Source organism: Sphaerotilus hippei (assembly GCF_003201595.1).
Classification (GTDB): domain Bacteria; phylum Pseudomonadota; class Gammaproteobacteria; order Burkholderiales; family Burkholderiaceae_C; genus Sphaerotilus; species Sphaerotilus hippei.
Window position 1 is genome coordinate 109,914 of record NZ_QJJS01000006.1, and the last position, 56,315, is coordinate 166,228.

Here is a 56,315-nt window from a genome sequence, read left to right on the forward strand (position 1 = left end):
GGCCTGATGACCCCGGTGCACGCCGTCGAAGTTGCCGATCGTCAGCGCGCAGGCCCGGGCCAGGCCGGGGTGGTGATGTCCACGAAACACTTGCATGGCGGGATTATCGACCGCCGGGGCGATGCCTTCAGTCCCAGCTCAGGATCCAGTGCGCACGCGCCCGTCCGGCCGCGATCAGCCGGGCGTTGGGGTCGTCGGTCTGCGCCATCCAGTCGAGCGCCTGCTGCTCGCTGCGGCCGTAGCGCATGTGGCGGGCCTTCAGGCGTTCGCGGCGGGCGGTCTCGTCCACGTCGACGTACCAGACCTCGTCGAGCAGCCCGGCCACCTGCTGCCACGGGCCCTGCTCGAGCAGCAGGTAGTTGCCTTCGGTGACGATCAGCGGCGTGTCGCCGTGCACGCCGATCGCGCCGGCCACCGGCTCCTCGATCTCGCGACGGAATTCGGGGGCGTAGACCCGCTCGTCCCCGGTCTGCGTGCGCAGCCGGCGCAGCAGCGCGACGTAGCCGTCGCTGTCGAAGGTGTCCGGCGCGCCCTTGCGTCCGGCCCGGCCCAGGCGCTCGAGCTCGGCCTGCGCCAGGTGGTAGCCGTCCATCGGTACGACCCGGGCCTGCTCGCCCAGCGCGGCGGCGATGGCCTCGGCGACGGTCGACTTGCCGGCCCCGGGGGCCCCGACCAGGCCGAGCAGGCGGCGTGGCGAGCGGCCGGGCGACGGTGCCATCAGCTGCTGCAGGCGGGCCTGCGCGTCGGCAGGCAGGCGCGGAGGGGCGCCGCTCACGGCTGCACCTCGGCCTCGGCGGCCGTGGCGGCGGGCGGCGCGGTGTCGAAGAGGGCGGGGTCGACCCAGCGCCACTGGCCCGGCGCGCAGTCCTCGGGCACCGTCACCGGGCCGAAGGCGCTGCGGTGCAGCTGCTCCACATGGTTGCCCACCGCGGCGAGCATGCGCTTGACCTGGTGGTACTTGCCTTCGGTCAGCGTGAGCTGCAGGCTGAATTCATCGACCTGCGTGCAGGCCGCCGGCACCACGACGCTCGGATCGTCGACCAGCACCACCCCGGCGAGCAGCTTGCGGATCTGCTCCTCGGTCACCGGCCGGGCGCAGCGCACGTCGTAGACCTTGTTCACGTGCTTGCGCGGATGGGTCAGGCGGTGGATTAGCGCACCGTCGTCGGTCAGCAGCAGCACGCCGGTGGTGTCCTGGTCGAGCCGGCCCACCGGCTGCACCCCGCGGCGGCGCAGCGGCGCGGGCAGCAGGCTCAGCACGCTGGGCCAGACCTTGGGCTTCTGCGAGCACTCGAAGCCCGCGGGCTTGTGCAGCATCAGCAGCGCATGCTCGCGCACCGGCCAGTCGACCCCCTCGATGTTGAGCACCAGCCCCTCCAGCGGAATCTGGTCGAACGGGTCGTCGAGCAGCTGGCCGTCGCGGCGCACCGCACCCGACAGAGACAGGCCGCGGCATTCGTGGCGGGTGCCGAAACCGAGGTTGAAGAGGATGTCCTCGACGCAGAGTTCGGAGATCGTCTGCGCGCGGCGCGCCTGGGCCTTGTTTTTCTTGGACATGGGGATGAACGGGGACGTGTTTCAGGGTTCAGCGGGGGCACTAGTGTGGAGCATGTCGCAGCCCTGGGGGGCTTCGCGACGGGGTTTGTTCTGCATCAAGCACCGGGGCGGGTATCGGCATCGATCGACGAGCCTGAACTGATAGAAACGCACGAACGAACGATCGGTACCAACCGACACCACCTCTCCCGTCCTTCCCTTCCGAGATGCCATGGCCCCTTCCGCCGCTCCGCCCCGCCCCGTCACCGACCGTGAGCATGTCTACGATGCCCGCTGGATGCTGGTGTCCACGACCGATCTGCAGGGTCGCATCACCCATTGCAACCGGGAGTTCGTGACGGTCAGCGGGTACGCCTACGATGAGCTGATCGGCCAGCCCCACCACCTGATCCGCCATCCGGACATGTCGCCCGAGGCCTTCCGCGACCTGTGGTCGACGATCGGACGGGGCCGGCCCTGGACCGGCGTGGTCAAGAACCGCTGCCGCAACGGTGACCACTACTGGGTGCTGGCCCATGTGACCCCGGTGCTGGAAGGGGGACGGCCCGTGGGCTACATGTCGGTGCGCCTGGCGCCCGACCGGGCGCAGATCGCCGCGGCCGAGACCCTGCACGCCCGCCTGGCCGAGGAGCGCCATCGCCCGTCGCCGCGCTGGCGCCTGCATGCCGGGCGGCTGCGCCGCACCGGCTGGCGCGACTGGCCCCACCGCATCTGGCGCCTCTCGCTCGTCCAGCGCATGAGCGCGGCGATGGTGCTGCTCGCGCTGGCCACCGTGCTGCCGGGGCTGTACTGGGCCTGGGCCGGCATCCAGCCCGCGCCCTGGATGAGCGCGACCGCCGGCCTGTGGCTGGGCCTGCCGGTGATCGTCGCGCTGATGACCTGGTTCGAGGTCCAGGTGGCCCGGCCGCTGCGCCTGGCCGACACGATGGCCGCCCAGGTGGCCAGCTGCCGGCTCTCGATGCGGCTGGACTACGACCCGACCAGCCCGCTGGGCTCGCTGCTGCGCCGGCTCGACCTGATCAACCTGAACATGCGCGCGATCGTCTCGGAGGTGCGCGCGGAGGTCGGCATGATGCGCGGGGCGACCGAGTCGCTGGCGCGTGGCAGCCGGCAGATGGCCGCCCACGCCGACGCCCAGGCCGCCAGCCTGGAGCAGACCGCCGCGGCCCTGCAGCAGATCGCCGGCACGGTCGAGGACGCCGCGCACAGCACCCACGAGCTGAGCGAGCAGAGCCGCCACGCCAGCCAGCGGGCGGCCGAAGGCGGCGCGACGATGGAGGAGGTGACGGCGATGATGCACACCATCCGCAAGTCGTCGCTGCGCATGAACGAGATCGTCGAGACGATCGAGCAGATCGCCAGCCAGACCCACCTGCTGGCGCTCAACGCGGCGGTCGAGGCGGCCCGCGCCGGTGATCAGGGACGAGGCTTCGGGGTCGTGGCGGGGGACGTGCGCACGCTGGCCCAGCGCAGCCGCGATGCGGTGCGCGAGATCGGCCAGCTGATCGGCATGTCCACCGGCGAGGTGCGCCAGGGGGCCGATCGGGTCGACGGCGTGGCTCGGCGCATCGCCGAGGTGGTGCAGGAGGCCCGTGGCGTGGCCGAGCGCCTGGAGGCCGTCAGCCGGGCCGCCCGCCAGCAGAACGAGGGCATCGGCCAGGTCAACCTGGCCGTGCGCCAGCTCGACGAGGCCACCCAGCACAACGCGACGCTGGCCGAGCAGGCGGCACAGTCGTGCCGGGCGCTGGAAGGCCAGGCGCTGGTGCTGGTGCGTTCGGTGCAGATCTTCCGGGCGGACTGAGCGGCCCGCCCGGGCCGGGGGGCCCGCTCAGTCGCGGAAGTTCTTCTGCGTCAGCGGCTGCTCGGGGAATTCCTTGCGCAGCATCGCGATGGCCAGCTGCAGGTCGTCGCGGTTCTTGCCGGTCACGCGCACCTCGTTGCCCTGGATGCTGGCCTGCACCTTGAGCTTGCTGTTCTTCACCGCGCCGGTGATCTTCTTGGCCAGCTCGGCCTCGATGCCGTCCTTGATCTTGTCGACGCGGCGCAGCTTGTCGCCGCCCATCTTCTCGAGCTTCTCGCCCTTGGTGAAGAAGTTGATGGTCACGCCCTGCTTGGTCAGCTTGCTGACCAGCACCTCGTAGATCTGGTCGATCTGGAAGTCGCTGTCGCCGACCAGGTGGATCTCCTTCTCCTTTTCCTTCAGCTCCAGGCTCGCGCTGGTGCCCTTGAAGTCGAAGCGCGTGCCGATTTCCTTGATGGCGGTGCTGACACCGTTGTTGATCTTGACCATGTCGGGTTCGAGGGCGACGTCAAAGCTGGGCATGTTTTTCTCTCAGGGAAAAGGGGGCGGAATGGCGGAAAATTCTGCCATGCAAATCGAGACCGGCGTCAGCCTCAAATCTTTCAACACCTTCGCGCTGCCTGCGGTGGCGCACACGCTGATCCGCATCGAGGCGCCGGCCGACGTGCGCCGCGTCGTCGATCACCCCGAGTTCGGCCGGGCGCCCAAGTTCATCCTGGGCGGGGGCAGCAACATCGTGCTGGTGCGCGACGTGACCGCCTGCGTGCTGAAGATCGAGATCATGGGCCGCCGCGTGCTCGAGCAGCGCGAAGACGCGATCATCGTCGAAGCCGGGGCTGGCGAGTCCTGGCATGGTCTGGTGGCCTGGACCATCGAGCAGGGCCTGCCCGGGCTGGAGAACCTGGCGCTGATCCCCGGCACGGTCGGGGCCGCGCCGGTGCAGAACATCGGCGCCTACGGGCTGGAGCTGAAGGACCGCTTCGAGTCGCTCGACGCGGTCGACCTCGTCACCGGGCGCACCGTCACGCTGGACGCCCAGGCCTGCCGCTTCGGCTACCGCGACAGCGTCTTCAAGCAGGCCCTGGCGGGCAAGAGCGTCATCACCCGCGTGCGCCTGCGCCTGCCGCGGCCCTGGCAGCCGATGCTGGGCTACGTCGACCTGCAGCGCAAGATGGACGAGACCGGCATCGCCGAGCCCGACGCCCGGCAGATCTTCGACTGGGTCTGCGCGGTGCGGCGCGCCAAGCTGCCCGATCCGGCCGTGATCGGCAACGCCGGCAGCTTCTTCAAGAATCCGGTGGTCACGCCCGAGCAGTGCCGCGACATCATCGCCCGCGATCCCCACCTGGTGCACTACCCGATGGACGACGGCAACTTCAAGCTCGCCGCCGGCTGGCTGATCGACGCCTGCGGCTGGAAGGGCAAGACGGTCGGCGGGGCCGGCGTCTACGACCGGCAGGCGCTGGTGCTGGTCAACCGCGGCGAGGCCCGGGGGGCCGAGGTGGTGACGCTGGCCCGGGCGATCCAGGAGAGTGTCTACGGCCGCTTCGGCATCCGGCTCGAACCCGAGCCGGTGGTGGTGGGCTGACGGCCCCGGGGCGGGCCTCAGCGCCGCTCCACCAGCACCGGCGAGAGCTGGATCGCCTCGCGCAGGCGGGCGGAAAAACGCTGTGCCTCGTCCCGGCTGCCGAAGGGGCCGGCCTGCAGCTTGTGCAGCGACTGGTCCTTGAACAGCGTCATCAGCGGGTCGAGCCAGTGCACCACGTCGGCGACCTGGCGGTGGAACTTCGCAGCCCCCTCGTGGTTGTTGAAGGCCCCCAGCTGCAGCCACCAGCCGCGCGCGGCCGTCGTGCCGGCCCGCTCGGCCGGCAGGGCGCGGGCCGTCGGCGCAGGCAGCAGTTCGGCCAGGGCTGCGACCGGCAGCGCGACCGGTGCGGCGACCGCCTTCGGGGGCGGCGGTGGCGTGGCGGCGCTCACCGTGGCCGCGCCGGTCGTGGCCGCCGCCGCGTGGGTCCGTGCGTTCACGCTGCGCTCGGGCCGTGGCGCCGTCGGGCGCCGGACGGCCTCGGCCGCGGGGGCCGGACTGGGCGCGACCGCGCTGACACGCTCCTCGCCCGCGGCCGGGCGCAGGTCGGTCTCGATCGGCGGGCGCCCCTGGTCGCGGCCGGGCTGGGCGGGCGCCGTGATCACCGGCTCGATCGACTCGGCCTCGTCCGGAGACTGCGCCATGCGCTGGCCGCCGCCTTGCCCTTGCCACTGGGCGTTGCGGATGGCCTCGTGCGTGATGCGCTCGAGCTCGACCGTCTTCACGCCCTTCAGCAGGTCGAGCTTGAGGGCGGCGGTGTAGGACAGGTCGATGATGCGATTGCTGTGGAACGGCCCCCGGTCGTTGATGCGCACGATCACCTCGCGGCCGTTGGACAGGTTGCGCACGCGGGCGTAGCTGGGGATGGGCAGCGTCGGGTGCGCGGCCGTCATCGCGTACATGTTGTAGACCTCGCCGCTGGCCGTGCGCTTGCCGTGGAACTTGGTGCCGTACCAGGAGGCCAGGCCACGCTGGATCACCGGCAGGTCCACGCGGGTGGGCACATAGGTCTGCCCGGCGATCTCGTAGGGCTTGTTCGGCCCGCCGACGCGCACCGGCTCGATGACCGGTTGCGGATCGGGCGTGTCGGCCAAGCCGGCCGGCGGGTTGACCGGCGGGCCGTCCCGGTCGGTGTAGCGCGGCGTGACCGGCGGCACCGAGGCGGACGGGCGGCTGGCGCCCGAAGCGCCACGCGGGGGCGCCGAGCCGCAGGCGGTGAGCAGCGCGGCGGTGGCCACGGCCAGGGTCGCCAGCGTGGCGGGGGAGTGACGGAGCAAGGAGGCTTGCATGCGGTCTCGGTGGTGGTGTGTCCCGACAGCGGTCCGGGGGGACCGTCGCAGGCACAGAGGCCACGGGGGCCGGACAGGTGGGGCATCCGGCTCAGACCTGCACGCCGGCTGCCTACCTCGCAGGTGCCGCGACCGGGTAATCGGTGTAACCGGTCGCGCCACCGCCGTAGAGTGTGGCACGGTCGAGTTCGTTGAGCGCCTTTTCATGCTTCAGGCGCCAGCCGAGGTCCGGATTGGCGATGAAAGGGCGGCCAAATGCCACAAGATCGGCCTGTCCGTCGGCCACCGTGCGCACGGCCAGGTCGAGGTCGTAGCCGTTGTTGAGCATCCACGGCGTGCCGGACGGGAGCCGGGCGCGCATCGCGGCGTAGTCGAACGGGGCGTTGTCGCGCGGGCCGCCCGTCTGGCCTTCGATCACGTGCACGTAGAGCAGGCCGGCGGGCAGGGCGGCGGCCACCGCCTCGAACAGCGCCTGCGGGTCGCTGTCCAGGCCGGCCGCGTTGCCCTGCATCACCGGGCTCAGGCGGATGGCGGTGCGGGCGACACCGATCTCGCCGCAGACCGCGTCCATCACCTCGCGCAGCAGGCGCAGGCGGTGCTCGATCGGGCCGCCGTAGGCGTCGGTGCGGTCGTTGATGCTGTCGCGCAGGAACTGCTCGATCAGGTAGCCGTTGGCCGCGTGCACCTCCACGCCGTCGAAGCCGGCATCGATCGCATGGCGGGCCGCCTGGCGATAGCTGTCCACCAGTGCCGGGATCTCCTCGGTGTCCAGCGCCCGCGGCGCCGAGGTGGGCACGAAACCCTCGGCGGTGAAGGTCATCGCGCCTTCGGCCACCCGCGCGGTGGAGGACACCGGGGCGGCGCCCCCGGGCAGCAGCGAGCGGTGCGAGATGCGGCCCACGTGCCACAGCTGGATCACGATGCGTCCGCCCTCGGCGTGCACCGCGTCGGTGATCTTCCTCCAGCCGGCGACCTGCTCGGCGCTGTGGATGCCGGGCGTGTCGAGGTAACCCTGGCCCGTCGGGCTGATCTGGCTGGCCTCGGTGATGATCAGCCCCGCGCCGGTGGCCGGGTTGGCGCGCTGGCGGTAGTACTCGACCATCAGGTCGCCGGGTTGGCCCTGGGGCGCGCGGTTGCGCGTCAGCGGGGCCATGACGATGCGGTTGGCCAGCGTCAGCGGGCCGAGGGTGAGGGGTGAAAACAGGGAGTTCATGTCGGCATGATCCCCCAGTTGCGCTTGTCCATGCCCCCCACGCGCACATGCCTGCCGTGGTATGCGGGCGCGGGTCGGGCGTGCGGCCTCAGCCCAGCTCGACCAGCACGGGCGCGTGGTCGCTCGGCCGCTCGTTGCGGCGCGGGGCCTTGTCGATGCCGCAGGCGGTGACGCCGGCCCGCAGCGCCTCGCTGACCAGGATGTGGTCGATGCGCAGGCCCTGGTTCTTGCGGAAGGCCAGGTTGCGGTAGTCCCACCAGCTCCAGCTGCGCGGGGGCTGCTCGAACAGGCGGAAGGCGTCGTGCAGCCCCAGTGCGGCCAGGGCCTGGAAATGGGCCCGTTCCTCGGGGGTGCAGTGGATCTGGCCGGCCCAGGCCACCGGGTCGTGCACGTCGCGGTCCTCCGGGGCGATGTTGAAGTCGCCCATCAGCACCAGCCGCGGGTGCTGCGCCAGTTCGGTGCGCAGCCAGGACTGCAACGCCTCCAGCCAGCGCATCTTGTAAGCGAATTTTTCGGATTCGGGGGCCTGACCGTTGGGAAAGTAGGCGCCGACCACCCGGATCCCGCCGACCGTGCCGGTGATGACCCGGGCCTGGGGATCCTCCAGACCGGGAATGTTGCACACGATCTGCGTCGGCGTTTCGCGGGCCAGCAGTGCGACGCCGTTGTAGGTCTTCTGGCCGAACCAGGCACAGCGATAGCCGGCTTCTTCCAGTGCGGCCACGGGAAACTTGTCGTCGGTGAGCTTGGTTTCCTGCAGCACGAGCGCGTCGGGCTGCTGCTGGGCGAGCCAGTCGAGCAGCTGGGGCAGGCGCACGGACAGCGAATTGACGTTCCAGGTGGCAAGTTTCATGCAGTGAGGCGGCGAGGCGGATCGGGACGTGATCATGCCGCAGAACCCCCGGGAGGCCACCCAGCGCACAGGCCCCCGGTGTGGCCGGAAGTGGTGCAGAGTGCAAGGTGGATCCTGGATGTTGACCCTGTTGGCCCGACTGGTGGGCCGCCTGGGCGTCGGTCGCAAGCTGATGCTGATCTACCTGCTCGATCTGTGCTCGGTCTTCTACGTGGCCGGCATGCTGATCGACGAGAAGTTCATCGCGATCGACTTCGCCCGCGACGAGCTCGCGGGCAGCGCCTATGTCTCGACCGTGGCGCGCAGCCTGCTGGACGTCTCGCGGGCGCCGCTGGAGGCGATGCGCTCGATGCCCTCCGTGGCGGCTGACCGCACCGCCATGGCCGTGCAGGCGCTCGAGCTGGCCGAGCAGGAACATGGCCAGGGCATGCAGAGCGCCGAGCTGTCGCGCGCCTACATCGCCGCGCTGCAGCGGCTGGGGCGCGACGGCGGCGAGGTGCTGGCGCCGGCATCGCTGTCCGAGGTCCGGCAGCACGGCCAGGCGCTGCTGACGCGGGTGGTCAACCAGTCCAAGCTCATCCTCGACCCCGATCTGGACAGCTACTACACGATGTCGGTGGCCGTGCTGCGCCTGCCCGAGCTGCTGGAGGTGGTCAACGGCCTGGGCCTGGGCCTGAGCCTGGCCGAGTCCCGTCCGGCAGCGGGCCAGGCCCGCTACCTGATGCTCGACGGCCGCCTGGGGGCGGTGCTGACCGCGTTGCGCTCCGATTTCCAGGAGGCTTATGCCGCTGGGGGCCCGACGCTGCGGGCCGCCTTGATGCCCAGCGAGAAGGCGCTGCTCGATGCCGTCGAGGGCTTCCGGCGTGCGGCGGCCGACACCGCGGCCGCGCCGGGCCCCGACCGGGCCGTGCACCAGGAGCGCCTGCGGCAGCACCAGGTGTTCGTCTTCGACGCCCTGCAGCTGGCCTGGGAGCGCAGCAGCATCGAGCTCGACACGCTGCTGCGCCAGCGCATCGACGCCCACTACCGGCGCATGGCGCTGCACCTGGGCACGGCGCTGGCGCTGATGCTCGGCATCCTGGCCGTGGTGTCCTTCGTGGCCCAGCAGATCGCCCGGCCGCTGCGCCGGCTGGCAGCCGTGGCCGACGAGGTGCGCCACAGCGGCGACCTGACCCGCCGGGTCGACTGGCGCAGCAGCGACGAGATCGGCCGGCTGATCGACGCCTTCCACGACATGCTGGGCCAGCTCGACCTCGAGCGTGAGCAGCTGCAGGAGCTGGCCGCCAGCCAGCGCGCGGTCGAGGCCCAGCGGCGTCTGCTCGAGGCCCTGCCGATGCCGCTGTTCGTCACCGCCATCCCGGGCCACGAGGTGCTGCACGCGAGCGTGCCGGCCCAGCAGTGGCTGGCCGGCTGCGAGGTCGATCCCTGGGCCAGCCACCTGTCGGTGGCGGCCCGCACCCGCTTTTTCCAGCAGCTCGCCGACCAGGGCCAGGTCGACGAGTTCGAGGTGCACTGGCAGGCGCTGCGGACCGGCACGCCCGCCTGGGCGGTGCTGTCGGCGCGGCGCATCCGCTTCGAAGGGCGCGATGCGGTGCTCACCGCGCTGGCTCCGGTCAACCACCTCAAGCAGATGGAGCAGCGCCTGGCGCTGTGGGCCAAGGTGTTCGAGACCTCGTCCGAAGGCATCTGCATCCTCGACGACCGCCAGCGCATCGTCACCGCCAACCGGGCGCTGATGCGCCAGACCGGCCACGAGCTCAGCGACCTCAACGGCCAGATGCCGGTGATCCTGCTCGGCGACGAGGAAGTCGCCCGCTGGCCGGCGATCGACCAGGCCGTGCGCCGGCGCGGCACCTGGCGCGGCGAGCTGCTGCTGCGCCGCCGCGACGGCAGCGCCTACCCGGCCTGGATGCTGATCAGCGCGGTGCGTGACGACCCGGGCCAGCTGACCCACATGGTCTGCACCTCGATCGACATCACCGAGCGGCGCCAGGCCGAGCAGCGCATCCGCTACCTGGCCGAGCACGATTCGCTCACGGGCCTGCCCAACCGCATGCTCTGCACCGAGCGCCTGCGCCTGGCCCTGCAGCTGGCCGAGCGTGACGGACAGCGGGTGGCGGTGCTGTTCATCGACCTGGACCGCTTCAAGACCATCAACGACACCCTGGGCCACCACACCGGCGACGGCCTGCTGCGGTCGGTCGCCCAGCGCCTGAGCGGCGCGGTGCGTCCGGGGGACACCGTCAGCCGGCTCGGGGGCGACGAGTTCGTGGTCGTGCTGCCGCAGATCCACGAGGTGCTGGAGGTGTCCCAGCTGGTCGAGCAGCGCCTGATCCCGCAGGTGAGGGCGGCCCACGAGGTCGATTCCAACGAGCTGCACGTCTCCTGCAGCGTCGGCATCGCGATGTTCCCGGACGACAGCCGCGACATCGACGAGCTGATGCGCCAGGCCGACCTGGCCATGTACCAGGCCAAGTCCGAAGGCCGCAACAGCGCCCGCTTCTTCACCTCGGACATGAATGCCCGCGCCAGCGAGCGCCTGCGGCTGGAGACCGAGCTGCGCCATGCGCTCGAGCGGGGGGAGCTGAGCCTGCATTTCCAGCCCCGCATCGACATGGCCAGCGGCACCACCGCCCGGTTCGAGGCGCTGCTGCGCTGGCGCAGCGCGGAGCTGGGCGAGCAGCTGCCCGACCGCTTCATCCCGGTGGCCGAGGAGACCGGCCTGATCGTGCCCATCGGGGCCTGGGTCATCGAGGAGGCCTGCCGCCAGCTGGCGCTGTGGCGCGCGGCCGGCCACACGGCGCTGGGCATCTCGGTCAACCTGTCGGCGCTGCAGCTGCGTGACGCCGAGCTGCTGGGCACGATCGCCAGCAGCCTGCGCCGCCACCAGCTCGGCCCCGGCAGCCTGGAGCTGGAGGTGACCGAATCGGTGCTGATGGAGCAGGTCGAGCCGCACCTGCGCCTGCTCACCGCGCTGCGCGAGCTCGGCGTGCGCCTGTCGATCGACGACTTCGGCACCGGCTACTCCAGCCTCAACTACCTGAGCCAGTTCCCGATCGACGAGCTGAAGATCGACCGCTCCTTCGTGCGCGGGCGCATGCTCGAGGGCGGGCGGGATCTCGCCATCGTGCGCGCCATCATCGGCCTGGCCCGCTCGCTGGGGTTGAAGGTGGTGGCCGAAGGGGTGGAGACCGCCGGCGAGGCCGCGACGCTGCGCACGGCCGGCTGCGACGAGCTGCAGGGCTTCCACTACGCCCGCCCGATGCCGGCCGATGCGGCGGGGCAGTGGCTGCGCGAGGCCCGGCAGGTCGCCGGGGCGAGTCAGGTGGCCCAGGCGGCGGGCTGAGCCGCGCGCCGGTGCCCGGCCGCTCAGCCGCGTCGGCGGCGCACGACGAAGTCGAAGCCCGGGCGGCCCGGGGCGCTGCCGGGCTGGGAGACCCGCGAGATCTCCTCGAAGGCCTGGGCGTCCCAGGCGGGAAACCAGGTGTCGCCGTCGAGTTCGGCGTCGATCTCGGTCAGCACCAGCTCGTCGGCCAGCGGCAGGGCCATCGCGTAGAGCTCGCCGCCGCCGATCACGAAGGCGCGTGGCACGTCGGCCAGCGCCTCGAGCGCGGCCTGCAGGCTGGCGACCGGCTCGGCGCCGGAGGCGCTCCAGCCGGCCTGGCGGGTCAGCACCAGGTTGCGCCGGCCCGGCAGCGGGCGGAAGCGCTCGGGCAGCGAATCCCAGGTGCGCCGGCCCATGATGACCGGGCAGCCCATCGTCGTGCGGCGGAAATGCTGCGCGTCGGCCGCTTCGTGCCACAGCAGCTGGTTGTCGCGCCCGATGGCGCCGTTGCGCGCCACCGCGGCGATCAGGGCCAGCGCCGTCATACCGCGACCGGGGCCTTGATGGCCGGGTGGTGGCGGTAGTCCAGCACCTCGAAGTCCTCGAACTCGTAGTCGAGGATGGAGTCGGGGCGACGCCGGATCTGGAGCGTCGGGAAGGCAAACGCCTCGCGCGAGAGCTGTTGCTCGACCTGCGCGACGTGGTTGCTGTAGAGGTGGCAGTCGCCGCCGGTCCAGATGAAGTCGCCCACCTGCAGGTCGCACTGCTGCGCCACCATGTGCGTCAGCAGCGCGTAGCTGGCGATGTTGAAGGGCACGCCCAGGAAGATGTCCGCGCTGCGCTGGTAGAGCTGGCAGGAGAGCTTGCCGTCCGCGACGTAAAACTGGAACAGCGCATGGCAGGGCATCAGCGCCATCTTCGACAGCTCGGCCACGTTCCAGGCGCTCACCAGGAGGCGGCGCGAGTCGGGGTTGCTGCGCAGCTGGCCGATGACGTCGGCGATCTGGTCGATGTGGCCGCCGTCGGGCGTGGGCCAGGAGCGCCACTGCACGCCGTAGACCGGGCCGAGGTCGCCGTCGTCGCGCGCCCACTCGTCCCAGATGGTGCAGCCACGGTCCTGCAGCCACTTCACGTTCGAGTCGCCGCGCAGGAACCACAGCAGCTCCAGGATGATGGAGCGCAGGTGCACTTTCTTGGTGGTGACCAGCGGGAAGCCTTCGGACAGGTCGAAGCGCATCTGGTGACCGAACACGCTGCGGGTGCCGGTGCCGGTGCGGTCGCCCTTGAGCGTGCCCGTGGTGTGCACCAGCCGCATCAGGTCTTCGTACTGGGTGCGCACCGGGCGCTCGGTCGGGGCGGGAGAGGCGGACATGGCGTGGGGGACGCCACAGCGCTGGCCGGCGTCGGGGGTCGAGGAGGGCGCGATTCTAGGCCAGCGCTCAGCTGCCGCCGGTGCGCAGCCGCATCACCCAGCCGCGCCAGAGCTGCTGGGCCGCCGGCGACAGCTCGGCCCAGTGGCCGCCGATCAGGAAGTCGTGGCCTTTCATCACCGCGAACATCACGCGCATGCGGCCCTGCAGCGCGAGGGTGCGGCCGGTTTCGGCCAGGTCGGGCACGCCGACGGTCATGTTCAGCACCGAGCCCTGGGTCACCGGGTGGTCGCAGACCACGCCCAGGCCGCTCTCGGAGATGTCACGCACCCGCACCTCCACCTCCTGGCCGCCGGCCAGCTGCAGCCGGGCTCGCCAGGACACGTTGAAGCGTGGTTCCTTGCGCGAATCGAGGGTCTTGGCGGAGAGGGTCATGGCGGCAGCCGGAGCAAGCCCCGGAACGGGGTGGAACGGTCATTCTGCACGGAATTGCATCGACGCCAGCCGGGCATATACACCCCCTTGGGCCACCAGTTCGGCGTGTGTGCCCTGCTCGACCAGCCGGCCCTGGTCGAGCACCAGGATGCGGTCGGCCTTCTGCACCGTGGCCAGCCGGTGGGCGATGACCAGCGTCGTGCGCTCGCTCATCGCCGCCTCCAGCGCGGCCTGCACCACCCGCTCGCTCTCGGCGTCCAGCGCGCTGGTGGCCTCGTCGAGCAGCAGCAGCGGCGGATTCTTCAGGATGGCGCGGGCGATGCTGATGCGCTGGCGCTGGCCGCCCGACAGGCGCACGCCCCGCTCGCCCAGGTGGGTGTGGTAACCCTGGGGCAGGGTGCGGATGAACTCGTCGGCATGCGCGGCCCGGGCCGCGGCCATCACCTCGTGCTCGCTGGCGTCGGGGCGGCCGTAGCGGATGTTCTCCAGCGCGCTGGTCGAGAAGATCACGCTGTCCTGCGGCACGATGCCGATGCGCTGGCGCAGTTCGTCGAGCGGCAGCTCGTGCAGCGGCACGCCGTCGAGCCGCAGCTCACCGGCCTGGGCGTCGTAGAAGCGCAGCAGCAGCTGGAACAGCGTGGTCTTGCCCGCGCCGCTCGGGCCGACCAGCGCGACCGTCTCGCCGGCGCGGATGTCCAGGTCCAGCCCGTCGAGCGCGGCCCGGTCCGGCCGCGACGGGTAGTGGAAGCTCACGCCGTGCATCCGCAGCGTCGAGCCGCCCTGCACCGCCGGCAGGTGGGCCGGCCAAGCCGGCTCCTGCACCGGCGAGCGTGCGCTCAGCAGCTCCATCAGCCGCTCGGTCGCCCCGGCGGCGCGCAGCAGGTCGCCCCAGACCTCCGACAGCACCGCCACGCTGCCCACCAGCAGGATGACGTAGACGACGGTCTGGCCGAGCTCGCCCGCGGTCGACTCCCCCCGCAGCACCGACTGCGTGCCCTGGTAGAGGCCGAACAGCAGCGCCGCGAAGGTCGCGCTGATGATGAAGGCCACCAGCACCGCCCGCACCGCGGTGCGCCGCCGCGCGGTCTGGAAGGCCGCCTCCGACGCGTCGGCGAAACGCCGCGCCTCGCGGTCGGTCTGGGTGTAGCTCTGCACGACCGGGATCGCGTTCATCACCTCGGCGGCGATCGCGCTGGCGTCGGCCACCCGGTCCTGGCTGGCGCGCGACAGCCGCCGCACCCGCCGGCCGAACAGCAGTGCCGGCAGCACCACCAGCACCAGCACGCCCAGCACCTGGGCCATCACCGTCGGGCTGCTCCACAGCAGCATGGCGAAGGCGCCCAGCCCCATCACCGAATTGCGCAGCCCCAGCGACAGGCTGGAGCCCACGACGGTCTGCACCAGCGTGGTGTCGGTCGTCAGCCGGCTGAGCACCTCCCCGGTGGCGCTGGTCTCGAAGAACTCCGGGCTCTGGCCGATCACGTGGCGGTAGACCGCGCTGCGCAGGTCGGCCGTGACCCGCTCGCCCAGCCAGCTGACGGTGTAGAAGCGTGCGGCCGAGAAGAGGCCCAGCGCCACCCCGCAGCCCGCCAGCAGCAGGAAATGTTCACGCAGCGCCAGCACCCGCTCGCCCGGCGAGCCGCTGGCCACGGCCGGATCGACCAGCCCGCGATCGACCAGCAGCCGCAGCGCCATCGGCACCGCCAGCGTCGTGGCCGCCGCGGCCAGCAGGAACAGCACCGCCAGCACGATCTGCAGCCGGTAAGGCCGCAGGAAGGGCCGCAGCCCCGACAGCGAGACCAGCTGGCCCTTGGCCGGGGGGCGGGAGGACGAGGCGGGCAGGTCGGCCCCGGCGAGGGAGGCCGCGCTGCGGCCGGAAGTGGATGCCATGGGGGGTTCGGGAGCGGGGCGCCTCGGAGCGAGGCGGCCCAGTCTAGGGCAGGTCCGCCGGCCGTTCCCCGGGCAGGGTGGCGCCGAGGCTAGGCGCTCACCTTGAAGCGGGCCACCTCGGCGGCCAGCGATTCGGCCTGGCTCTTCATCGAGGACGCGGCCGCGGCGGTCTGCTCGACCAGCGCGGCGTTCTGCTGGGTCATGTCGTCGAGCTGGTGGATGGCCTGGGTCGTCTGCGCGACGCTCAGCGCCTGCTCGGCCGCGCCGCTGGCGATGCGGTCGAGCAGCTCGTGCACCTGGCGGGTGGTGCCGACGATGTGCTCCATCGACAGGCCGGCCCGGTCGGCCACTTCGGAGCCCGAGGCGACCTGCTGCACGTTGGCCGTGATCAGGGCCTTGACCTCGAGCGCGGCCGTGGTGGTGCGCTGCGCCAGGGCCCGCACCTCGGCGGCGACCACGGCAAAGCCGCGGCCCGCCTCGCCGGCCCGGGCCGACTCGACGGCGGCGTTCAGCGCCAGCAGATTGGTCTGGAAGGCGATGCCTTCGATCGTGCCGATGATGTCGGAGATCCGGCTGGAGCCCGCGTGGATGCCCTGCATCGTCGTGACGGTGGAGCGGATCACCTCGCCGCCCTGGGTGGCGGCCCGGGTGTTGTCGGTGGCCAGTCGCACCGCGCTGCGGGCCAGTTCGGCCGACTGCATCACCGTGGCGGAGATCTGCTCCATCGCGGCGGCCGACTGCTGCAGGTTGGCCGCCGACTGTTCGGTGCGGGCCGACAGGTCGTCGGCGCCGCCCGTGATCTGGCCGCTCGAGACGACCAGGTGCTCCGAGGCGCTGCGCACGTTGCTCACGATGCGGGTCAGCGATTCCTGCATCTGCGACAGCGTGACCATCAGGCCGGCCACCTCGTCCTTGCCCCAGGCGCGTGGCCGGGTGGTGAGATCGCCCTCGCGCATCGAGTGCAGGTGGAAGGTCACTTCGCTGAGCCCGCCCTCGAGCACCTTGCGGAATGACTTGAACAGGTAGGCCGCCAGCAGCAGCGACACGATCAGCGCGCCCCAGGTGGCCAGGCGGGCGTGCTGCAGCCGCTGCTCGCGCACGGCCAGCAGCTCGTCGAGCACCCCCAGCAGGTCGATCTGCAGCGCCTCGAGCCGCGACACGGCCGCCGCGCCCTGGGCGAAGTAGGCGGCCGGTCGCGGACCGTCGGCCTCGAACACGGCGGCCTGTCCCGCCTTGCGCAGCGCCAGCGCCTGGTCGAGTGCCGACGCGTCGAGGCGTGTCTCCAGGCCCGGGTTGGCCGCCAGGGCACGCCGCAGCGAGTCGCGTGCCTCGTCCACGCCGGCCTCCAGGCGCGCCGACCAGACCTGCCACTTGCTCTCGTGCTCCGAGCCGATGCCCCCGCGCAGGGTCGCGAACGTGCCCCAGCCCCAGATCTGCCCGGCGTCCTCCAGGGTCCTGGGCAGGGTCAGCACCGTGGCGTTGACCAGGTAGAAGCTGTCCAGGTCGGGGTCGAGCACCAGGTTCGAGCGGTCGCCGATCGTGTTGAGCAGCTCCACCGAGGCGGTCGTGACCGGGCCGAACACCGTGCGGCCTTCGGCGTCGACGCCCCGCTCGGCAGCCGCCGTGGCGTCCCAGCGCTCCTTCAGCCGGGCCACCGGCGCCGTCAGCTCGAGCGGATCGCCCTGCGTGGCCAGCGCCGACTGCAACCGCTGCAGCGCCGCGTCGGTGCGGGCCCGTGCGTCCGTGTAGGCCGCGGCCGCATCGAAGCCGCCCAGCTGGGCCCGGGTGGCGTTGCGCACGTCGATGATGCCCTTGAGCACCGGCACGAACTCCCGCAGCGCCGCGACCCCGTGCCGCTCCTTGCGGGTGAAATCGATCTGCGCCTGGTTGCCGGAGAAGTACTGCCAGCCCAGCACGAGGATCGGGATCGAGAAGATCAGCGAGATCGCCCAGGCCTTCTGGGTGAATCCGATCGCGCGGAACAGCCGCACGCCCGGTGACCACAGGCCGTGGTAGCGGAAGAAATCCCGGATCGTTCCGCTCGAGGCGCCTCGCCGGGGGGGTGAAACCGATGCTGCGCCATGGGGCTTGCCACTCATTCTTTTCCTCTGCCGGTTCGTGTTCCTCACCCGGCGGAACGGGGTTCCGCCGGGTACCTCGTGGGGCAGAGTGTGTTCGTGCGGCCTGGGCGGCGATCGCCTGAAAAGCGGCGTCGCCATCGGTTTTTTCATTTCAGGCGATGGCGGTCACAGCTGCAGCCGTCCGGCGTAACCGGTCATCTCCAGGTAGCCCAGGCCGAGCTCGCGGCCGTCGGGGCTGCGCAGCACGCTCAGCCCTTCCCAGTATTCGGTGCCGGTCGAGGCGCGGGTGTCGAGCACCTGGGCGTCGAGCAGCGCCTGCAGCTCGAAGCGGCCGGCGGGGGTCTCCAGCGTCCATTGCACCGGATAGGCCGCGCCCGAGGCGGCGTGGTTCCAGCGGCGCCCGGGCGTCAGGCGCACGTCGCCGGGGCCGAAGGGGCGCACGGCGCCGCCCGGGAGGCGCCAGGAGCCGCCGGCCCACAGCGTGCTGCCGTCGGCGCGGCGCAGGCGGAAGGCGGTCAGCGCGCTGCCGTCGTGCAGGTTGATGCCGGTCCAGTCCCAGCCGACGGCGTCGGCGTCGAGCAGGCTGTCGCTCCATTCATGGTCCAGCCAGGCCCGGCCGTGCACCGGGTGCTCGCGCGCGTCCTGCTGCAGCCGGCCCTGCACCTGCAGCTGCGGCTGGCTGTAGTAGTGGCTGGCCTGCTGCGGGCGCGGGCCCTTGCGTGACCAGCCGGCCTCACCCTGCAGCAGCAGCGGCTGGGTGGTCCGCAGCGTCAGCTCGAGCCCGAAGCCGCCCGGCTCGCGGGGCAGCTCGATGCGGTAGACCGAGGCGGCCTGTGCGTCGTCGCCCGCGTCGCGGCGCGACAGGCGCCAGTCGCGCAGCTGCACGGCGGTGTCGCCGGTGCGGCTGCCGGCCAGGCCCTCGTGGGCGCGGGCGACCCGCTGCCCGTGGTGCAGCCGGCCGGCGCCCAGGTCGGTCAGCGCGACATGGGCCAGCAGGATCTGGTGGGCCGCGAAGCGGCTGGGGTGGGGCTCGGACAGGCCGGTGCGCGAGCGGAAGAAGGTGACCTGGAAGCCGTGGGTCGGGCGCGGGGGCGTGGAGGGAGCGGCCGGGGCCACCCCGATCGACAGCCAGCCGGTGACGTACCACCACTCCAGCGCCGTGTCCGGGTGGGCGCCCAGGTCGGCCGGAAAACGCAGCGGCCGGCGCACCAGGCCGGCCGCGGGGGCGGGGCCGGGCAGCAGCAGGGCCGCGCCCAGGCCGGCGGTGGTGCCCAGCCAGTGCCGGCGGGGCGGGGTCGGGCGGTCGGGTCGGTTCACCAGTCTTCCTTCACGGCCAGGGCCATCTGGTGGCTGGCGGCGGCGCGGCCGGCCCACCACGCGGTCAGGCAGCCCGCGGCGATCTCGGCGGCGGCCAGCGCGGCGAGCCGGCCGGCCGGCAGGCTCAGCTCCATCGTCCAGTGGAAACTCTGCGGGTTGACGACCTGGACCAGCACCACGCTGATCAGCCCGCCCAGCAGCAGGCCCAGCAGCGTGCCGATGCCGGTCCAGACCGCCCCTTCTGCCACCACCAGCGTCAGCACCTGTCGGCGGTTGAAGCCCAGGTGCTGCAGCGCACCGAACTCGCGGCGCCGGGCCAGCACCTGGGCCGAGAAGCTCGCGGCGATGCCGGCCAGGCCGATGGTGATGGCCACCGCCTGCAGCCAGTAGGTGACGGCGAAGCTGCGGTCGAAGATCTGCAGCGAGATCGCCCGGATCGCCGCGGGCGTGGCCAGCTCGAGCAGGGCCGGGTCGGCCGCCAGGCGACGCAGGCCGGCCTGCACCGCGGCGCTGTCCGCGCCCGGGGCCAGCCACAGCGCCAGGTCGTTGATGCGGTGGTCGCCGCTCAGGCGCAGCCAGTCCTCGCGGGCGATGGCCAGCGCCCCCTGCTGGCGGGCGTAGTCGCGCCACAGGCCGCGGACCTGGGTGATCACCCGTCGCCCGTCGGGCAGCGGCAGCTCGAAGCGGTCGCCCGGGCGCAGCCGGTAGAGCGCGGCCATCGGCTCGCTCGGGTAGACCGCCACCGGCGCCCGGGGCCCGGTGACGGCGGGCGCCAGCGCGCCGAGCAGCGGCAGCTCGCGGGCGTCGGCGCTCAGCGGGCGGGCGATCAGCGTCACCGGGGCCAGGCCGGGGTCGAGCGACAGCGGCACCAGGCGCTGGGTCTCCAGCCGCAGGACCCCCGGCAGGGCGGCGGCCCCGGCGAGGAAAGGCTCGTCCAGCCAGACCGCCTCGGCTTGGCTGGCGCTGCTGGCGGTGCGCACGTAGAGGTCGGCGGGCAGCACCTGCTCCAGCCACTGGCTCACCGAATCCCGGAAGCTCGCCACCATCACCGTCAGCGCGACCGACAGCGCCAGGCTGGAGACCACGCCGGCCACCGCGATCGTGGCGGTGGCGCGCTGGTCACGTGCGCGCTCCACCGCCAGCAGCAGCACCGGATGGCGCGGCGTGCGCCAGCGCGCCAGCAGCACGCCGACCACGGCCGGCACCAGCCCGATGCCGCCCAGCAGCAGCAGGGCCACCGAGGCGTAGGCGCCCAGCGGCAGTCCGCCCAGCGGCGGCAGCAGGGCCAGGGCGCCGGCCAGCAGCAGCGCCAGCAGCGGCGGCCACAGCCGGGGCAGGGGCTGGCTGTCGTCGCCCAGGCCCTTGAGCGTCTGGGCCGGGGCGATGCGTGCGGCCTGGCGCGCCGGCTGCCAGCTGCCGGCCAGCGCGGCCGCCACCCCGAGTCCGCCGTAGACCAGCGCGGCGGGCAGCGACCACTGCAGCGGCGGCGCGGCCCCGCCGAACAGGCCGCTGCCCAGGTCACCGCCCAGCACCTGCAGCGCCAGCGTGGCCAGCGCCGTGCCCAGGCCCAGGCCGGTGGCCGCGCCCAGCACCCCGAGCACCGCCGCCTCGGTCAGGATCAGCCGCAGCCGGGTGCGGGCGTCCATGCCCAGCACGCCCAGCAGCGCGAGCTGCGGCAGGCGCTTGGCCACCGCCAGCGACTGCACCGAAAACACCAGGAAGGCCCCGGTGAACAGCGCCACCAGCGCCAGCACCGTCAGGTTGACGCGGTAGGCGCGTGACAGGTTGGACAGGCGCAGCGCCCCCTCGTCCGGGCGGGCCAGCCGCCAGGCCGGGCCGCCGGCCGAGGGCGGCCAGGCCTGCTGCAAGGCCCGCTCCAGCGCGGGCACGTCCGTGCCCGGATGCAGCCAGACGTCGATGCGGCTGAGCTGGCCCGGCTGGCCGAAGTGCGCCTGCGCACCGGCGATGTCCATCACGGCCAGCGCCGCGCCGTCGGCGGCGACCGTGCCGCCGATCGGCAGGCTCAGCACCGCGGCCCCGGCCTGGACCCGCAGCGTGCGGGCCCCGGGCTCGAGCAGGGCCCGCGCGCCCGGGTTCAGGTGCACCGCGTCGGGGTCGAGGGCCAGGCGGCGGTCGCGCCGGCCCGGCGTGGGCACGGGCAGCAGCGCCGGCTGCCGGCCGGCGGCGGCCAGCGGGTCCAGCCCGATCAGGCGCAGCGGCTGCTTGCGGCCCTCGCGGTCGATCAGCACCGTCTGGCGCTCGACCACCGGGCTGGCCTGCGCCACCAGCGGCAGCAGCGCCAGCACCGGGTAGATCGACTCGGGCAGCGCACCGGCGCCGGCCGGCCTGAGTTCCGCGTCGGGCTGGCCCTGGACCGTGCGCACCGCCTGGCCGAACTCGGCCAGCGCCGAGCGGTTGATCAGGTGCACCGCGAAGGCCAGCGCCACCCCCAGCGCGATGGCCAGCAGCGCGGTCAGCTGCCGGCCCGGGTGGTGGCGCCATTCCTGCACCATCAGGTGGCGCAGCAGGCGCTGCGGACGGGATCGGGCAGGGGCTGCGGGCAAGGCCGGATCGAAGGCGGGCACGGTGGGGTCCGGGGCGGAGGAGCCGACAGTGTCGCCCAAGGTGAACGCCGCGCGCGCGGATGCGCATTCCGTCCCGCAGATGCCCCGGGACCCCGGGGGACCGAACGGGTACCCGGGCGTCTCGCGGGTCACAATGCCGTGTGCCCGACCTTTTTTCCACCGCTGCGCCCCGATCCGGGGGCTCGTCGACCCGGCTGGCCGCCGCGCAGGGCGGGAGCGAGCGTGATGCCGCGCCGCTGTCGCACCGGCTGGCGGCGCTGACGCTGCGCTGCGGCGCCTGGCAGGTCGCCGGCCTGATCGCGCTGGCCACCGCGCTGCTGTCGCTGGCCATCACCTGGACCTGGTTCCGCTGGCAGGGCGAGCATGAACTGGGGGACGCCTTCTACCTGGCGCTGCTGATCCCGCTGCCGCTGTCGATGCTGGGCGCCTACCCGATGCTGTGCCTGGTGACGGCGCTGGAGCGCACCCGCCGCCAGGTCGAGCTGCTGTCGATCACCGATCCGCTGACCGCGCTGCACAACCGCCGCCATTTCATGGAGGCCGCCCGGCGCCAGCTGATGCGGGCGCGGCGCCACGACCAGCCGCTGAGCCTGATGCTGATCGACGTCGACCACTTCAAGCAGGTCAACGACCGGCATGGTCACCAGGCGGGGGACCGGGTGCTGGTCGAGGTGGCCCGGCGCTGCCGCGACACGCTGCGGGCCGGCGACCTGATCGCCCGCTTCGGCGGCGAGGAGTTCATCGTGCTGCTGCCGTCGACCCCGCAGGCCGCCGCCGCGGCGCTGGCCGAGCACCTGCGCCGCGCCGTTGCCCGGGCGCCACTGGCCTTGCCCGACGAGGCCCGGCCGCCGTCGCTGCACCTGACGGTCAGCATCGGCCTGGTCGCGCAGGCCACCCCCCACCAGACGCTGGACACGCTGATCCGCCGGGCCGACGAGGCGCTCTACGCCGCCAAGCGGGCCGGGCGCGACCGGGTGCACGTGGCGGCGCCCGACGGGCCTGCCGACGGGATGCGGCCGCACCGCGCCTCGGCCTGAGGCGGCAAGGGGCCTGCCCGCCGCTCGCGCGCGGGATCAGCCCGGCAGATCCTGCGGCAGCACCCCGGTAGGCGTGAGCCGCAGGCAGCGGTCGGCGCGCCGGGCGCCCGCCAGCGCATGGGTCACGATCAGGCAGCCCGCGCCGTGGGTCCGGGCCTGGTGGATCAGCAGGTCGAGCACCCGCTCGGCGGTGGCCGGATCGAGGTTGCCGGTCGGCTCGTCGGCCAGGATCAGCGCCGGGCGGTGCACCAGCGCGCGTGCGATCGCCACCCGCTGCAGCTGGCCGCCCGACAGGGTGCGCGGCCGCCGCTCGCCCAGGCCGTCCAGGCCCACCTCGGCCAGCATCGCCCGGGTGCGCTGCGCCAGCTCGGGCTCGGCCAGCGTGCCCTGCAGCCGCAGCGGCAGCGCGACGTTGTCGGCCACGCTGAGGTGCGGCAGCACGTGGAAGGCCTGGAAGACGAAGCCCAGGCGATCGCGCCGCAGCGCCGCGGCCTGCGGCTCCGACAGCTGCGCGACCGCCCGCCCGTCGATGCGCACCTCACCCGCGTCGGGCCGGTCCAGGCCGGCGATGCAGTTCAGCAGCGTCGACTTGCCCACGCCCGACTCGCCGATCAGCGCGACCACCTCGCCGGGCTGCAGGTCCAGGTCGATGCCGGCGAACACCGGCGTCTCGCCGTGGCGGCGCGTCAGGCCGCGCAGCGTCAGCAGGGCCGGGGCGCTCATGCCGGCCCCCGTGCCCGCCACCAGGCCAGTGCCCGCGTGACGACCTGCGCGGGCGCATCGGGCGCGTCGCAGGCGATGACCTCGCGGGCGGGCATGCCGCGCAGCCAGGTCAGCTGGCGCTTGGCGAGCTGGCGGGTGGCGGCGCCGGCGCGTTCGGCCAGCTCGCGGGCCGGCCACAGGCCGTCGAGCATCTCCCAGGTCTGGCGGTAGCCGACGCAGCGCATCGACGGCAGGTCGAGGTGCAGATCCCCCCGTGCCCGCAGCGCCCGCACCTCGTCGATCAGGCCGGTCTGCTCCATCAGGGCCCAGCGCTGCGCGATGCGCCCGTGCAGCCAGGCCCGCTCGCCGGGCTCCAGGCTCAGCAGGTGGAAGCCGGCACTGGGGCCGCGGTCCCGCTCGAAGCGACCGGTGTGGAAGCTCGACAGCGGCTGGCCGCTGAGCTGCCAGACCTCCAGCGCCCGCTGGATGCGCTGGCTGTCGCCGGGCGGCAGCCGGGCGGCGGTGACCGGGTCGACACGCGCCAGCTCGGCGTGCAGCGCCGGCCAGCCGAGCTCGCCCGCCCGCCGGTCCAGCTCGGCCCGCACGGCCGGGTCGGCGCCCGGCAGGTCGTCGATGCCGTCGAACAGGGCCTTGAGATACAGCATCGTGCCGCCGACCAGCAGCGGCTCGGCGCCGCGGGCGCGGATGTCGGCGATCAGCCGGTGCGTGTCGGCGACGAAGCCGGCGGCGCTGTAGGCCTGCGTCGGGTCGATCACGTCGATCAGGTGGTGCGGCACCGCGTGCCGTTCGGCCGGGGTCGGCTTGGCGGTGCCGATGTCCATGCCACGGTAGACCAGCGCGGAGTCGACGCTGATGATCTCCAGCGGCGGCAGGCCGGCGGCCACGGCGGCCTGCGCCAGCTGCAGCGCGGCGGCGGTCTTGCCGCTGGCGGTGGGGCCGGCCAGGGCCAGGCAGGGGGTCTGTGGCGTCGGCGTGGGGCGGCTCATGCGACGGCGATGATAGCGGCTGAGGGCCCGCCGGTCGGGGCGAAGGTGCCCCTGGGGGCATCGATGCAGGAGCGCCGGCTTCGCTGGTCTTTTTGGCGGCTTGCCATCGGTCAAGGGGGTTCACAGTCGATCCTGTCCCCGTCCCGAACCCTTCGACCCCACCCACAAGATGACGTCAGTGCTCCGTTTCATCATGACCCCGGGCATCGTCGCCATGGGGCGTTTCCGGCTGCGGACCAAGCTGGGGCTGCTGGCCGGTCTGGTCCTGATCCCGCTGGTCGGGCTGGTCGCGACGACGCTGCGCCAGCAGCAGGCCGACCTGGCCTTCGTGCGCTCGGAGCTGCAGGGCACCCGGCTGGTCGACGCGCTGCTCGAGGCGATGCAGCTGCTGACCGAGCACCGCGGCCAGAGCGGCCTGTCCGAGCGCGCCGGCGGCAACGTCCGGCAGGCGCTGCCGGCCACCCGGGAGCGCCTGAAGCAGTCCGTCGAGGGCATCGACACGCTGGTCAAGACCCAGCCGGACTGGGGGCTCGACGAATCCTGGACCTCCGTGCGTGAACGGCTGCTGGCGGCCAGCCAGGGCCGGCATCCGGGCGTGGGGCGCGAATCCATCGAATGGCATGACCAGCTGGTGCAGGACCTGCGCCGCCTGCTCGGGCGCACTGGCGAGGCCTCGGCGCTGCTGCTCGATCCGCAGGCCAACAGCTTCTTCCTGATGGACCTGGCCGTCGAGCGCACCGCGCCGTGGATCAACCAGATCGGCCAGGCGCGCAGCCTGGTCAGCAGCATCCTGGTGCGGGGCGAGGCCTCTTCGGTCGAGGCCGCGCGGGTGCTGGGCTACGCCACCGAGATCGACCAGAACCTGCTGGACCTGCAGGACCGCATGGACGCGCTCCAGCGGGTCGGCGAGTCCGAGCCGGCCGGCTGGACCGAGGCCCGGACGGCAGCGGCGGGTTTCGCGGGCCAGGTGCGTGCGCTGTTCGTCGGCGGCATGACCACGGTGGACGACGAGCAGGCCGGCCTGCGCCATTACGAAGAAGCCTCCCGGGTCATCACCCGCGTGCTGGCCTTCGAACACGCGGCGATGGACCGCCTGCAGGCCGTGCTGATGCAGCGCGAGCGCGACATCGAGCGGCAGCGGCTGTTGATGGCCGTGGTGGCTGCGGGCATCTCGCTGCTGACGGTCTACATGCTGGCCGTGCTGTCGAGCAGCATCTCGGCGGCGGTGCGTTCGTTGCGCCGCACGGTGGCGGCCTGCGCCCGCGGCGACCTGAGCGTGCCGGTCGAGGTCCGGGGTCGCGACGAGTTCGCCCAGATCGGTCGGGACCTGGAGCAGATGGTGCAGTCGCTGTCGGCCAGCGTGGCCGAGATCCGCTCGCAGGCGGACATGGTCGGCGACGCCGGCCAGAGCCTGGCCGATGCCAGCCAGGCCATGTCGCAGCATGCGCAGCAGCAGGCCTCCAGTCTGCAGCAGTCCAGCGCTGCAGTGCGCCAGCTCAGCGCCTCGGTGCAGGGCAATGCCGAGGGTGCTCACCAAGCTGATGCGCTGACCCGTGACGTGTGCCAGCGCGCCGAGTCGGTGACCGAGGTCATGGGCCGGGCGCTGGAGGGCATGTCACGCATCGAGGGCAGCTCGCGGCGCATGGGCGAGATCATCGCGGTGATCGACAGCATCGCCTTCCAGACCAACATCCTGGCGCTCAACGCCGCCGTCGAGGCCGCGCGCGCCGGTGAATCCGGTCGCGGTTTTGCCGTGGTCGCCGCCGAGGTCCGCACGCTGGCCCAGCGCAGCGCCGCGTCGGCCGGCGAGATCCGCTCGCTGATCGCCCAGTCGGCCGAGGAGGTCGGCTCCGGCGTCTCGCACATCCATGTCATCGACACCCGGGTGCGCGAGGTGGTCGACGGCATCCGCCAGGTGGCCGGCCAGGTCAACCGCATCGCCCGTGGCAGCGACGAGCAGAGCACCGGCCTGCGCGAGATGGCCCAGGTCATCGCCCAGCTCGAGCACATCAGCCAGGACAACGCGACCATGATCGAAGGCGCGGCGGGCGAGGCCCGCGCGCTGCTGGACCGCTCGAGCAACCTGTCGGGGGCGGTGGTCGACATCCGCCTGCGCCAGGGCACCTCCGACGAGGCCCGCCGCCTGGTCGAGCAGGGCCATGCACAGGCCACGTCCGAGGGGCTGCAGGCGCTGCTGGCGCAGTGCAACCGCGGCGACAGCCCCTACGTCGACCGTGACCTCTACCTCTTCGTGCTCGACCGCCGCGGCCACTACCTCGGCTTCGCCGGCCAGCCGGCCCGGGTCGGACAGGACGTGACGCGGCTGCCCGGCATCGACGGCGCGCGCCTGCTGCACGACATCTGGCAGCGCGCCGACCGCTCGCCCGGCTGGGTGGACTACGCGGTGGCCCACCCCGAGACCGGCTTGGCGCAGCCCAAGTCGTCCTTCGTGATCGCGCTCGACCGTGAGCACGTGCTGGGCTGCGGGGTCTACAAGCGCCTGCCCAGGGCCGCGCTCGCCAGCGCCTGAGCCTGCCCGGTCTCAGCGGGTGGCGCGCTGCCTGACGCGGTCGAGGTAGGCGTGCGGATCGGGAGGCAGGCCGCTGCGCTGCGACTGCCAGATCATCTCGCCCAGCAGGTCCATCACCTCGTGGTGGGCGGCGTGCAGGTCCTGGCGCCGGGCCGCCAGCAGCTCGACCGCCTGGCGGATGCCACGCGGCTGGTCGATCGACACCTGCTCGCTGATCGACAGGTGCATCGACAGGTGCAGGAAAGGATTGGTGCGACCGTCCTCGACCGTGTAGACCGCCGCGAGCGCCGCCTCACGATCGGCCAGGTCGGCGTGGTACTCGGGGTGTCGGGTGATCCACTCGGCGGCGAGCGTCTCCATCGGAGACATCGTCTCGGCGGCGCGCTGCTTGCGCCAGGCCTCGCAGAAGAATGAACGGACGTCGTGCTGACTGGGGGCGAACATGCGAGGATTGTCACCCGATCGACAAGACCGCCGTCCGGCACCCCCCATTTCATGACCACTGCCCTGAACGCGCAAGCCCTGGCCCAGCTCTTCACCGACGCCCGCACCCACAACGGCTGGCTCGACCAGCCCGTGAGCACCGAGACCCTGCACCAGCTCCACGAGCTGACCCGCTGGGGCCCCACGGCGATGAACAGCTGCCCGCTGCGCCTGCGTTTCATCACCAGCACCGAGGCGCGCGCGCGCCTGCTGCCGCTGATGATGGAAGGCAACCGCGCCAAGACGGCTGCCGCGCCCGTGGTGGCCATCCTGGCCGTCGACGGCGCCTTCCACGAGCAGATGGGCACGCTGTTCCCGGTCTTCGATGCCGTGTCGATGTACCGCGCCGCCCCCGAGCGTGCCCAGCGTGACGGCGCCCTGAACGCCCATCTGCAGGCCGGCTACTTCATCCTGGCGGCCCGCTCGCTGGGCCTGGACGTCGGCCCGATGGGCGGGTTCGACCCGGCCGGCGTGGACGCCGAGTTCCTGGCCGGCACGCCGCTGCGCAGCTTCCTGGTCGTCAACCTCGGCCATGGCGACCCGGCCGCGCTGCGCCCGCGTGGCCCGCGCCTGTCGTTCGACACGGTCTGCGAGATCCTCTGATCGGGCCGGCGTGATCGCGCAATGGGGGGCGCAGTGGTGGGCGGCACTGCCGCACGACGCCCTGTTCTATGCGGTGGCCGTGCCCTCGGCCCTGTTGCTGGGCCTGGGCAAGTCGGGCTTCGGCGCGGGCTTCGGCTCGCTCGCCACCCCGCTGCTGGCGCTGGCCATGCCGGTGCCGCAGGCCGCGGCGGTGATGCTGCCGCTGCTCACCGTGGCCGACCTGGTCGGGCTGTCCAGCCTGATGCGCGAGGCCGATCGCCGGCTGCTGTGGCGGCTGCTGCCCGCCGCCCTGGTCGGCGTGCTGATCGGCTGGCTCAGCTTCGGCCTGCTCGGGCGGGCGACCGTCTCGGGCATCGTCGGCGGGCTGACGCTGCTGTTCCTGGCGCAGCAGGTGTTCTTCCCGCCGCGGGCCGATGCACGGGCGGCCGGCCCCTGGGCCGGGGCCGTGCTGGGCATGACCTCGGGCTACACCAGCTTCGTCGCCCACGCGGGCGGCCCGCCGGTCATCGCCTACCTGCTGCCGATGCGCCTGCCGCCGATGACCTACACCGCCACGCTGGCGGTGCTGTTCGGCGCCGTCAACCTGTCGAAGTGGCCGATGTACGCCAGCCTCGGCCTGATCGACCTGCGGGGCCTGGCCACCTCGATCGGCCTGATGCCGCTGGCGATGCTCGGCGTCTGGATCGGCCTGAAGCTGGCCCGCCGGCTCTCGCCGCGGCGCTTCTACCTGCTCGCCCAGCTGGGCATGCTGCTGACCGGCCTGAAGCTGCTGGCCGACGCCTGGCCGCGCGGCTGAGCGGGCCCGCCGCCTTGTCAGCGGGCCGGGAGGTCCGCTCGCTAGCATCGCCGGTTTGCTGTCCGCCACTTCGATCCAAGGACCCGACATGAGCAGCGCCGACGTGCGATTCGCCCCCCACAGCACCCTGCAGGACGTCGCCGTCCTGACCCTCAGCCACCCTGGCAAGCTCAACGCCGTCAGCGTCGTGATGTGGCAGCGTCTGCACGAGGTCTTCGACGGCCTGGCCGAGCGCGAGCCGCGCCTGCGTGCGGTCATCGTGCGCGGCGAGGGCGGCAGCTTCGTCTCCGGGGGCGACATCGAGGAGTTCCCCGCCTTCCGCTTCGACGAGGCGCGCCTGCGCCATTTCCACGAGCGCATCGTCGCCCCGGCGCTGGCGGCGATGTACCGCTGCGACGTGCCGCTGGTGGCGCAGATCGAGCGGGCCTGCGTCGGCGGCGGGCTCGAGATCGCCTGCCAGTGCGACCTGCGCATCGCCGGGCAGGGCAGCCGCTTCGGCGCGCCGATCGCCCGGCTGGGTTTCCCGATGGCCCCCGACGAGCTGGCCGGCGTGGTGCGGGTGGTCGGCTGGGCCACCGCCGCCGAGGTGCTGCTCGAGGCCCGCCTGCTCGACGCGGCCACCGCGCTGCAGCGCGGCCTGGTGCAGCGTGTCGTGCCCGACGAACAGGTCGCCGCCGAGGCCGAGGCCACCGCCGCCCGCATCGCCGCCGGTGCGCCGCTGGCCGCCCGGCTCAACAAGCGCACGCTGCGTCTGCTCGCCCCGCAGGTCGGCTTCACCGAGGCGCAGCGCACGGCGCTGGCCGCCTACGCCAGCGGCCCCGACCACCGCGAGGGCATCATCGCCTTCATCGAGAAGCGCCCGCCGAACTTCACCGGCTCCTGAGCCCGGCCTGCGCCGGGCCGCCCGCGTGGTGGCCGGCGCCTCGTCCGCCACCGTCGGTCCGACGCACAATCGGCGGCTGTCACCGCGCCGGCCGGGCCGGTGCGCCCCGAGGAGCCCCGTGCCATGCCACCGACCGACGACCAGAACCTCTACAGCGCGCTGCGCGCCGCCTTTCCGAGCGACCTCGACGGGATCGCCATCGAGACCGACAGCGGCCTGAACTACTCCTGGCGCGACCTCGAGCGGGCCTCGGCCATGCTCGCCAGCCTGCTCGCCTCGCTGGAGATCCCGCCCGGTTCGCGCGTGGCCGTGCAGACCGACAAGTCGGTCGAGGCGCTGGCGCTCTACCTGGCCACGCTGCGCGCGGGCTTCGTCTACCTGCCGCTCAACACCGCCTACCAGCGCGCCGAGCTCGAGTACTTCATCGACAACGCCGAGCCGGCCGTGTTCGTCTGCACCGGCGCGGCCTTCCCGTGGCTGTCCAAGCTGGCCTTCCAGCGTGGCGTGGCCCATGTCTTCACGCTCGAGGACGACCGCACCGGCACGCTGCTCGAGCGGGCCTCGCACTTCAGCGACCGGCACGAGCCGGTTCCGCGCCGCGCCGACGACCTCGCCGCCATCCTCTACACCAGCGGCACCACCGGGCGCAGCAAGGGCGCGATGCTCAGCCACGGCAACCTGCTGTCGAACGCGTTGGTGCTCAAGGACTTCTGGGACTGGCGGCCCGGCGACGTGCTGATCCACGCGCTGCCCATCTTCCACGTGCACGGCCTGTTCGTCGCCATCCACGGTGCGCTGCTCAACGGCAGCTGCATGCTGTGGCTCGGCCGCTTCGACCCGAAGGCCGTCGTCGAGCGCCTGCCGCGTGCCACCGTCTTCATGGGCGTGCCCACGCTCTACGTGCGCCTGCTGCAGGAGTCCGGCCTGACGCGCGAGGCCTGCGCCGGCATGCGCCTGTTCATCTCCGGCTCCGCGCCGCTGCTGATCGAGACCTTCCGCGACTGGCAGACCCGCACCGGCCACACCATCCTCGAGCGCTACGGCATGAGCGAGACCGTGATGCTCACCTCCAACCCCTGCCGCCCCGAGGCCGGCGAGCGCGTCGGCGGCACCGTCGGCCCGGCGCTGCCCGGTGTCGGCGTGCGGGTGGTCGACGACACGGGCGTGCGGCTGCCCGCCGGCGAGATCGGCCAGGTCCAGGTCCGCGGCCCCAACGTCTTCGCCGGCTACTGGCGCCTGCCCGGCAAGACCGCCGAGGAGTTCACCACCGATGCCGACGGCCAGCGCTGGTTCCGCACCGGCGACGTCGGCCGCTTCGACCCGAAGGGTTACCTCACCATCGTCGGCCGCAGCAAGGACCTGGTCATCACCGGGGGCTACAACGTCTATCCCGCCGAGGTCGAGGGCTTCCTCAACGAGCTGCCCGGCGTGGCCGAGTCCGCCGTCATCGGCGTGCCGCACCCCGACTTCGGCGAGGCCGTCGTCGCCATCGTCATCGCCCGCCCCGGCGCCACGCCCGACCCCGACGAGCTGATCGCCTCGCTGAAATCACGCATCGCCGGCTTCAAGGTGCCCAAGCGCATCCTCATCGCCCCCGACCTGCCGCGCAACACGATGGGCAAGGTGCAGAAGAACCTGCTGCGGGAGTGGCATCGAGGGGTGCTGGCCGCGCCGTGACGGGCTGCACCGAGGGTTTTCCCTGGTCTTGCCTCAGAATGCGCGGATGGCAGTTTCCGGAAACACCCCATGAACCAGGTCACCACGGCGCCGGTCCCGGCGGAGCAGGCCCATCTGCAGCGGCTGGAGCAGTCGATGGAAGCGCTCGATGTGCAGATCGCCCGGCTGGCGCGTGTGCTGGGGCTGCCGCTCGACCAGAAGGACGGCTTCCTGGAGGCGATGCGCGAGATCCATGCGCCCGGCGCGGGCCTGTCGTCCTCGGTCCACCGGGACGTGGTGCTGCACACCGAGCTGCGCGGGCTGCTGGTGCTGCGTTACGACCTGATCCGCCGCTATGCCGAGCAGGTGGGCCCGGAGACCACGCGCCACCTGCTGCTCGAGGCCGAGAGCCACCTGCTGGCCATCGGCTTCGAGCTGGGGGCCGACGGCATCGATCTGGACGGCCTGCTGCCCGCGAACTGAAGCCGGCGGTCGCGGGCCGTCGGGCCTGTCCGGACCGCGGCGGCTGGCGCCGCACGGCCCGGTGGGCCCGCCTGCGTCAGCCCGTGTTGCGCAGGCCGGCGGCCACCCCGTTGATCGAGATGTGGATGCCGCGCTGCAGGCGCTCGACCGTGGAGTCGGTCTTGGCGTCGGCCGGGCGCTGGCGGTAGCGGCGCATCAGCTCGACCTGCAGGTGGTTCAGCGGGTCGAGGTAGGGGAAGCGGTGCTCGATGCTGCGCGCCAGCGACGGGTTGCTGGCCAGGCGCTGCGTGTCGCCGGTGATCTGGTTCAGCGCGGCGTCGGTGCGCTGCCACTCGGCCTCGATGGCGGCGAAGATCTTCTTGCCCAGCTTCTTGTCCTCGACCAGCTCGAGGTAACGCGCGGCGATGCGCAGGTCCGACTTGGCCAGCACCATGTCCAGGTTGGACAGCAGGGTGCGGAAGAAGGGCCACTGCTTGAACATCTTCTGCAGCAGCGCCAGGCGGGCGGGGCGCTTGTCCTCGCCCTGGGCGCTCAGGTAGCCCTCGACCGCCGAGCCGAAGCCGCACCAGCCCGGCAGCGCGACGCGGCACTGGCCCCAGCTGAAGCCCCACGGAATGGCCCGCAGGTCCTCGATGGCGCGCGTGGCCTTGCGCGAGGCCGGGCGCGAGCCGATGTTGAGCTCGGCGATCTCGCGGATCGGCGTGGCGCTGAAGAAGTAGTCGGTGAAGCCCGGGGTCTCGTAGACCAGCGCGCGGTAGGCGGCCATGCTGGCGTTGGAGATCTCGGCGGCCGCGTCCAGGAAGGACTTGGGCGCGCTCTTGGTCGGGTGCAGCAGCGTGGCCTCGAGCGTGGCGGCGACCAGGGTCTCGAGGTTGCGCAGGCCGATCTCCGGGTGCGAGTACTTCGAGGCGATGACCTCGCCCTGTTCGGTCAGGCGGATCTGGCCGTTCACCGTGCCCGGGGGCTGGGCGAGGATGGCCTGGTAGCTCGGGCCGCCGCCGCGGCCGACGGTGCCGCCGCGGCCGTGGAACAGGCGCGGCACGATGCCGTGGCTCTTGCCCAGCGTGGCGAACAGCTCGACCAGCGCCAGCTCGGCCGCATACAGCTCCCAGTTGCTGGTGAAGAAGCCGCCGTCCTTGTTGCTGTCGGAGTAGCCCAGCATGATGTCCTGCTCGCCGCCCGAGCGCTGCACCAGCGCGGCCACGCCGGGCAGGGCGTAGAACTGCTCCATGATGGGCGCGGCGTTGCGCAGGTCGCCGATGGTCTCGAACAGCGGCACGACGATCAGGTCGTTGATCGCGGCGTCGCTGTCGAGCTTGCCGCGCAGCAGGCCGACTTCCTTCTGCAGCAGCAGGACCTCGAGCAGGTCGCTGACGTCCTCGGTGTGCGAGATGATGTAGTGGCGCAGCGCGTGGCGGCCGTAGCGCGCCAGCATGGTGCGGGCGGTCTCGAAGATGGCCAGCTCGCTGCGGGCGTGCTCGGAGTAGTCCGCCCCGATCACGCGCAGGCCGCGGGCGTCGTTGAGCTGGCGCAGCAGCAGCTCGCGCCGGCCGCTCTCGTCGAGCGCGCTGTAGTCGGCCTCGATGCCGGCGATGCGCAGCAGCTCGGCCACGACCTCCTCGTGCTTGTCCGAGCTCTGGCGCAGGTCGACGGTGGCCAGGTGGAAGCCGAAGACCTGCACCGCGCGCATCAGCGGCGCCAGCCGCGCGCCGATCAGCGCATCGGCGTGGTGGAAGCGCAGCGAGGCCTCGATGGTGCGCAGGTCGGCCAGGAAGTCCTCGGCCTGCAGGTAGGGGTTCTGCGGCGGCACGGCGTGGCGCAGCGCGTCGGTGCCGGTCAGCTCGTGCAGCGTGGCGGCCAGGCGCGAGTACATGCCGATCAGCGCGCGGCGATACGGTTCGTCCTTGCGGTGCTCGCTGCGGTCGGGCGAGCGCTCGGCCAGCGCCAGCATCTCGGGCGTGACCTGGGCCAGCAGCAGCGACATCGACAGCTCGCCGCCCAGCGTGTGCACCTCGGTCAGGTAGTAGCGCAGCGCGGTCTCGCTCTGGCGCGACAGCGCCCGCTTGAGCGTCTCGGCGGTGACGAAGGGGTTGCCGTCGCGGTCGCCGCCGATCCAGTTGCCCATGCGGAAGAAGTTGCCGATGTCGCAGCCCGGCAGCGCCCGCTCGACCTCGCCGTACAGGCGCGGGATCTGGCGCAGGAAGGTCGAGTGGTAATACGACAGCGCGTTCTCGATCTCGTCGGCCACCGTCAGCTTGGTGTAGCGCAGCATGCGCGTCTGCCACAGCTGGGTCACGCGGGCCAGCAGCATGGCCTCGTTGTCGGTGCGGGCGCGTTCGGTGTGCAGGCCGTCGCGCTCGCCCACCAGCTCGGCGATGGCGCGCTCGGCGTCGAGGATGCTCTTGCGCTGCACCTCGGTCGGGTGGGCGGTCAGCACCGGCGAGATGTAGGCCTTGCCCAGCGTGCGCGCGATGTCGGTGGCCCGCACGTCACCCTCGGCCAGGCGCTCGAAGCACATGGCCAGCGAGCCTTCCTGCAGGTCGCCGGCGCGCTCGTGCACCTCGCGGCGGCGCACGTGGTGGCGGTCCTCGGCGATGTTGGCCAGGTGCGAGAAGTAGCTGAACGCACGGATGACGCTGACCGTCTGGTCCACCGTCAGGTTCTTCAGCAGGCGGTCCAGCGCCTTGCCGGCCGTGGCGTCCTGCTTGAGGCGGAAGCCGACCGACAGCTGGCGCACCTTCTCGACCAGCTCGTAGGCCTCCTTGCCCTCCTGCTCGCGGATCACGTCGCCGAGGATGCGGCCCAGCAGGCGGATGTCCTCCATCAGCGGGCGATTCTTCTCGGCGGCGTCCTCACGCACCCGGGCGGTGCTTTCGGCGACGGTCGTGGCGGAGCGGCGGGTGCGGGCGGCACTGGGCATTGAAACCTCGAGGTCTGGGATGGCGTAACTTGGTTACTGGAAATGGTAGCAGTTTATGCGCAATAAACATGCGAACCAACTGTCATCGGCATCGCCTGGTGTTGGTGCGGCGCTGCATCCGGGAAGGACCAGCATGGGGCGTGCCCGCTTCGGGCGGGTGCGGGCTGAGGGACAATCGCGCCATGACTACCTTGCCCGACCCCTGCGTCATCGCCACCCGAGAAAGCCGGCTCGCCCTGTGGCAGGCCGAGCATGTCCGAGACCTGCTGACCGAGCGCCTGGGCTGGTCGGTCGACCTGCTGGGCATGACGACCCGCGGCGACCAGATCCTCGACCGCGCGCTGTCGAAGGTCGGCGGCAAGGGCCTGTTCGTCAAGGAGCTCGAGACCGCGCTGGAGGAGGGCCGTGCCCACCTGGCGGTGCACTCGCTCAAGGACGTGCCGATGGAGCTGCCCGACGGGTTCTCGCTGTGCACGGTGCTCGAGCGCGAGGACCCGCGCGACGCCTGGGTGTCCTCGAGCTTCGAGAGCATCGAGGCGCTGCCGCAGGGCGCCCGCGTGGGCACCTCCAGCCTGCGCCGGGTGGTGCAGCTGCAGGCCCGGCGGCCCGACCTGGACGTGCAGCCGCTGCGCGGCAACCTCGACACCCGTCTGCGCAAGCTCGACGAGGGCCAGTACGACGGCATCGTGCTGGCGGCGGCCGGGCTCAAGCGCCTGGGGCTGGCCGAGCGCATCCGCCAGGTGATCTCGCCCGAATGGATGCTGCCGGCCGCGGGGCAGGGTGCGCTCGGCATCGAGGTGCGCACCGACGCGACGCCGCTGCGCAACGCGCTGGCCGGCCTGATCCACACGCCGACCTGGCTGGCGGTGCACGCCGAGCGGGCGGTGTCCCGGGCCCTGGGTGGCAGCTGCAGCATGCCGCTGGCCGCCTATGCCTTCTGGTCCGACGGGGCGCTGGCGCTCGAGGCCCGGCTGGGCGATCCGCTGCAGCCCGGCCGGCCGATGCTGCGGGCGCAGCAGCGCAGCCGGGTCGCCACGACCACGGCCGCCGAGGCGCTGGGCCAGGGGGTGGCCGCCGAGCTGATCGAGGCTGGCGGCCGGGACATCCTGGACCGCCTCGCCCATGGCTGATGCGGCGGCATCGCGCCGCGCGCTGCTGGTCGTCACCCGGCCGCAGCCGCAGGCCGATGCCTGGGTGCGTGACCTGGCCGCCCGCGGCCAGCCGGCCGTGGCGCTGCCGCTGATGCGCATCGAGGCCCTCGAGGCCGACGGCCCGGTGCTGCGGTCGGCCTGGCGCACGCTGGCGCAGCACCGGCTGGTGATGTTCGTCAGCCCGAACGCGGTGCTGCAGTTCTTCGCCGGCCGCCCGGCGGCGGCCCCCTGGCCGGCGGACACCCGCGCTGCCGCGACCGGCCCGGGCACCGAGGCCGCGCTGCTGCAGTGCGGCGTGCCGGCCGGGCTGATCGATGCGCCGGCGCACGACGCCGAGCGCTTCGACGCCGAGACCCTGTGGCAGCAGGTGCTGGCCCGGCGGGACTGGACCGGCGCGCAGGTGCTGATCGTGCGGGGCGAGGACGGCCGCGACTGGCTGGCGCAGCGCCTGTGCGCCGCGGGAGCGGGCGTCGACCTGCTGGCCGCCTACCGGCGCCAGCCGCCGTGCTGGTCGACCGCGGAGGTCACGCTGCTGCGTTCGCTGCTGGCGCAGGCCGAGGCGACCGGGCGGGCGCGTCCGGTGTGGTTCTTCAGCAGCTCGCAGTGCATCGAGCACCTGGCCGCGCACCTCGTCGACGATCCCGAGCGCCTGCGGGCGGCCCGGTCGCTGCCGGTGCTGGCCACCCATCCCCGCATCGCCGAGACGGCCCGGCGGCTGGGTTTTGCCGAGGTGAGGCCGGTGTCGCCGGATGCGGCGGCCGTCGTCGCTTCGCTGGACTGATCGGATCGGCCCGAGCGTGTGCCGGATCGGCGCACCCCCTCGATACAATCGACGCGCACCTTTGCAGATCCCTTCGTGGTCTGACCACCCGAGTGAACGCCAGTGACCGACGAACAAGCCTCCTCCCGCAGCCTGACTCCGCCGGACAGTGCCACGATGCCCGTCGCGCCGCCTCCCGAGGCGGCCTCGGCCCCTGCGGCTGCACCGGCCCCGGCCCCGTCGGTCGCATCGGCCTCCGTGCCCGCACCGGCGTCGATGCCGGCGCATGCACCGACCTGGGTGTGGGCGGGCATGGCCCTGATGGCCGGCTTGGCGGCCGTGTCGACCTGGCAGGCGGTGCAGACCCATCGCCAGGTCGGCGCGATCGAGCAGGAGCTGGTGCGCCGCCAGCAGGGCAGCACCGAGCAGTCGGCCGAGGCGCGCCTGCTGGCGCGCCAGTCGCAGGACCTGGCCCGCGAGAGCGCGGCCAAGGTCAGCGTGCTGGAGGAGAAGCTCTCCGAGGTCGCGCTGCAGCGGGGCCAGCTGGAGGAGCTGATCCTGTCGCTGTCGCGCTCGCGTGACGAGAACCTGGTCACCGATGTGGAGGCCTCGCTGCGCGTGGCGCTGCAGCAGAGCGCGCTGACCGGCAGCGCCGAGCCGCTGGTGTCGGCGCTGCGGGCCTCCGAGGAGCGCCTGGGCCGGGTCGACCAGCCTCGCCTGGAGCGGGTGCGGCGGGCCATCTCCCGCGACCTCGAGCGGGTCCGTGCGGTCGGCGTGCCCGATGTCGGGGTGCTGCTGATCAAGCTCGACGAGGCGGTGCGCCTGGTCGACGAGCTGCCGCTGCTGTCGATGCGTCCGGCGCCGACCCGCAACGACGAGGCGAGCCGCAGCAGCCACACGCCGCCCCGGTCGGTCCAGCAGGCCGGCAAGGCCGCCGCCGCGGCGGCATCGGCCCCCGGCTGGGTCGAGCTGCAGTGGCAGTCGGTGCAGAAGCCCCTGCTGGCGGTCTGGGACGAGGTGCGCGGCCTGCTGCGCGTGACCCGCATCGACCGGCCCGAAGGCATGCTGGTCGCTCCTGAACAGGGTTATTTCGTGCGCGAGAACCTGAAGCTGCGGCTGCTCAATGCCCGCCTGTCGCTGCTGTCGCGCCAGTACGAGGCGGCGGCGTCCGACCTCGACGACTGCCAGGGCGCGGTGAACCGCTACTTCGACGGCAACGCCCGGCGCACCCAGGTCATCAGCGACCTCATCCGGCAGGTGCAGCAGCAGGGCCGCCAGGTCAGCGTGCCCCGTCCCGACGAGACGCTGTCGGCCATCGCCGCGCTGAGCGTCGTGCGCTGAGGGGCTGCCATGCGTTCCGTGGTGTGGACCCTGTTGCTCTTCGTGGTGGCCGTGCTCGCGGCGACCATCCTCGGTGCCAACGACGGCCTGGTGTCCATCTACTGGGCACCGTGGCGCTTCGACCTGTCGCTGAACTTCTTCCTGCTGCTGATGCTGCTGTCGGGCGTGCTGGTCTATGCGCTGGTCGGTGCGTTCAACCAGCTCGTCGGCCTGCCGGAGCGGGCCCGGCTGTGGCGGGTGCAGCGCCGTGAGCGGGCGGCCCAGGCGGCGCTGCGCGAGTCGCTCGCCTTCCTGTTCGCCGGGCGTTACGGCCGGGCGCACAAGTCGGCCCAGCGGGCGCTCGAGCTGCAGAGCATGACGCCCGAGCTGGACCGTGACGTCGAGTTCGGCGCGCTGGCCCACCTGCTGGCCGCCAGCGGCCTGCACCGCCTGCAGGACCGCGAGCGGCGCGACCAGCAGCTCTCGCAGGCCCAGGCCCTGGCCGGTGGCCTGGCCACCGGCAGCGCCGTGGCCGAAGGGGCCCGGCTGCTCAGCGCCGAATGGGCGCTCGACGACCGTGATGCCGAGCGCGCCCTCGACCAGCTGGCGCTGCTGCCCGCCGGCGTGGCCCGCCGCACGCTGGCCCTGCGCATGCGCCTGCAGGCCACCCGGCTGGCGCGCCAGCCCATCGAGGCGCTCAAGACCGCCCGCCTGCTGGCCAAGCACCAGGCCTTCGGGCCCGTGGCGGCGCAGGGCCTGCTGCGCAGCCTGGCGGTCGAGGCGCTGGACACGGCCCGCGACGCCGAGCAGCTGCGCCGCATCTGGGCCCAGCTCGATGCGGCCGACCGGCGTGATCCTTACGTGGCGTCCCGCGCGGCCCGGCATGCGGCGGCGATGGATGCCGCGGCCGAGGCGCGCGGCTGGCTGCGTCCGCACTGGGAGCGCCTGGCCGAACTGGGCGAGCGTGAACGCCGCGATGTGCAGGACGCGCTGGTCGAGGCGCTGCCCGGCCTGTCGGCCGACTGGCTGCCGCTGCTGGAGGAGGCCGTCGCGGCGGCCCCGGGCGATGCGGCCCTGTCGCATGCGGTCGGCTGCGCGATGGCCGAGCGCCAGCTCTGGGGCCGTGCCCGCCGCCTGCTCGAGAATGCCGCGACGATGCCGTCGGCCGACCGCGAGCTGCGCCGCAAGGCCTGGCGCAGCCTGGCCACGATCGCCGAGAACGACGAGGACCAGGCGCTGGTGCAGCGCTGTTATCGAGAAATTGCTCAGAACACTTGACGGGTCACTCGAAAGCGCGGTATATTCTCTTTCTCGACGCAAAAACGTCGAATGTGTGAAAGACGCGGGCGGCTGTAGCTCAGTTGGATAGAGTACTTGGCTACGAACCAAGGGGTCGTGGGTTCGAATCCTGCCAGCCGCACCAGACGTCAATCCGCACAATGCGGCTGTAGCTCAGTTGGATAGAGTACTTGGCTACGAACCAAGGGGTCGTGGGTTCGAATCCTGCCAGCCGCACCATCTTTCAAGGGATCGCTTCTTCATCGGAGCGGTCCCTTTTGTTTTGGGCCGACCGATCCTCGTCGGCCCAGGCCCGGGTGAATTCAGCCCCGAGCAGGAAGATCTGCGCCGAGCCGTAGATCCAGACCAGCAGCGCGACCACCGAGCCCGCGGCGCCGAAGCCCGAGGCGACGGCGCTGTGGCCGAGGTACAGGCCCAGCAGCGTGCGCCCGGCACTGAAGAGCAGGGCGGTCACGAGCGCGCCGACCCGGACATCCGACCACGCCACCGGCACCCGCGGCATGAGCTTGTAGATCATCGCGAACAGCAGGCTGAGCAGCGCGAAGCTGGTGGAGAAGTCGATCACCTCGATCAGCAGCGGCCAGGGGCCCGGCAGGGGCGACCACCAGCGCCGCAGCGCGGCGACCGCGGTGCCCGTCAACAGCAGCATCAGCAGCAGCAGGCCCGCACCGAGGATCAGGACGAAGGACAGCACGCGGGCGCGGATCAGCCGCCAGACACCCTGGCGTGGCGCCGGTGGTGCGCGCCAGATGAGGTCGAGCGCCCCCTGCAGCTCCGTGAGCACCGTGGTGGCGCCGGCCAGCACCAGCCCGACCCCCAGCAGCGAGACCGGCCAGCTCCCGCGCGGCCAGTCCACGCCCTCGATCACCCCCTGCGCGGCCGCCGCACCCGCCGGCCCGACCAGTTCGCGCAGCCGCGCCACGACTTCATGGCGCGCGGCTTGTGCATCGAACACCAGTGCGGCCACCGACACGACGATCAGCAGCAGCGGCGCCAGCGAGAACAGGGCGTAGTAGGCCAGTGCCGCGCCCATGCTGGAGGCCCGATCGTCGACCCAGGCCCGGGCGGCCCGGTGGCTGATGGCGCAGAACCGGGTCCAGGTCATCGGCGTGTTCGAGGGCATCGTGCGATTGCAGCCCGGCCGCGCCGCCGGTGATGCCGGTCCGCGGCCCGTCGTGGCGTAGGACGATGTCGCCAGGCCTCGAGAGCCCCCGGCGGGTGGCGGCCACCGGTTCTCCCCGACACGCGGGCAGCGGTCTCGATGTTAGATTGCGCGCTGTCCTCAGACCGCTCCGCTCACCTCATCCTGTCTCCGATGTCTCCACTGACGCACAGCCCGACGGGCGCAGATCTTCCGGGCCTGCGGCCCCGCTCGTTCCTCCTGGCGGGGGGCTGTCTGGCGCTGGCGCTGCTGCTGTCGGCCTGCGGTCCGTCGGATGGGGCGGGGAGCGCGGCAGCGGCCTCCGGCGCGCAGCGGCCACCGGCCCAGGTGTCGGTGGTGCCGGCCCGGGTGCGCGACGTGTCGGTCAGCGTCGAGGCCTCCGGCACGGCCGTGCCGCTGAACACGGTCGAGATCCGGCCGCGCCTGTCCAGCGCCACCGTGCACGAGGTGCTGATCCGCGACGGCCAGGAGGTGCCCCGCGGTGCGCTGCTGGTCAGGCTCGACGATCGCAGCGAACGTGCGGCGCTCGACAAGGCCCGCGCCCAGCTCGCGCGCGACCGGGTGACGCTGGCCGACCTGAAGCGCCAGCTGCAGCGCACCCGCGACCTGGCGGACCAGCAGTTCGTCACCGGCAGCGCGGTGGACACGATCCAGGCCCAGCTCGACGGTCAGCTCGCCGTCATCGCCGCCGACGAGGCCGGCGTGCGGGATGCCGAGGTGGCGCTGAGCCAGACCGTCATCCGCTCGCCGCTGGCCGGTCGGGCCGGTGCGGTGTCGGTGCATCCGGGGGCGCAGGTCAGTGCCAGCAGCCCGGCGCTGGTGACCATCAGCCAGATGGATCCGATCGGCGTGACCTTCACCGTGCCCGAGCGCGAGCTGTCGGGCCTGCTGCAGGCCCGCACGGCGGCGCTGAAGCTGACGGCGCGCCTGCCGGGCGCGGGGGAGCGCCCCGGTCCGGCCGCGTCCGGGCCGTCGGCCAGCGGCAATGGCAATGGCAATGGCAATGGCAATGGCAATGGCAGCGAGCGCGATGGCGGTGCGACGCTCGACGGCGAGCTGAGCTTCATCGACAACGCGGTGGACAGCACCACCGGCACCGTGCGCCTGAAGGGCAGCTTCGCCAATCCGAAGCGCCAGCTCTGGCCGGGCCAGTACGTCTCGGTGCGCCTGACGCTGCGCACGCTGCGTGATGCGGTCGAGGTGCCGCAGGCCGCGCTGGTGCAGCGTGGCTCCGAGCGTTCGGTCTATGTGGTCGGGCCCGACCTGCTGGCGCAGCCGCGGGTGGTGCAGATCCGCCATGGCAGCGGCGACTGGGTGGCCGTCGACGGCATCGCCGCCGGTGAGCGGGTGATCGTCGAGGGCAAGCAGAACGTGAGGCCAGGGGCCCGGGTGCGTCTGGCGGCCGCGGCCGCCGCCGCAGGTGCATCGGGCCCGGCACGATGAACTGGACCGACCTGTTCATCCGGCGGCCGGTGATGACCGTGCTGCTGAACCTGGCCATCGTGCTGGCGGGCATCGTGGCGCTGGCCCGCATCCCGGTGGCGGCGCTGCCCACGTACAACACGCCCGTGATCCAGGTCAGCGCCTCCCTGCCGGGCGCCGGCCCCGAGACCATGGCCAGCTCGGTCGCGCTGCCGCTGGAGAAGCAGTTCTCCACCATCGCCGGCCTGGCGCAGATCAGCTCGGTCAACACGCTGGGCCAGAGCTCGATCACGCTGGAGTTCGATCCGTCGCGTGATACCGACGCCGCGGCCGTCGACGTGCAGGCCGCGCTGCTGCGTGCCCAGCGCAGCCTGCCCGCGGAGATGACGACGCTGCCGTCCTACCGCAAGGTCAACCCGGCCGACGCGCCGGTGTTGCTGCTGGCGATGACCTCGCCGTCGATGGATGCGGCCGAGCTGAACGACTTCGCCGAGAACCTGGTCTCGCCCAGCCTGTCGACCGTGCCCGGCGTGGCCCAGGTGTCGATCTTCGGCCAGAAGCGTTATGCGGTGCGCATCCAGGTCCGCCAGCAGGCGCTGACGGCCCGCAACCTGACGATGGACGAGCTGCGCACGGCCATCGCCGCGGCCAACCCCAACACGCCGCTGGGCATCCTCGAGGGGCCGCGCCAGACGCTGACGCTGCAGGCCAACCGCCAGCTGGCGCGGGCGTCCGAGTTCGCCCGGCTGATCATCGGCCAGCGGGACGGCGCCCCGCTGCGCCTGAGCGACGTGGCCGACGTGCAGGACAGCGTCGAGACCACCCGCACCGCCGCCTCGTTCAACGGCGAGCCGTCGATCACGCTGGCGGTGCAGCGCCAGCCCGGCGCCAACACCGTCGAGGTGGTGGACCGGGTGCGGGCGCTGCTGCCGCGTTTTGCCGCCCAGCTGCCGGCCTCGGTGCAGATCACGCCCTTCAACGACCGCTCGCTGTCGGTGCGCGAGGCGCTGCACGACGTCAACCTGACGCTGCTGCTGACGCTGGTGCTGGTGGTGCTGGTGATCTTCCTGTTCCTGCGCCGGCTGGTGGCCACGCTGATCCCGGCGCTGTCGCTGCCGGTCTCGCTGATCGGCGCGCTGACGCTGCTGTACGCGGGCGGCTACAGCCTGGACAACGTCTCGCTGCTCGGGCTGACGCTGGCCGTCGGCCTGGTGGTCGACGACGCGATCGTCATGCTCGAGAACATCGCGCGCCATGTCGAGGAGGGCGTGCCGCCGTTCCAGGCCGCGCTGCGGGGCGCCCGCGAGATGTCCTTCACCATCGTGTCGATCTCGCTGTCGCTGGTGGCCGTGCTGATCCCGATCTTCTTCATGCCCGGCGTGATCGGCCTGCTGTTCCACGAGTTCGCGGTCGTGGTGGGCCTGTCGGTGCTGGTGTCGGCCGTCGTCTCGCTGACGCTGGTGCCGATGCTGGCCAGCCGCTTCCTCAAGCCCCACACCGCCTACCGCGAGGAAGGGGCGCTGGGCCGGGCGTTCGAGCGGGGTTTCGACGCGCTGCTGCGGGCCTATGCCCGCAGCCTCGACTGGGCGCTGGGCCACCGCTGGTGGATCGGTGCGCTGACGCTGGCCACGCTGGTGCTGACGGTGCTGCTGTTCCAGCACATCCCCAAGGGCTTCTTCCCGGAAGAGGACATCGGTCAGATCCAGGTGACGACCGAGGCGTCGGAGGACATCTCCTTCCCGGCCATGCTGGCCGTGCAGAACCAGGTGGCGGCGGTCTTCCGGGCCGATCCGGCGGTGCTGACGGTCGGCGCCTTCTTCGGTGGCGGCAACAACGCCTCGACCCAGAACACCGGCCGCCTGTTCGTCACGCTGCAGCCGCGCGGCCAGCGCCCGCCGATGGCCGAGGTGGTCGACCGCCTGCGCCAGCAGCTGCGCGGCATCCCGGGCGTGGCGGTCTACCTGCGCCCGGTGCAGAACCTGCAGATCGGCGGGCGGGCCAGCAAGAGCCGCTACCAGTATTCGCTGCAGAGCGTCAGCGCCGACGCGCTGGGGGACTGGGCCGGCCGGTTGCAGGCCCGGCTGCGCGAGGACGGCCTGTTCCGCGACGTGACCAGCGACGCGCAGCAGCGTGGCCTGCAGGCCACGCTGCAGATCGACCGCGACCGCGCCAACCTGCTGGGCGTCGACATGGCCCAGGTGCGCAGCGCGCTCTACAGCGCCTTCGGCGAGCGCCAGGTCTCGAGCATCTACCTGCCGGGCAACACCTTCCAGGTCGTGATGGAGGCGGCCGCGGCCGACCGCCAGTCCGAGGCGGCGCTGGCCCAGGTCCAGGTGCGCTCGCGCAGCGGGGCGCTGGTGCCGCTGGGCTCCTTCTCGACCGTGCAGCGCACGCTCGGGCCGATGGCGGTCAACCACCAGGGCCAGCTGCAGGCGATCACGCTGAGCTTCAACCTGGCCCCGGGCGTGTCGCTGGGCGAGGCCACGGCCAAGCTGGACGGCCATGTGCGCACGCTCGGCATGCCGGCCACGGTGATCGGCACCTACGGCGGTGATGCGGCGGTGTTCCAGGACTCGCAGTCCGGCCAGCTGGTGCTGCTGGGGCTGGCGGTGCTGGTGATCTACTTGCTGCTGGGCATGCTCTACGAGAGCTACATCCACCCGCTGACCATCCTGGCCGGCCTGCCGTCCGCGGCGGTGGGGGCGCTGCTGACGCTGCAGCTCTTCGGCCAGGACCTGACGCTGATCGCCACCATCGGCATCCTGATGCTGATCGGCATCGTCAAGAAGAACGCGATCATGATGATCGACTTCGCCCTGCAGGCCCAGCGCGAGCAGGGCATGGCTGCTGAGCAGGCGATCCGCCAAGCCTGCCTGCTGCGCCTGCGGCCGATCATGATGACGACGCTGGCCGCGCTGATGGGGGCGCTGCCCATCGCGCTCGGGCTGGGCGCGGGGGCCGAGCTGCGCCAGCCGCTGGGCCTGGCGGTGGTCGGCGGCCTGGTGGTGTCGCAGGCAGTGACGCTCTACATCACGCCGGTGATCTTCCTGGCGCTGGAGCGCTGGAGCGGTCGCGGACCGGTGGTCGGCGACGACGGCACGCAGGTCTGAGGGCGGCGACCGGCCGCGCTCACGGCTTGCGTGGCGGGTCGGGCAGCAGGCAGGCGTCGGAGACCTGCAGGTTGTTGTCGCGGGCGAAGTTCATCACGAACTCCCAGGCCATCGGCTCGATCTCGCGCAGCGCCTCGTTGACCACCACACACTTGGTGCTGCCGATCACCGTGGGGATGCAGTAGGGGGAGTAGCCGATCGCCGCGCCCAGGCCGGCGGCCTTGGTGCCACCGGGGCGGAAGCACGACATGGCGCCCGCCAGGCGCTCGGCCCAGTCGCTGGGACGGAAGGTTCGGCCGTCCTGAGTGATGCCCTGGATGAAGACTTCGCGCGGTTTGTTGATGTTCGTCACCTGAATCGATCCTCGCCCGGCCGGGCCGCGGGCACTGTCCACGAAAATCCGTATTGTGCTGCAGTGCAGCAGCATGGAGGTCCGTGGTCCTGCGAATGCCGACCACGCTCCAGAGCGATACGGGCGTCTCGCCATCATCCGTGAGTGTCGCAGCACTGGCTGTCAGCGCACTGTCGCCGTGTGTGCGGAATCTGTCCTTACAATGGACCAGGCGCCCTGATTGACGGGGCGCCTTTGTTTTTCAGCTTTGCTGCAGGAGAGCCCTGATGACTTCCGCTGCGCCGCACGCGACGTTCGACGATCCCCACGTGATGAAGACCTACGGCCGACTGCCGATCGCGCTGTCGCACGGCCGAGGCTGCCGGGTGTGGGACACCGAAGGTCGTGAATACCTCGACGGCCTGGGCGGCATTGCGGTCAACACGCTGGGCCATGCGCACCCGAAGCTGGTGCCGGCGCTGCAGGAGCAGATCGGCCGGATGATCCACTGCTCGAACTACTACCACGTGCCGCTGCAGGAGCAGCTCGCCGCACGCCTGGTCGAGCTGTCGGGCCTGAGCAATGCCTTCTTCTGCAGCACCGGCCTGGAGGCCAACGAGGCGGCGCTGAAGCTGGCGCGCAAGTTCGGCCACGACAAGGGCATCGAGCGCCCCGAGGTCATCGTCTACGAGAAGGCCTTCCACGGCCGCTCGATCGCGACGCTGTCGGCCACCGGCAACCCCAAGGTGCAGGCCGGGTTCGGCCCGCTGGTCGAGGGTTTCGTGCGGGTGCCGCTCAACGACCTGGAGGCCGTCGAGGCCGCGGTGCGTGGCAACCCCAACGTCGTCGCGGTGTTCCTGGAGACCATCCAGGGCGAGGGGGGCATCCACGCGGCGCGCTGGGACTACCTGCAGGGCCTGCGCCGGCTGTGCGACGAGCACGACCTGCTGCTGATGCTCGACGAGGTGCAGTGCGGCATCGGCCGCACCGGCAAGTGGTTCGCGCACCAGTGGGCCGGCATCCAGCCCGACGTCATGCCGCTGGCCAAGGGGCTGGGTTCGGGCGTGCCGGTCGGCGCGGTGGTCTGCGGCCCGCGGGCGGCCGGCATCTTCCAGCCGGGCAACCACGGCTCGACCTTCGGCGGCAACCCGCTGTCCATGCGTGCCGGCGTCGAGACGCTGCGCATCATGACCGAGGACGGCCTGCTCGAGAACGCCGCCACCGTCGGCGCCGCGCTGCGGGCCGCGCTGGCGCGCGAGCTCGAGGGCGTGGCGGGCGTGCTCGAGATCCGCGGGGCCGGCCTGATGCTGGGCATCGAGCTCGACCGCCCCTGCGGCGTGCTGCTGGGCCGTGCGGCCGAAGCCGGCCTGCTGCTGAGCGTGACCGCCGACAGCGTGGTCCGGCTGGTGCCGCCGCTGATCCTGACGGTCGAGGAAGCCGAGCAGATCGTGGCCATCCTGTGCCCGCTGATCAAGGACTTCCTGAGCACCGGCACGACGTCATGAAACCTGGGATGAGCCTCATGAAGCATTACCTGCAGTTCAAGGACCTGCGTGCCGAGGAGTACGCCTACGTGTTCGAGCGGGCCCGCCTGATCAAGACCCGCTTCAAGAACTACGAGAAGTACACGCCGCTGGTCGACCGCACGCTGGCGATGATCTTCGAGAAGGCCAGCACGCGCACCCGCGTGAGCTTCGAGGCCGGCATGTACCAGATGGGCGGCTCGGTGGTGCACCTGACCACCGGCGACAGCCAGCTCGGCCGGGCCGAGCCGATCGAGGACAGCGCGCGTGTCATCAGCCGCATGGTCGACCTGGTGATGATCCGCACCTTCGAGCACACCAAGATCGAGCGTTTCGCCGCGCACTCGCGCGTGCCGGTGATCAACGGGCTGACCAACGAGTTCCACCCGTGCCAGATCATGGCCGACCTGTTCACCTACCTCGAGCACCGCGCGCCGGTGGGCGCCCGGGGCTACGACCTGGCGTCCCTCAAGGGCAAGGTCGTGGCCTGGGTCGGTGACGGCAACAACATGGCCAACACCTGGCTGCAGGCGGCCGAGACGCTGGGCTTCACGGTGCACGTCAGCACGCCGGGCGGCTACGAGGTCGATCCGGCGGTGGCCGGCATCCGCAGCAGCGACTGCTACCGCGTCTTCGCCGATCCGCAGGAGGCCTGCCGCGGCGCCGATCTGGTCACGACCGACGTCTGGACCAGCATGGGCTACGAAGCCGAGAACGAGGCCCGCAAGACCGCGTTCGCCGACTGGTGCGTCGACGCCGACATGATGGCCCAGGCCCGACCGGACGCGCTGTTCATGCACTGCCTGCCGGCGCATCGCGGCGAGGAGGTCATGGCCGACGTCATCGACGGCCCGCAGTCGGTGGTCTGGGACGAGGCGGAGAACCGCATGCACGTCCAGAAGGCGCTGATGGAGTACCTGCTGCTCGGCCGCCTGGGCTGAACGACCGGCCGGGGCCGGCCGGCCCCGGGATCACGCCGCGGCTTCAGCCGCGGGCGAGGTATTCCGAGAAGATGCCCAGCTCGACGTGGCGGCGCACGTCGGCCAGCCCGGCCTCCTGCAGGCTGCGCACGACCGCGGCCGGCGGCACGCAGGCCTCGATCGTGTCCCAGTAGTAGCGCCACAGCATCGGGCTGGTCGGCGAGCGTGACACCATGCGAGCGACCAGCGGCACCGCGCCACGCATGTAGGCCTTCAGCAGGCGGGTGCCCAGGGCGCTTCGTGGCTTGGTGATCTCGAGCACCAGCAGCGTGCCGCCCGGGCGCAGCACGCGGCGGAACTCGCGGCAGGCGGCCGAGAAGTCGGCGATGTGGCGCAGCGCATAACCCATGACCACGAAGTCGGCGCTGGCGTCGGGCACCGGGATGTCCTCGGCGCGGCCCAGGCGGCACTCGACGTCCGCGGGCAGCGAGGCCTGGCCCATCATGCCGGGGCTGGGATCGACGCCGATCAGGCGCCCGGGCTCGCCGGTCAGCGCAAGGATCTCGCGGCCCACCAGTCCGGTGCCCATGCCCACGTCGACCACGTTCATGCCCGGCTTCAGGCCGGCACGCATCAGCGCCTGGCGCCGGTACCACGAGCCGGTGCCCAGGCCGAGGATCTTCTCCAGGCGGTCGTAGTCGACCGCGGTGTCGTCGAAGGTCTGGCGCAGGAAGGTCTCGCGTGCCGCGCCGTCCCCGTCCCCGTAGTAGTCGGGCAGCGGCGAGTGGGGCAGTTGCACGGCCTGGGCGGGGGCCGCCTGCGACGTGCCGGAAGTGGGGGTGCTGGGCATGCTCGTTCGTGCGCTTGTTCTTGGAATTGCGGCTGCGATGGTACAGCCGGAACCGGGGGGCGCGGATCGGGGGCGGTCGGCCTCGGGGCATTGAGTAAACTCGAGGGCTTTCCATCAAGATGCGGCGCAGGCCGGGACACGGGGCGGAGCAAGCATGAACACGGCCGACAAGGGATTTCAGCAGGAAGTGGCAGCGCTGATGGTGGAGGCCCTCAACCTGGAGGTGGACGCCGCCGGGATCGATCCCCAGGCGCCGCTCTACGGGGACGGCCTGGGCCTGGACTCGATCGACATCCTCGAGCTCGCGCTGGTGGTCTCCAAGCGCTACGGCTTCCAGCTGCGCTCCGACGACAGCGACAACTCGCGCATCTTCGCCTCGCTCGAGAGCCTGGCGGACCACATCGCGCGCCACCGCACGGCCTGAACGGCGTCCCCGCATGCTCTCGCGGACGACCCTGCGCCTGCTGCTGGCGTCGGCAGGTGCCTGTGGCTATGCGCTGCTGTGCCACCTGCTGACCTCGCGGGATCCGTCCTCGCCCTGGGCCCAGGTCACGGTGCTCGGGCCGATGACGGTGCTGGGCGTGGCCGGCCTGTGGTCCGGTGGCCGGCGCTGGCGGGCCGGCGCGCTGGCGCTGGCCGGCGTGGGGCTGATCGGTGCCGGCGGCAGCGGCCGGCTGGCGGTCGAGTGGCTCTACCTGGCCCAGCACGCCGGGGTGCATGCCGCGCTGGGCCTGTGGTTCGGCTCGACCCTGAAACCCGGTCGCCAGGCGCTGATCTGCACGCTGGCCGAGCGGGTGCATGGCACGCTGATCGCCAGCATGGCCGTCTACACCCGGGCGCTGACCGGCGTCTGGACCGGCTACTTCGCCACGATGGCCACGGTCTCGGTGCTGCTGTTCGCCCTGGCGCCGCTGCCGGCGTGGTCGCTGTTCGCCAATCTGCTGAGCCCGCTGTCGCTGGTGCTGATGTTCGTCGGTGAATACGTCTGGCGTTATCGCCGTCACCCGGAGTTCGAGCGCGTGGCGCTGCTGGACGCGGTGCGGGCCTACCGGGCCCACGCCGCCGCTCCCGCCCGCCCCCGGCCCTGCCACGGTGACGGCCTGCTGGGGTCGTCGTCATGAGCGCCGCGGGTTGGCCGCTGCTGGGCGATGGGGATCTGCAGGCGCCGCTGGCCTGGCGGGCCGGCCGGGCGATCAGCCGCGCGCAGTTCCTGCGGCAGGCGCAGGCGCTGTCGAGCCTGCTGCCCGACCGGGGCCCGCTGCTGGCGCTGACCAACGACCGCTACCGCTTCGCGCTCAGCCTGGCGGCCGCGCTCTGGCGCGGCCAGCCCAGCCTGCTGCCGCCCAACCACACGCCCGACCTGATGGCCCGTCTGGCGGCCCGCTTCGAGGGTCTGCACGCGCTGGTCGACGAGCTGCCGGCCGGCACGGCCGCGCCGACCGGCCTGTCGATGCGGCCCTGGCCGGTCGAGGTCGAGCGCATCGGGCTCGACGAGGCCGCCGCGGCGGTCGAGCCGCCCTGGCTGCCGGCCGACCAGGTCTGCGCCCAGGTGCTGACCTCGGGCTCGACCGGCGAGCCGGTGCCGCACGACAAGGCCTGGGGCGCGCTGGTGGTCAACATCCGTGCCGAGGCGCGGCGCGTGGCCGAGCACCTGGGCCGCGCCGACCTGCAGGGGGTCACGCTGGTGGGCACCGTGCCGGCCCAGCACATGTACGGCTTCGAGTCCACGGTGCTGCTGGCGCTGCTGGGCGGGGCGGCCTTCGCGGCGCAGCGGCCGTTCTTCCCGGCCGACGTGGTGCAGGTGCTCGAGTCGGTGCCGCGTCCGCGGGTGCTGGTGACCACGCCGTTCCACCTGCGCACGCTGGTCGCGTCGGGCCTGGTACTGCCGCCGGTGGACCTGATCATCAGCGCGACCGCGCCGCTGTCGCCGCAGCTGGCCCAGCGCGCCGAGCTGGCGCTGGCCGGCCCGCTGATGGAGATCTACGGCTGTACCGAAGCCGGCCAGGTCGCCACCCGCCGCTGCACGGCCGGCCCGGACTGGCGTACCTTCGACGGCCTGAGCCTGCAGGGCGATGGCGCCGAGGCGATCGTCTCGGGCGGGCACGTGCCCGCGCCGGTGATGCTGGCCGACGTGCTGGAGGTGCTGGCGCCCGATCGCTTCCGCCTGCTCGGCCGCTCCAACGACCTGATCAACGTGGCCGGCAAGCGCAGCTCGCTGTCGCACCTGAACTTCCACCTCAACAGCATCGACGGGGTCGTCGACGGCGTGTTCCACCTGCCCCCGGCGGATGGCGCCGAGGACATGGTGCGCCTCGTCGCCGTGGTCGTGGCCCCGTCGCTGACCCGCGAGGCGCTGCTGGCCGCGCTGCGCCAGCGGGTCGATCCGGTCTTCCTGCCGCGGCGCATCCATTTCGTCGACACGCTGCCGCGTGACCCGACCGGCAAGCTGCCGGCGGGCCGGCTGGCCGACTGGGTGGTGCAGCTGGCGGCGTCCGCCTCCCGCGGTGGCTGAGCCGCGTCCGTCCCGATCGCCCGCCATGTCCCGAGCCCGACTCACCGTTGCCGTCGACCACCCGGCGTTCGCCGGCCATTTTCCCGGCCAGCCGCTGCTGCCCGGCGTGGCGCTGCTGGCCGAGGTGATGGAGGCGGTGCAGGCGATCGAGGGCGGCCTGGACGCCGGCTGCGCCGTGCCGGTGCTGAAGTTCCTGCATCCGGTGCGCCCCGGTGACCACCTGCGCATCGACTGGACCCGCCAGCAGCAGCGGCTGCGCTTCGAGGTCTGGTGCCGCGCGGCCGCCGGGGGCGACGAGGTGCTCGCCGCCTCGGGCCAGCTGGAGCTGCGCGCGTGAGCCTGCCGCCGGATCCCGCCGGCACCACGCCGGCGGAGCCGGCCGACTGGTCGAGGCAGGCCGAGCGCAGCAACCTGCGCACGCTGCGGGTGATGAGCTGGATCGCCACGACGCTGGGCCGCCCGGTGGCGCGTGGGGTGCTGTGGCCGATCGCGCTGTATTTCCTGCTCGCGGGCGGGCCGGCGCCGGCGGCGTCGGCCGACTACCTGCGCCGGGTGCTGGGCCGCGCGCCGCGCTGGCGCGAGCGGCTGCGCCACATCCACCATTTTTCGGCGACCGTGCTCGACCGCGTCTACCTGCTGCAGGACCGGCTGCGCGGCTTCGACATCCGCATCACCGGCGTCGAGCACCTCGACGAGCTGCTGCAGCGCGGCCGGGGCGCGCTGCTGATCGGCGCCCACCTGGGCAGCTTCGAGGCGCTGCGGGCGCTGGGCCAGTCGCGCCGCGGCCTGAAGGTGGCCATGCTGATGTACGAGGACAACGCCCGCCAGATCAACGACACGCTGCGGGCGATCGCGCCCGACGTGCCGCTGCACACCATCGCGCTGGGCCACCTGGGCGCGATGCTGACGCTGCGCCAGTGGCTCGATGACGGCGGCGTGGCCGGCCTGCTGGCCGACCGCCGCCTGCCGGTGCAGTCGCAGCGTTCGAACACCTGGACGCTGCCCTTCCTGGGCGAGCCGGCGAGCTTCTCCGACGGGCCCTTCCGCCTGGCCGCGCTGCTGCGCCGCCCGGTGGTGTTCATGACCGGGCTGTACCACGGCGGCGCGTGTTACGAGCTGCGCTTTGCCCGCCTGGCCGATTTTTCCACGCTGCCATCGGGCCGCTCGGCGGACCGTGCGGGCGTCGACGCCGCGGTCGAGGCGGCGCTGCAGGCCTACGTCGCGCAGGTCGAGGCGCTGTGCCGCGAGACGCCGTACAACTGGTTCAATTTCTTCGATTTCTGGGCTCGGCCCGAACCGACAGAGGTCCTGCCGCCGGCCCCGGCCCCGCCCGGCTGAGCCTCGGCTGAGGCCCGGCGGCGGCTATGCTTGCCCCCGCGTGTCGCCGTGAAACCGCCAGAACCCGCTTTTCCCCGCTGCCTTGCCTGTCGCCGACCGGAGCCTGCCCGTCCATGAATGCCGTCGTGTTCCCGCCCGCCGCCGTCCGCCCGCCGTGGCGCCGCCTGCAGGCCCGCTGCCGTGCCGGGCTGGTGCTGCTGCTGGCCGCGCTGTGGCTGGCCGTGCTGCTGCCGGCCGGCCCGGCGGTGGCCGCGCCCGCGCTGACGCTGGAGGCGCTGATGGCCACGCTCGCCCAGGTGAAGTCGGGCGAGGCCCGCTTCGTCGAGCGCCGCCACATCCAGTCGCTGGACCGCACGCTGGAGTCGAGCGGGCGGCTGAGCTTTGCCGCCCCGTCGGTGCTGGTGCGCGAGACGCTCAGCCCCCGGCCCGACCGGCTCGCGGTCGACGGCAACACCGTGACCATGACCGCTGGCGGGCGCAGCCGCACGCTGGCGCTGGATGCCACGCCGGAGGCCCAGGTGCTGGTCGAGGCGATCCGCGGCACGCTGACGGGCAACCGCGCGACGCTGGAGCGCCTGTTCACGCCCCGCCTCAGTGGCAGCCTGGAGCGCTGGACGCTCGAGCTCGTGCCGCGCGATGCGCAGCTGCGCGGCCAGGTCGCGCGGGTGCAGGTGTCGGGCCGCCAGGCCGTGCTGCGCGAGATGCAGGTGCTGCTGGCCGACGGTGACGAGACCGTCACGCAGATCGAGCCGCTGCCGGCCCGCTGAGCCATGGCGCGATCGACGGTCCGGCGCCTGCTGCCGGTGCTGCTGTGGCTGCTGCTGATGCTGGTGGCCGCGGGCCTGGCCAGCCGCACGCGGGTGGTCGCCGACCTGTCGGCCTTCCTGCCGGCCGCGCCGACGGCCGAGCAGCGGGTGCTGATCGAGCAGCTGCGCAGCGGTGCGACCGCCCGGCTGCTGCTGATCGGCGTGCGCAGCGACGCGCCGCCTGCCGGCACCAGCACCAGCACCAGCACCACCACGATGCCCGCCGAGGACCCGGAGGCGGCCGCGCTGCGCACCCGCGTGTCGCGTGCGCTGGGCGAGGCCCTGCGCCGCGGCGGCGAGTTCGAGGCGGTGCACAACGGCGACACCACGGCCTGGCAGGACAGCGGCCCGTGGTTCCTGGCCCACCGCTACCTGCTCAGCCCGGCGGTGACGCCGGAGCGCTTCACCGTCGAGGGCCTGCGCGCGGGCATCGACGACACGCTGTCGCTGCTGGGCACCCCGGCGGGCGCGATGATCAAGCCGCTGCTGTGGCGCGACCCGACCGGCGAGGTCGCGCAGATGGCCCGCTCGATGCTGCCCGCCGGGGCGCCACGCAGCGAAGGCGGGGTCTGGGTGTCGCGCCAGCTGCCGCGCGCGGTGCTGGTGGCCACCACCCGCGCCGACGGGGCCGACCTGGACGGACAGGCGAGGGCGCAGGCCGGCGTGCGCGCCGCCTTCGAGGCGGTGCTGGCGCGCGAGCCCGCCGCCCGCGCCGCCGGCCTGCGGCTGGAGCTGTCGGGGCCGGGTGTCATGGCGGTGCAGTCGCGCGCGCTGATCGAGGCCGAGGTCGAGTGGCTGGCCCGGGTCGGCACGGTGCTGATGGTGCTGCTGCTGCTGCTGTCGTTCGCGTCGCTGCGGGCGCTGTCGGTCGCGCTGCTGCCGGTGGCCAGCGGGGTGCTGGCGGGCTTCGTGGTCGTCGGCCTGGTGTTCGGCCAGGTGCACGGCTTCACGCTCGGCTTCGGCACGACGCTGATCGGCGAGGCGGTCGACTACGCGATCTACTACCTGATCCAGGCCCGCGGGGTGCAGGGCGCCCCGGGCGCCGGTGCCCGCCACTGGCTGGCGCACAGCTGGCCGACGGTGCGGCTGGGGCTGTGGACCTCGCTGGCCGGTTTTGCCGCGCTGGCGCTGTCGGGGTTTCCGGGGCTGGCGCAGCTGGGCGTGTTCTCGGCGGCCGGGCTGCTGGCGGCGGCGGCCACGACCCGCTGGGTGCTGGTGCGGCTGGCACCTGACGGGGCCACCGGCCAGGGCCTGCGCCCGCTGATGGGCCGATGGATGCGGGCCGCGCTGCACCAGCTGCCGCGCTGGCGCCTGCCGCTGTGGCTGCTGTCGGCGGTGGCGCTGGCGGGGCTGTGCCTGGCGCCGTCGGCCTGGCGGGGCAACCTGGCCTCGATGAGCCCGGTCAGCGCCGCCGCGATGGCGCTCGACGCCTCGCTGCGCGCCGACCTGGGGGCCGCCGATGGTGGCGTGCTGGTCGCGGTCGAGGGACCCGACGAGGCCACGGTGCTCGAGCGCGCCGAGGCCGCCGGGGCGCGGCTGGACGGACTGGTCGACCAGGGCCTGCTGCCGGGCTACGACAGCCCGGCCCGCTGGCTGCCGTCGCCCGCGCTGCAGCGCCAGCGCCAGGCCGGTCTGCCGACGGCCGAGGTGCTGCGCGCCCGGCTGCAGCAGGCCACCGAAGGCGGACCGCTGCCGGCCGCGCGGCTGGAGGCGTTCATCACCGACGTGCAGGCGCAGCGTGGCGCGGCGCTGATCACCAGCGCCTCGCTGGCCGGCACGCCGCTGGCGTCGGCGGTGCAGGCGCAGCTGACCCCCGGCCGGGCGGCGGCCGACGGCCAGCCGGCCCGGGCCTGGACCGCGCTGATCCACCTGCACCTGCCCGAGGCGGGCGCCGGGCGTGCCGATCCGGTGCCGGCGCTGCGCAGCGCCCTGGCCGGTCTGCCCGAGACCCGCCTGGTGCGCATCCAGCCCGAGCTCGACGGTCTCTACGGCCACTACCTGCACGAGGCGCTGTGGCAGGCGCTGGCCGGCGCCGGGCTGGTGGTGGCGCTGCTGGCGCTGCACCTGCGCGACGGCCGCCGGCTGCTGCGGGTGTGCGCGCCGCTGGCCGCCAGCGTGGTGCTGGTGCATGCCGGGCTGGCGCTGGCCGGCGTGGCGCTGGGGGTGCTGCACCTGGTCGGCTTCCTGCTGGTGGTGGCGGTGGGCTCGAACTACGCGCTGTTCTTCGACCAGCTGCGCCAGCAGGCCGGGGTCGAGCCCGACCTGGAGATGCTGGCGTCGCTGCTGATCGCCAACCTGACGCTGGTGCTGTCCTTCGCGCTGCTGGCCGGCGCGAGCATGCCGGCGCTGGCGGCCATCGGGCAGGTCGTGGCGCCGGGGGCGGCGCTGAGCCTGTGGCTGGCGGCGGCATTCATGGCCCCCCGCACGGCCGGGCGCGCCTGAACCGGGTCGGCCGTCGCGGCCGGTCGGCACGAAGTGCCTTGTGGGACAATTTGACGTTCGATCCGTGAGCCACCCCCTGCCGTGAGTGCCCTGCCGAGCCGCCAGCCGACATCGCGCTGGCCGCTGCCCCCCCTGCTGCAATGGAGCGCGCTGTGCCACCTCGGTGCCGTGGCGTGGCCGGCCCTGCGTCCGCAGGACTGGCCCTGGGCGCTCGCCCTGCTGGGGGCCAACCACGCGCTGCTGACCGCCACCGGCCTGTGGCCGCGCTCGACCTGGCTGGGGGCCAACGTCACCCGCCTGCCAGCCGCCTCGGCGGCCCGCCGCGAGATCGCGCTGACCCTCGACGACGGGCCGGACCCCGAGGTGACTCCGGCGGTGCTCGACCTGCTCGACCGGGCCGGCGCCCGTGCGACCTTCTTCTGCATCGGCCGCCAGGCGATGGCCCACCCGCAGCTGCTGCGCGAGATCGTGGTGCGTGGCCACAGCGTGCAGAACCACAGCCTGCGCCACGACCACCGGTTCTCGCTCAGCGGCCCGGGCGCCTTCCGGCGCGAGGTCGAGGCCGGCCAGCAGGCGCTGCAGGGCCTGACCGGCGTGCGGCCGACCTGTTTCCGTGCGCCGGCCGGCCTGCGCAATCCTTTCCTGGCGCCGGTGCTGCACCGGCTGGGCCTGCACCTGGTGAGCTGGACCCGGCGCGGCTACGACACCCGCGAGGCCGATCCGGCGCGGGTGCTGCAGCGCCTGAGCCGCGGCCTGGCCGCCGGCGACATCCTGCTGCTGCACGACGGCCATGCGGCCCGCACGGCGTCGGGCCGCCCCGTGGTGCTGGAGGTGCTGCCGGCGCTGCTGGCGCGCTGCCAGGCCGACGGCCTGCGCCTGGTGACCCTGCCCGAGGCCCTGCAAGAGGGCCCGTGACTTCGAGACGACTGCCTTCATGACGACGACCGCCACCGCTGCCACCGACGATC

General features: G+C 72.7%; 48 protein-coding genes and 2 tRNA genes (2 of these 50 cut by a window edge). 29 read left to right on the top strand and 21 right to left on the bottom strand.

The features are described 5' to 3' along the window. The 3 genes in view from C7444_RS08480 to C7444_RS08490 are tightly spaced (at most 53 nt apart) and all read right to left on the bottom strand, a layout consistent with a single transcriptional unit that may run on beyond the window. On the bottom strand, positions 1 to 96 hold the 5' portion of the coding sequence (locus C7444_RS08480) for a bifunctional riboflavin kinase/FAD synthetase (RefSeq protein WP_110400414.1). 882 nt of this gene lie to the left of the window's left edge; 96 of the gene's 978 nt are visible here — the first part of the coding sequence; its start codon is at positions 94 to 96; the stop codon falls past the left edge of the window. Positions 97 to 127: 31 nt separating this feature from the next. Next, positions 128 to 718, bottom strand: a complete 591-nt coding sequence (locus tag C7444_RS08485) for a nucleoside/nucleotide kinase family protein (RefSeq protein ID WP_110400518.1) — start codon at positions 716 to 718, stop codon at positions 128 to 130. Positions 719 to 771: 53 nt separating this feature from the next. Beyond that, the gene (locus tag C7444_RS08490) at positions 772 to 1,557 is read right to left on the bottom strand and encodes a 16S rRNA pseudouridine(516) synthase (protein WP_110400415.1); all 786 of its coding nucleotides are present in this window, start codon (positions 1,555 to 1,557) and stop codon (positions 772 to 774) included. Between the two features lie 211 nt (positions 1,558 to 1,768). On the opposite strand from C7444_RS08490, the gene C7444_RS08495 reads away from it, so the two are divergent. Next, entirely contained in the window at positions 1,769 to 3,358 is a 1,590-nt protein-coding gene (locus C7444_RS08495; RefSeq protein WP_245909464.1) for a methyl-accepting chemotaxis protein, read from the top strand. 27 nt (positions 3,359 to 3,385) lie between these two features. Here the strand turns inward: C7444_RS08495 and C7444_RS08500 are convergent, their stop codons facing one another. Further along, positions 3,386 to 3,880 (bottom strand): YajQ family cyclic di-GMP-binding protein, encoded by a 495-nt coding sequence (locus C7444_RS08500; protein WP_110400416.1) that lies wholly within the window; start codon positions 3,878 to 3,880, stop codon positions 3,386 to 3,388. Positions 3,881 to 3,926: 46 nt separating this feature from the next. Between C7444_RS08500 and murB the strand changes: the two genes are divergently transcribed. Continuing rightward, positions 3,927 to 4,946, top strand: a complete 1,020-nt coding sequence (gene murB, locus C7444_RS08505; protein WP_110400417.1) for a UDP-N-acetylmuramate dehydrogenase — start codon at positions 3,927 to 3,929, stop codon at positions 4,944 to 4,946. Between the two features lie 17 nt (positions 4,947 to 4,963). Here the strand turns inward: murB and C7444_RS20880 are convergent, their stop codons facing one another. The 3 genes from C7444_RS20880 to xth form a co-directional block, all read right to left on the bottom strand. Further along, positions 4,964 to 6,220, bottom strand: coding sequence for a septal ring lytic transglycosylase RlpA family protein (locus C7444_RS20880; RefSeq protein ID WP_170130681.1), 1,257 nt, complete (start codon positions 6,218 to 6,220; stop codon positions 4,964 to 4,966). Between the two features lie 124 nt (positions 6,221 to 6,344). Continuing rightward, positions 6,345 to 7,445: an alkene reductase gene (locus C7444_RS08515; RefSeq protein ID WP_110400419.1), complete on the bottom strand. Its 1,101-nt coding sequence runs from the start codon at positions 7,443 to 7,445 to the stop codon at positions 6,345 to 6,347. Between the two features lie 88 nt (positions 7,446 to 7,533). Further along, entirely contained in the window at positions 7,534 to 8,298 is a 765-nt protein-coding gene (gene xth, locus C7444_RS08520; RefSeq protein ID WP_110400420.1) for an exodeoxyribonuclease III, read from the bottom strand. A gap of 118 nt (positions 8,299 to 8,416) precedes the next feature. Between xth and C7444_RS08525 the strand changes: the two genes are divergently transcribed. Continuing rightward, positions 8,417 to 11,644, top strand: coding sequence for a bifunctional diguanylate cyclase/phosphodiesterase (locus tag C7444_RS08525; protein ID WP_110400421.1), 3,228 nt, complete (start codon positions 8,417 to 8,419; stop codon positions 11,642 to 11,644). A gap of 23 nt (positions 11,645 to 11,667) precedes the next feature. Here C7444_RS08525 and C7444_RS08530 read toward each other — a convergent pair whose 3' ends face one another. From C7444_RS08530 to C7444_RS08560, 7 genes are all read right to left on the bottom strand, one after another. Then, positions 11,668 to 12,168, bottom strand: a complete 501-nt coding sequence (locus C7444_RS08530; RefSeq protein ID WP_110400422.1) for a dihydrofolate reductase — start codon at positions 12,166 to 12,168, stop codon at positions 11,668 to 11,670. Beyond that, a complete protein-coding gene (locus tag C7444_RS08535; protein ID WP_110400423.1) occupies positions 12,165 to 12,995 on the bottom strand; it encodes a thymidylate synthase in 831 nt (276 codons plus the stop codon). Before C7444_RS08535 ends, C7444_RS08530 begins: the two co-directional genes overlap by 4 nt. 67 nt (positions 12,996 to 13,062) lie before the next feature. Continuing rightward, positions 13,063 to 13,428, bottom strand: coding sequence for a PilZ domain-containing protein (locus C7444_RS08540; protein ID WP_110400424.1), 366 nt, complete (start codon positions 13,426 to 13,428; stop codon positions 13,063 to 13,065). Between the two features lie 39 nt (positions 13,429 to 13,467). After that, positions 13,468 to 15,318, bottom strand: a complete 1,851-nt coding sequence (locus C7444_RS08545; protein ID WP_110400425.1) for an ABC transporter transmembrane domain-containing protein — start codon at positions 15,316 to 15,318, stop codon at positions 13,468 to 13,470. Positions 15,319 to 15,407: 89 nt separating this feature from the next. Continuing rightward, on the bottom strand, positions 15,408 to 17,309 hold the full coding sequence (locus C7444_RS08550; protein ID WP_110400426.1) for a methyl-accepting chemotaxis protein: 1,902 nt from the start codon (positions 17,307 to 17,309) through the stop codon (positions 15,408 to 15,410). 255 nt (positions 17,310 to 17,564) lie between these two features. After that, positions 17,565 to 18,716 (bottom strand): lipocalin-like domain-containing protein, encoded by a 1,152-nt coding sequence (locus C7444_RS08555; protein ID WP_310732625.1) that lies wholly within the window; start codon positions 18,714 to 18,716, stop codon positions 17,565 to 17,567. Continuing rightward, the gene (locus tag C7444_RS08560; RefSeq protein WP_110400521.1) at positions 18,713 to 21,229 is read right to left on the bottom strand and encodes an ABC transporter permease; all 2,517 of its coding nucleotides are present in this window, start codon (positions 21,227 to 21,229) and stop codon (positions 18,713 to 18,715) included. The genes C7444_RS08555 and C7444_RS08560 overlap by 4 nt, the downstream gene beginning before the upstream one ends. Positions 21,230 to 21,441: 212 nt before the next feature. Between C7444_RS08560 and C7444_RS08565 the strand changes: the two genes are divergently transcribed. Further along, on the top strand, positions 21,442 to 22,338 hold the full coding sequence (locus C7444_RS08565) for a GGDEF domain-containing protein (RefSeq protein WP_170130682.1): 897 nt from the start codon (positions 21,442 to 21,444) through the stop codon (positions 22,336 to 22,338). Positions 22,339 to 22,374: 36 nt separating this feature from the next. Here C7444_RS08565 and C7444_RS08570 read toward each other — a convergent pair whose 3' ends face one another. Together C7444_RS08570 and miaA are read right to left on the bottom strand one after the other, a co-directional pair. After that, positions 22,375 to 23,061: an ABC transporter ATP-binding protein gene (locus C7444_RS08570; protein ID WP_110400522.1), complete on the bottom strand. Its 687-nt coding sequence runs from the start codon at positions 23,059 to 23,061 to the stop codon at positions 22,375 to 22,377. Beyond that, on the bottom strand, positions 23,058 to 24,047 hold the full coding sequence (gene miaA / locus C7444_RS08575) for a tRNA (adenosine(37)-N6)-dimethylallyltransferase MiaA (protein ID WP_110400428.1): 990 nt from the start codon (positions 24,045 to 24,047) through the stop codon (positions 23,058 to 23,060). The genes C7444_RS08570 and miaA overlap by 4 nt, the downstream gene beginning before the upstream one ends. 169 nt (positions 24,048 to 24,216) lie before the next feature. Here miaA and C7444_RS08580 point away from each other — a divergent pair, with 169 nt between their 5' ends. Next, complete coding sequence (locus C7444_RS08580; RefSeq protein WP_146219365.1) at positions 24,217 to 26,577, top strand: methyl-accepting chemotaxis protein; 2,361 nt, start codon at positions 24,217 to 24,219, stop codon at positions 26,575 to 26,577. A gap of 12 nt (positions 26,578 to 26,589) precedes the next feature. Here C7444_RS08580 and C7444_RS08585 read toward each other — a convergent pair whose 3' ends face one another. Further along, positions 26,590 to 27,021, bottom strand: coding sequence for a DUF1841 family protein (locus C7444_RS08585; RefSeq protein WP_110400430.1), 432 nt, complete (start codon positions 27,019 to 27,021; stop codon positions 26,590 to 26,592). Between the two features lie 51 nt (positions 27,022 to 27,072). Here C7444_RS08585 and C7444_RS08590 point away from each other — a divergent pair, with 51 nt between their 5' ends. The 5 genes from C7444_RS08590 to C7444_RS08610 all read left to right on the top strand — a co-directional run bounded on the left by C7444_RS08590 (position 27,073) and on the right by C7444_RS08610 (position 31,481). Continuing rightward, a complete protein-coding gene (locus C7444_RS08590) occupies positions 27,073 to 27,663 on the top strand; it encodes a malonic semialdehyde reductase (RefSeq protein ID WP_110400431.1) in 591 nt (196 codons plus the stop codon). 10 nt (positions 27,664 to 27,673) lie between these two features. Next, entirely contained in the window at positions 27,674 to 28,459 is a 786-nt protein-coding gene (locus C7444_RS08595; protein WP_245909465.1) for a sulfite exporter TauE/SafE family protein, read from the top strand. 88 nt (positions 28,460 to 28,547) lie between these two features. Next, entirely contained in the window at positions 28,548 to 29,342 is a 795-nt protein-coding gene (locus C7444_RS08600; RefSeq protein WP_110400433.1) for an enoyl-CoA hydratase/isomerase family protein, read from the top strand. A 123-nt stretch (positions 29,343 to 29,465) separates the two neighbouring features. Next, positions 29,466 to 31,019, top strand: coding sequence for a malonate--CoA ligase (locus C7444_RS08605; protein ID WP_110400434.1), 1,554 nt, complete (start codon positions 29,466 to 29,468; stop codon positions 31,017 to 31,019). Between the two features lie 69 nt (positions 31,020 to 31,088). Further along, positions 31,089 to 31,481, top strand: coding sequence for a hypothetical protein (locus C7444_RS08610; RefSeq protein WP_110400435.1), 393 nt, complete (start codon positions 31,089 to 31,091; stop codon positions 31,479 to 31,481). A gap of 76 nt (positions 31,482 to 31,557) precedes the next feature. Here C7444_RS08610 and ppc read toward each other — a convergent pair whose 3' ends face one another. Further along, the gene (gene ppc, locus C7444_RS08615; protein WP_211317509.1) at positions 31,558 to 34,305 is read right to left on the bottom strand and encodes a phosphoenolpyruvate carboxylase; all 2,748 of its coding nucleotides are present in this window, start codon (positions 34,303 to 34,305) and stop codon (positions 31,558 to 31,560) included. A gap of 278 nt (positions 34,306 to 34,583) precedes the next feature. On the opposite strand from ppc, the gene hemC reads away from it, so the two are divergent. The 6 genes from hemC (at position 34,584) to C7444_RS08645 (ending at position 39,150) form a co-directional block, all read left to right on the top strand. Next, the gene (gene hemC / locus C7444_RS08620) at positions 34,584 to 35,531 is read left to right on the top strand and encodes a hydroxymethylbilane synthase (protein WP_110400437.1); all 948 of its coding nucleotides are present in this window, start codon (positions 34,584 to 34,586) and stop codon (positions 35,529 to 35,531) included. Beyond that, positions 35,524 to 36,333 (top strand): uroporphyrinogen-III synthase, encoded by an 810-nt coding sequence (locus C7444_RS08625; RefSeq protein WP_110400438.1) that lies wholly within the window; start codon positions 35,524 to 35,526, stop codon positions 36,331 to 36,333. Before hemC ends, C7444_RS08625 begins: the two co-directional genes overlap by 8 nt. 156 nt (positions 36,334 to 36,489) lie before the next feature. Next, complete coding sequence (locus C7444_RS08630; protein ID WP_110400439.1) at positions 36,490 to 37,653, top strand: uroporphyrinogen-III C-methyltransferase; 1,164 nt, start codon at positions 36,490 to 36,492, stop codon at positions 37,651 to 37,653. A gap of 9 nt (positions 37,654 to 37,662) precedes the next feature. Further along, a complete protein-coding gene (locus tag C7444_RS08635) occupies positions 37,663 to 38,910 on the top strand; it encodes a heme biosynthesis HemY N-terminal domain-containing protein (protein ID WP_110400440.1) in 1,248 nt (415 codons plus the stop codon). Positions 38,911 to 38,978: 68 nt separating this feature from the next. Further along, positions 38,979 to 39,055, top strand: a tRNA-Arg gene (locus C7444_RS08640). Between the two features lie 18 nt (positions 39,056 to 39,073). After that, positions 39,074 to 39,150: transfer RNA gene (locus C7444_RS08645), tRNA-Arg, on the top strand. A gap of 4 nt (positions 39,151 to 39,154) precedes the next feature. On the opposite strand, the gene C7444_RS08650 is transcribed toward C7444_RS08645, so the two are convergent. Next, a complete protein-coding gene (locus tag C7444_RS08650; RefSeq protein ID WP_245909466.1) occupies positions 39,155 to 40,054 on the bottom strand; it encodes a YihY/virulence factor BrkB family protein in 900 nt (299 codons plus the stop codon). A 192-nt stretch (positions 40,055 to 40,246) separates the two neighbouring features. Between C7444_RS08650 and C7444_RS08655 the strand changes: the two genes are divergently transcribed. Next, the gene (locus tag C7444_RS08655; RefSeq protein WP_170130683.1) at positions 40,247 to 41,536 is read left to right on the top strand and encodes an efflux RND transporter periplasmic adaptor subunit; all 1,290 of its coding nucleotides are present in this window, start codon (positions 40,247 to 40,249) and stop codon (positions 41,534 to 41,536) included. Beyond that, a complete protein-coding gene (locus tag C7444_RS08660; protein WP_110400443.1) occupies positions 41,533 to 44,625 on the top strand; it encodes an efflux RND transporter permease subunit in 3,093 nt (1,030 codons plus the stop codon). Before C7444_RS08655 ends, C7444_RS08660 begins: the two co-directional genes overlap by 4 nt. A 19-nt stretch (positions 44,626 to 44,644) precedes the next feature. On the opposite strand, the gene C7444_RS08665 is transcribed toward C7444_RS08660, so the two are convergent. Continuing rightward, positions 44,645 to 44,977: a DUF3579 domain-containing protein gene (locus C7444_RS08665; RefSeq protein ID WP_245909467.1), complete on the bottom strand. Its 333-nt coding sequence runs from the start codon at positions 44,975 to 44,977 to the stop codon at positions 44,645 to 44,647. A 266-nt stretch (positions 44,978 to 45,243) separates the two neighbouring features. Here C7444_RS08665 and C7444_RS08670 point away from each other — a divergent pair, with 266 nt between their 5' ends. Together C7444_RS08670 and argF are read left to right on the top strand one after the other, a co-directional pair. Further along, positions 45,244 to 46,461 carry an aspartate aminotransferase family protein gene (locus C7444_RS08670; RefSeq protein ID WP_110400445.1) on the top strand — a complete coding sequence of 406 codons (1,218 nt, stop codon included), beginning with the start codon at positions 45,244 to 45,246 and terminating at the stop codon, positions 46,459 to 46,461. Next, positions 46,458 to 47,420, top strand: a complete 963-nt coding sequence (argF, locus tag C7444_RS08675; protein WP_110400446.1) for an ornithine carbamoyltransferase — start codon at positions 46,458 to 46,460, stop codon at positions 47,418 to 47,420. Before C7444_RS08670 ends, argF begins: the two co-directional genes overlap by 4 nt. Before the next feature lie 43 nt (positions 47,421 to 47,463). Here argF and C7444_RS08680 read toward each other — a convergent pair whose 3' ends face one another. After that, a complete protein-coding gene (locus C7444_RS08680; RefSeq protein WP_110400447.1) occupies positions 47,464 to 48,249 on the bottom strand; it encodes a class I SAM-dependent methyltransferase in 786 nt (261 codons plus the stop codon). Between the two features lie 154 nt (positions 48,250 to 48,403). Here C7444_RS08680 and C7444_RS08685 point away from each other — a divergent pair, with 154 nt between their 5' ends. From C7444_RS08685 to C7444_RS08725, 9 genes are all read left to right on the top strand, one after another. Next, positions 48,404 to 48,673, top strand: coding sequence for a phosphopantetheine-binding protein (locus tag C7444_RS08685; protein WP_110400448.1), 270 nt, complete (start codon positions 48,404 to 48,406; stop codon positions 48,671 to 48,673). Positions 48,674 to 48,686: 13 nt separating this feature from the next. Further along, positions 48,687 to 49,370, top strand: coding sequence for a COG4648 family protein (locus tag C7444_RS08690; protein WP_110400449.1), 684 nt, complete (start codon positions 48,687 to 48,689; stop codon positions 49,368 to 49,370). After that, positions 49,367 to 50,761 carry an AMP-binding protein gene (locus tag C7444_RS08695; protein WP_110400450.1) on the top strand — a complete coding sequence of 465 codons (1,395 nt, stop codon included), beginning with the start codon at positions 49,367 to 49,369 and terminating at the stop codon, positions 50,759 to 50,761. The genes C7444_RS08690 and C7444_RS08695 overlap by 4 nt, the downstream gene beginning before the upstream one ends. Positions 50,762 to 50,786: 25 nt before the next feature. Then, positions 50,787 to 51,098 (top strand): ApeI family dehydratase, encoded by a 312-nt coding sequence (locus C7444_RS08700; RefSeq protein ID WP_110400451.1) that lies wholly within the window; start codon positions 50,787 to 50,789, stop codon positions 51,096 to 51,098. After that, a complete protein-coding gene (locus tag C7444_RS08705; RefSeq protein WP_245909468.1) occupies positions 51,095 to 52,099 on the top strand; it encodes an acyl-CoA synthetase in 1,005 nt (334 codons plus the stop codon). Before C7444_RS08700 ends, C7444_RS08705 begins: the two co-directional genes overlap by 4 nt. 113 nt (positions 52,100 to 52,212) lie before the next feature. Continuing rightward, entirely contained in the window at positions 52,213 to 52,866 is a 654-nt protein-coding gene (locus C7444_RS08710) for an outer membrane lipoprotein carrier protein LolA (RefSeq protein WP_170130684.1), read from the top strand. A 3-nt stretch (positions 52,867 to 52,869) separates the two neighbouring features. Continuing rightward, positions 52,870 to 55,347, top strand: a complete 2,478-nt coding sequence (locus C7444_RS08715; RefSeq protein WP_110400453.1) for an MMPL family transporter — start codon at positions 52,870 to 52,872, stop codon at positions 55,345 to 55,347. Between the two features lie 81 nt (positions 55,348 to 55,428). Beyond that, on the top strand, positions 55,429 to 56,262 hold the full coding sequence (locus tag C7444_RS08720; RefSeq protein ID WP_110400454.1) for a polysaccharide deacetylase family protein: 834 nt from the start codon (positions 55,429 to 55,431) through the stop codon (positions 56,260 to 56,262). Positions 56,263 to 56,281: 19 nt separating this feature from the next. Beyond that, positions 56,282 to 56,315 carry the start of an SAM-dependent methyltransferase gene (locus tag C7444_RS08725; RefSeq protein ID WP_110400455.1) on the top strand. It continues 737 nt past the right edge of the window, so 34 of the gene's 771 nt are visible here — the first part of the coding sequence; it begins with the start codon at positions 56,282 to 56,284; its stop codon lies off the right edge, out of view.

Bases quoted from the DNA above. Each gene is read 5' to 3' on its own strand.
- C7444_RS08715 (WP_110400453.1), top strand. From the start codon at position 52,870: ATGGCGCGATCGACGGTCCGGCGCCTGCTGCCGGTGCTGCTGTGGCTG.
- C7444_RS08515 (WP_110400419.1), bottom strand. From the start codon at position 7,445: ATGAACTCCCTGTTTTCACCCCTCACCCTCGGCCCGCTGACGCTGGCC.
- C7444_RS08630 (WP_110400439.1), top strand. From the start codon at position 36,490: ATGCCCGTCGCGCCGCCTCCCGAGGCGGCCTCGGCCCCTGCGGCTGCA.
- C7444_RS08700 (WP_110400451.1), top strand. From the start codon at position 50,787: ATGTCCCGAGCCCGACTCACCGTTGCCGTCGACCACCCGGCGTTCGCC.
- C7444_RS08685 (WP_110400448.1), top strand. From the start codon at position 48,404: ATGAACACGGCCGACAAGGGATTTCAGCAGGAAGTGGCAGCGCTGATG.
- ppc (WP_211317509.1), bottom strand. From the start codon at position 34,305: ATGGAGGACATCCGCCTGCTGGGCCGCATCCTCGGCGACGTGATCCGC.
- C7444_RS08590 (WP_110400431.1), top strand. From the start codon at position 27,073: ATGACCACTGCCCTGAACGCGCAAGCCCTGGCCCAGCTCTTCACCGAC.
- C7444_RS08525 (WP_110400421.1), top strand. From the start codon at position 8,417: ATGTTGACCCTGTTGGCCCGACTGGTGGGCCGCCTGGGCGTCGGTCGC.
- C7444_RS08660 (WP_110400443.1), top strand. From the start codon at position 41,533: ATGAACTGGACCGACCTGTTCATCCGGCGGCCGGTGATGACCGTGCTG.
- C7444_RS08695 (WP_110400450.1), top strand. From the start codon at position 49,367: ATGAGCGCCGCGGGTTGGCCGCTGCTGGGCGATGGGGATCTGCAGGCG.
- C7444_RS08585 (WP_110400430.1), bottom strand. From the start codon at position 27,021: ATGTTCGCCCCCAGTCAGCACGACGTCCGTTCATTCTTCTGCGAGGCC.
- xth (WP_110400420.1), bottom strand. From the start codon at position 8,298: ATGAAACTTGCCACCTGGAACGTCAATTCGCTGTCCGTGCGCCTGCCC.
- C7444_RS08545 (WP_110400425.1), bottom strand. From the start codon at position 15,318: ATGGCATCCACTTCCGGCCGCAGCGCGGCCTCCCTCGCCGGGGCCGAC.
- C7444_RS08560 (WP_110400521.1), bottom strand. From the start codon at position 21,229: ATGGTGCAGGAATGGCGCCACCACCCGGGCCGGCAGCTGACCGCGCTG.
- C7444_RS08600 (WP_110400433.1), top strand. From the start codon at position 28,548: ATGAGCAGCGCCGACGTGCGATTCGCCCCCCACAGCACCCTGCAGGAC.
- C7444_RS08570 (WP_110400522.1), bottom strand. From the start codon at position 23,061: ATGAGCGCCCCGGCCCTGCTGACGCTGCGCGGCCTGACGCGCCGCCAC.
- C7444_RS08490 (WP_110400415.1), bottom strand. From the start codon at position 1,557: ATGTCCAAGAAAAACAAGGCCCAGGCGCGCCGCGCGCAGACGATCTCC.
- C7444_RS08540 (WP_110400424.1), bottom strand. From the start codon at position 13,428: ATGACCCTCTCCGCCAAGACCCTCGATTCGCGCAAGGAACCACGCTTC.
- C7444_RS08650 (WP_245909466.1), bottom strand. From the start codon at position 40,054: ATGCCCTCGAACACGCCGATGACCTGGACCCGGTTCTGCGCCATCAGC.
- C7444_RS08690 (WP_110400449.1), top strand. From the start codon at position 48,687: ATGCTCTCGCGGACGACCCTGCGCCTGCTGCTGGCGTCGGCAGGTGCC.
- argF (WP_110400446.1), top strand. From the start codon at position 46,458: ATGAAACCTGGGATGAGCCTCATGAAGCATTACCTGCAGTTCAAGGAC.
- C7444_RS08495 (WP_245909464.1), top strand. From the start codon at position 1,769: ATGGCCCCTTCCGCCGCTCCGCCCCGCCCCGTCACCGACCGTGAGCAT.
- C7444_RS08710 (WP_170130684.1), top strand. From the start codon at position 52,213: ATGAATGCCGTCGTGTTCCCGCCCGCCGCCGTCCGCCCGCCGTGGCGC.
- murB (WP_110400417.1), top strand. From the start codon at position 3,927: ATGCAAATCGAGACCGGCGTCAGCCTCAAATCTTTCAACACCTTCGCG.
- C7444_RS08500 (WP_110400416.1), bottom strand. From the start codon at position 3,880: ATGCCCAGCTTTGACGTCGCCCTCGAACCCGACATGGTCAAGATCAAC.
- C7444_RS08605 (WP_110400434.1), top strand. From the start codon at position 29,466: ATGCCACCGACCGACGACCAGAACCTCTACAGCGCGCTGCGCGCCGCC.
- C7444_RS08485 (WP_110400518.1), bottom strand. From the start codon at position 718: ATGGCACCGTCGCCCGGCCGCTCGCCACGCCGCCTGCTCGGCCTGGTC.
- C7444_RS08535 (WP_110400423.1), bottom strand. From the start codon at position 12,995: ATGTCCGCCTCTCCCGCCCCGACCGAGCGCCCGGTGCGCACCCAGTAC.
- C7444_RS08680 (WP_110400447.1), bottom strand. From the start codon at position 48,249: ATGCCCAGCACCCCCACTTCCGGCACGTCGCAGGCGGCCCCCGCCCAG.
- C7444_RS08580 (WP_146219365.1), top strand. From the start codon at position 24,217: ATGACGTCAGTGCTCCGTTTCATCATGACCCCGGGCATCGTCGCCATG.
- C7444_RS08625 (WP_110400438.1), top strand. From the start codon at position 35,524: ATGGCTGATGCGGCGGCATCGCGCCGCGCGCTGCTGGTCGTCACCCGG.
- C7444_RS08670 (WP_110400445.1), top strand. From the start codon at position 45,244: ATGACTTCCGCTGCGCCGCACGCGACGTTCGACGATCCCCACGTGATG.
- hemC (WP_110400437.1), top strand. From the start codon at position 34,584: ATGACTACCTTGCCCGACCCCTGCGTCATCGCCACCCGAGAAAGCCGG.
- C7444_RS08530 (WP_110400422.1), bottom strand. From the start codon at position 12,168: ATGACGGCGCTGGCCCTGATCGCCGCGGTGGCGCGCAACGGCGCCATC.
- C7444_RS08610 (WP_110400435.1), top strand. From the start codon at position 31,089: ATGAACCAGGTCACCACGGCGCCGGTCCCGGCGGAGCAGGCCCATCTG.
- C7444_RS08655 (WP_170130683.1), top strand. From the start codon at position 40,247: ATGTCTCCACTGACGCACAGCCCGACGGGCGCAGATCTTCCGGGCCTG.
- C7444_RS08635 (WP_110400440.1), top strand. From the start codon at position 37,663: ATGCGTTCCGTGGTGTGGACCCTGTTGCTCTTCGTGGTGGCCGTGCTC.
- miaA (WP_110400428.1), bottom strand. From the start codon at position 24,047: ATGAGCCGCCCCACGCCGACGCCACAGACCCCCTGCCTGGCCCTGGCC.